This is a genomic window from Gilliamella sp. B2785, from assembly GCF_026537005.1.
Lineage (GTDB): Bacteria > Pseudomonadota > Gammaproteobacteria > Enterobacterales > Orbaceae > Gilliamella > Gilliamella apicola_E.
In genome coordinates this window covers 115,344-173,014 of the sequence record NZ_JAFNNC010000006.1, presented here as the reverse complement: position 1 = coordinate 173,014, position 57,671 = coordinate 115,344, and the positions used below count along the sequence as shown (strand labels likewise).

Genomic DNA, 57,671 nt, shown 5'->3' with positions numbered 1-57,671 from the left:
TAGGACAATTTTATTTACAAGGAAATCAAAATAGAAATATTCCGAAGAAAATTCTTCTCAATTTTTCATTATCTGACAAGCAAGCAATGGAAGATACTTTATCTATTGTCGCTGAACATCAAGTAAAAATAGTTGATGAACCAAAAGGTGATAATCTTAAACTATTAAATATTGCAACAGTTAATGCTCAAACTGAAGTAAAAAATAAACTACTCGAAAACTCAACCATTAAACAACGATATGATGCACTAAAAGAGTTTTTGGGCATTGATAAAATCAATCGAATGGAATGTTTTGATATAAGCCATTTTATGGGTAAAAACACAATTGCATCTTGTGTCGTTTTTGATGATAAAGGTCCCGTTAAATCTGAGTTTCGTCGCTACAATATAAATGGTATCACACCTGGAGACGATTATGCGGCAATGGAGCAAGTCTTAACCCGTCGTTATAGTAAGAAAGATCTTCCTGAAGATAAGATCCCAGACATCATCTTTATAGATGGAGGAAAAGGTCAACTTAACCAAGCGTTAAGGGTTTTTGATAATTTAGACGTAAACTGGGATAAAAACCACCCTATTTTAATTGGTGTGGCCAAAGGTGCTGAACGTAAAGAGGGATTAGAAACACTATTCTTTGAAGCTCATGGAAAAGGATATTATCTGGATTATCATTCCCCTGCTTTACTGCTTATTCAACAGATTCGAAATGCATCGCACGATCATGCAATTGTTGGTCAACGTAAAAAAGGCGTTAAGCAGTTAACTGACAGTGCTTTAGAGCATATTGAAGGCGTTGGTGGAAAAAGACGGCAAGCATTGCTTAAACATTTTGGTGGGCTTAGAGAGTTGAAAAATGCCAGTATAGACGAAATTGCACAAGTTCAAGGTATTTCAAAATCATTAGCTGAAAAAATTTATCTAAATTTACAGCAATAACACATTGAAAAATTAACATTTTTCAGGCAACATAATCAATGAGAAAACCCTGTTTTTTTAATTGTCGCTAACCATTTGATTAATAAAACAATATGAGCTAATGTCACATGAAAATTAACTTACCTACATTCTTAACATTATTTCGAGTAATACTGATCCCATTTTTTGTGTTGGCATTTTATTTAATCCCTCATGAATGGTCAGGCTTTTTTTCGGCATTAATCTTCCTAATAGCCGCAGTTACAGATGTTTTTGATGGTTACCTTGCCCGCCGATTAGGTCAAACGACTAAATTTGGTGCTTTTTTAGATCCTGTTGCCGACAAAATAATGGTAACAATCGCATTGGTTCTTATAACGCAATATTATCAGGCGTGGTGGATTTCTATTCCTGCAATAATTATTGTCTCTCGTGAACTTATCATCTCTGCATTACGAGAATGGATGGCTGAAATTGGCAAACGAGGAAATGTTGCAGTATCTTCAATTGGCAAAATTAAAACAATTGCTCAAATGACAGCATTAACTTGGTTACTTTGGCGTCCTTGCGATCTTGTTATATATGCGGGGCTAGCTGCACTTTTTTTAGCCACAATTTTAACGTTAGTATCCATGTTCCAATATTTATGGATAGCGCAAAGTGACTTATTAGATGAAGAATAATTTATCAAAAAGTCGATAATCGTTACTTTTAGTGTAATTTTGTTATCTTCTGTAAGTTCACAAAATTACACTTCTCAATCCCCAAAAACTCAATATTAAACCAACAATAAGCTAAACATTGAGCAATTAAACAATTAATCCAAAATTTATGTTGACTGAAATCTCAAGATAGGTAAAATGCACTGCATTCAAAGCGGATTACCTTACGTAATAAGTTTTGAGCCCGGGTGGTGAAATCGGTAGACACAAGGGATTTAAAATCCCTCGGCCTTTTTGGCCGTGCGAGTTCAAGTCTCGCCCCGGGCACCATTTAAAACACTTCTCTTATGCGGGAATAGCTCAGTTGGTAGAGCGCAACCTTGCCAAGGTTGAGGTCGCGAGTTCGAACCTCGTTTCCCGCTCCAATATTGAATCAACTACAAACCATTGAAGCCCAAAAAGATCAAATTTTGATTAATGCCTAACTAGTTCTAAACTTGAATGAAATTTGAGAAATATACTTGTTTAAATACAATTAATTTATTAATGTTTATTGCAACTGAAATTATCACCGCAAGCTCAATCAGATTCTTCCCATACGAAATCAAATCCACGAAATGCTCGGGTGCTCCCCCCCTATCTTTTATGAAGTTAATTCCTCATAAACAATGGCTACATAATAAAACACCAATTGTCTTAATTTCTTAAAACATTATTTCACTCAAATTTTGAAGTGTCGGTAGCACAAACACGGAGTCGATGACCATCAGGATCATTTCCTACAAATGTGTATCCGAAATCGAGCATTTGAGGTTCGAGTTCAATTTTGACGTTTAGTTCTTTCCATGTCGCATAAATCTCATCTACTTCATTTTTTGTTACATCACTAAATGACAGCTCAAATCCCCCATAATGATTAGGTGCCTTTGGTGTTATTTTATCGGCCTCTTGAAGTCCCAAAATAAAACCATCATTCAATAAAAATACAGCAAAGCCAGGATAAGTTTTAGCTGGTGGACGCCCTAGTATTTTTGTGTAAAACTCTGTGCTAGCATCGACATCTTTGACATAAACAATAACGCTATTAGGTTTAAACATTTTTCTTTCCTTTTAGTGATAAAAATTAGTTCAATTAATTTTAGTTATCTCTATTTTGATGTAGCATTGCTGACAACTGTATGTCATATTTAAAATTCAATCTAAATTATTTTGCAAACATAAAGCATGAAAATTAATCGTATAATTACTACCATCATGGTATTGCTACAAAGAGAAAAAATAACTGGTAAAGAATTAGCAGAAAAATTAAATGTATCATTGCGTACTATTTACCGAGATATACAAGTTATAGAGGGAGCGGGAATACCCATTATTACCTATCAAGGAAGTGCCGGTGGAATAAGTATTTTAAAAAATTATAAAATTAGTAAAGGTCTATTCACTAAAGAAGATGTCATTGTTTTATTAAAAGGCCTCAACTTATTATCCTCACCGGTTTTAAAAGAAAGTGAAAATTTAAGAACACTCGAGAAAATAAAGAGTTTTTTATCAGAACAAGAACTTGATGAAGTGACAAATAACTTAAATCAACTTATTGTTGATTTATCGCCTTGGTTTTCTAAACAAAATATTGATAACAAAATATCTATTATAAGACTGGCACTGAAAGAGCAAATGCTTTTATCGTTTGATTATTTAAGTGTTAGGAATAAACAAGCCTCACGTTTAATTGAGCCATATAAACTTATTTTTAAGGAAAAAGAATGGTATTTACAAGCTTTTTGTCTAACTAAAAATGACTTTCGTGTATTTAAATTGTCAAAAATGTCAAACATTAGAAAAACAAACACTAAATTTATTAAGCAGACAACGCCTGAAGCATTCTCTTTATTCCAAGCGGATATGAAAAAAAAGATTTTTAAAATAAAATTGCTAATAGATGAATCGCTTTTGGAACGTATTTTAGATTTTTGTGATGAAAAAGATATTAAGAAATTAAATGGACAACAGTATCTTGTAGATTTTAACTTTATTGATGATGACTACAGTTATGGCATTTTACTAAGCTTAGGTCATAAATGTATTTGTTTAGAGCCTGAGCATATACGTCAAAAACTCGTTGAACGAGCGGAAAAATTAGTTAAATCTTACAAAGAAACTGTCAATCCATTTATGTCAAATTAGCCTCAATAACTAAAAATTTAAACATCTAATCTCCGGCTGGTTAACCATTTTACTTTTTGCGGATCTCGATGATCAAAAAATTGACTTGTATTTATATCAAGCGCTGCTATTTGTTGCATATCTTTATCCGAAAGCTCAAAATCCCAGATATCTTGATTTTCAATTATACGCTCTTTACGCACAGATTTAGCCAAGCTGGCAATACCTCGTTGTGCTAACCAACGTAATACCACTTGCCCTATTGTTTTACCATATTTAACGGCAATTTGACCTAACACCGGATGGGTAAATAAACCATTTTTCCCTTCAGCAAACGGTGCCCAGGCTTGAGGAGTTATGCTCTCTTTTTGCATATAAGGCACGGCTTCAAGCTGTTGTTGGAATGGGTTAACTTCAATCTGATTTACGGCAGGAATAATGGAATGAAATGCAGTTAAATCAGCTAATCTATCTGGTTGAAAATTACTTACGCCAATAGCACGAGTTTTACCTGCTGAATAAAGCTCTTGCATTGCTTGCCAAGCACCATGAACATCACCATAAGGTTGATGAATTAAATATAAGTCAACATAGTCTAATTGCAAACGATTTAATGAACGTTCAAATTGAGCCTTAGCACCACTGTAATTGGCATCTTGCAACCATAACTTAGTCGTAATAAATAATTCTGCTCGATCAATCCCATGTGCACGAATAGCATTACCAACTTCAGTTTCATTTTGGTAACTTGCAGCTGTATCAATCAACCGATAACCAGAATCAATTGCATCATGTACGGCTGTTTCACACTCTTTCTTATCGGTCATTTGAAAAACACCAAACCCTAAGATAGGCATTTCGATACCATTATTTAATGTTATTGTTTTTTTCATAGCCCATACCTCAGTTATTGTAGTTAGCCTATTATTAAACAGCTTACTACCATGATAAAGTAGGTAAAACAACATGCACTAATGAAAAATTTTCATTAATTAGCTTAGGTTTTTTATTAAAATATCACGATATTCAAGCTTGATGAAAAGCCCGATAAGGTCATTAAAAAAAGTGACAAGTAATTTCAATATCGAAAATTATTTAATCTGAGATATGTATGAAGCTAATATAATTCATATATCAATCAGCACTCACACCCCTCTTTTAATCGTTTAATGCAGATTCAATCGCATGTGGCGGATCATATTAGATCTTTTTGAAATGCTTATTATGTGTTTAACTACTCAGTGATTTTTATTGATGCCTTATTTATATAAGGCATCAATACTATTTTTTTAATAGTTTAACCTGCAATACTTTTTAACTGTTTAAATTTATCAACTTAACGCTAGATAAGTATTAAAATTTATATGAAAAACTTGCTTTAAAGTTGCGTGCTAAACCATAAGTATTTTCACCTAAATATAGTCGATAATCTTTGTTAAAGATATTATCAACGGCCAGTTTAACTTCAGCTTTCGGTAAAAATGTTGGCTGCCAGGTTACAAATAAATTATGTAATGAATAACCTGATGAACGACCTAAACCATACGCCCCAAGATCAGCAAACCCATCATGATTTCTATCTTCTGACCCTGTTCGATCTTGTTTTCTGACAAATTGAGCATTCCAACCTGCTCTTAAATTCCATTGAGGAATTTTAAAACCGGTAGTTAAAGTTGCTGTACGAGGTGAAATTGTCGCAACATAAGTTTTGTTATGCATCCATGGAGCTTGTGGCGCGGTGTCTCGCTCTCCTTTTTGAATGGAATAAGTTGCACTAGCAAACCAATATTTACTATCATAAAAGGTTTCTAGTTCAAATCCTTTTACCACTAACTTACCGGGCAGATTTCGATAATTAGATTGGCCTACCGGACACAATTTACCCGGTCCACAAATAGAGCCATTAAAACCACGAGTAACAAAAATTTCGTTAGTAACACGCTGTCTAAATAATGTGCTTCGAACTTGTAATTTATCATCATTTAACATTAGATTATTGAAATCGAGGATATTTCCCAATCGGATTGATAAATCACGCTCTTTTTTCAAATTGCGACTGGTTGCAGAGATTTTACCACTACCGCCATTTTTAGGGGTGAATTGAACCTCATAAGTTTCATCAACAGTCGGCGCTTGCCATGCATAACTGATATCACCAAAAAACCCGATATTTTCTGTCGCTTGCCAATATGAACCGAGTCTTGGCGTCCAACCGGTATAGGTAACAGGCGCATAATTGTGTCCGTAACGCGGATCGGGATCATTATAAGCTGATGCATAATTTTTCTTACCATGATTACGAACATAATCGTATCGAAGGCTTGGCGTTAAGACAAAATTGCTAATCGATAATTCATCTTGTAGATAAAAACTATAAGTTTGTTGTTTTCCCGAAGGCATATAAGCAGGTTGGAAATAACCATGATTATAATTTGGTTTTTTCTCGTAATTTTTGTAATACATCAAGGTATCACGATCATGCAAATGCACTTGCGCACCAATTTTTAGAAGATTATCAATTGGTCCTGTATTAAAAATACTGTTATTTTCAAGCTCAACAGTTTTATCAGTGTAACTGACCCAACTCTCATTGCCCATGGTACCTAAAGAAGCAACCGGATTATATTTGGCCGGCCTCATATCATGTTGCTTTGTTTTTGAATACGTGGTGCGTAAGGTAAAATCGACTAATGGATTATAAGTTGGTTGATAGTTCCATTTAAATTGCGCTGATTCATCTGTTTGATCACGTTTGACTAATTTTCGTAGCCAAGCTGCTCTATATCCATATTTTTTAATTTGGGCAGCAGTTGGTGGCGTCATCTTTTCAACATATTTTGCTGCCCACGGCTGCCATGAATCTCGTTTTGAGCGGATACCGGATATCGTGAACGTATGCTCTTCATTGGGTCTAAAATTTAATTTCCCCATATAAGTGTCCATATCATCTTCTGAGAATTCAAATCGAGAACCATCCGGTCTTTTAAAATTGCCACTATCGCGGTTAGTGTAGTAAAACAACCCATCAAACATATCATCTTTTGTTCTACCATAAACAGCACTTGTTACCATATTTTGATGATTATTTGAATGGAAACTATATTTAACCAAAGCGCCAACATATTTATCAGGATCGAGTAAATCAATCGCATCTTTAGTTTCCATTGTTACTACCCCACCAAAGCCACCATTACCAAATTTGACATCATGCGGGCCTTTATTCACTTCCACCCGTTTAAGTAATTCCGGCTCAACAAAAACCGAGCCTTGTTGGTATTTTTGGAAACCTTTTTGCGCACCATCAACAATGATTTTTACATCTTCTACTTTACCAAATCCCCAAATATTTAATGTCTGTCCACCCGGTCTAACCGAACCGGCGGCGCTCACGCCTGGTAATGTATTGAGTAATTCGGCTACATTATCCGCTTGCTTTTGTTCTATCAAACCCGATGTAAGTGTTGATCGTCCGGCAATAACACTATTAATTTTTTTCAATTGATCTTGTGATCTTGCTATAACGGTAATCACATCATCAATATCTTCACTACTTACGTTATCTTTATTTCTTTTTATTTGTGATTCTTGTTCATCTTCTGGTGAAGTATTCTCGCCACTTGAAGGTTCCGCTTGAAGAGAAAAACTCATACAGAGCAATAATATACTTATTTTTTTATATCCCATACCTAGTTCCTTTTAAAAAGCACAGTTATTAAATAAACACGACTAAATTAATATTACCCACATAAATAGTAATGATAATCATTATCATGTAGGGTTAGGGAGTATAGTTTTTTTAGGTATAAATAAATAGCAAAATTTGAATTTAATTTATCTCTCGATAAATTGAAAAGTAAGCACCTAAGTCGTTTAGCTAACAACTTTACTTGTAAAACAACAGATTATCTTTTTTTAGTAATCTATTTTTAATTTTTTACACTCGTTTTTATTGAATTAAGTATTTTATACTGTATATTTATACATATATCTTTTTTTTATGCGAATAGATCTCCGCTATTCGTTTTTTATTGTTTTTTAGGAGTGTTTTCTTGAATAAATATTGTGTTGTTCTTGGGCAAGCTAATAGCTCTCTTGCGACTTATTTGCCTTTAGTTGATACGCCAGTAAGAGCCGGATTTCCCTCACCTGCTGATGATTATTTAGAAACAAAACTAGATTTAACTAGCCATTTAGTTAAGCACCCTAGTGCGACTTATTATATTAAAGCGATTGGTGACTCAATGATTGATTACGGTATTTACAGTGGTGATCTGCTTGTTGTTGACCGATCTTTAGAACCGAAAATAGATGATATTGTTGTCGCAGCTGTTGACGGTGAACTAACTTGTAAGTGTTTAAGTTTTATTAATGGCGAACATCATTTAGTATCAGGCAATAGACTTTATCCACCTATTTCACTAGCAGGGAAAGAAGTCCATATTTGGGGAGTCGTAATACATACGATTCACTCCCTACGAAAGCGAGGACATTCATGATTGGGCTAATTGATTGTAATAATTTTTATGCATCATGTGAACGAGTCTTTAATCCCAAATTAGAAGGAAAACCTATTGGTATCTTATCTAATAATGATGGTTGCGTAATCGCCCGTTCTAATGAATTAAAACCCTTAGTACCAATGGGAATGCCTGCCTACAAAATTGAACCCAAAATTAGAAAAAAAATTAAATTATTGAGTTCTAATTATGAACTTTATGGCGATATGAGTCAGCGGGTATTTGATACCGTTCGTCATTATACTGCAGATATTGAACCTTACTCTATCGATGAAGCATTCATCCATTTAAATGGATTTAACAATGTGTTAACTCATTGTCAAAATTTAAAAACAATAGTAAAGCGTGATACAGGTATCCCGGTGAGTATTGGTATTGCACCAACTCGAACGTTAGCAAAATTAGCTAATCATATCGCCAAAAAACAGCCTATTCATCAAGGTGTTTATTGTTTACCGACTAATCAAGAAGCGATAAAGACGATATTAAAGCAATTCTCAATTGAAGATATATGGGGCGTTGGTTGGCGAATTGCTCAACGGTTAAAAGTATTAGATATTCATACCGCTTGGGACTTACATCAAGCTAATTTAAAACAAATTAGACAGTTATTTTCTGTTGTCCTTGAACGTACAGTACTTGAACTACGTGGTATTAACTGCATTGAATTAGATGATTTATCTACACCTAAAAAAAATATTATGACATCGCGTAGCTTTGGTCATTTAACGAGTGATCTATTTGATATACAAGAAGCAATTCGAGTACATGCAAGCCGTGGTGCAGAAAAACTAAGAAAGCAAAAATCAGTTGCTAGTGCAGTACTGGTCTTTTTAAAGACTAATCGATTTCGGCCAGAATTACCTCAATATAATCCATCAATTGTCGTTCCATTATTGTCAACAACTGATGATTCGAGATTAATCATTCATGCCGCTCAAAAAGGATTACAATCCATTTATAAAAAAGGCTTTTTATTTATGAAATCAGGTGTGATGCTACTTGATCTAAAAGCTAAAGATGATTATTGCCAATCCGATTTATTTATTCCTGACATATCAGAAACGCAAAAAAGTGAACAGCTAATGAAAACAATGGATTACATTAATCAAAAGATGGGAAAAAATACTATTCACTTAGGCGGTATAAGACAAACCGCAGCTTGGCAAATCAAGCGAGATATGCTTAGCCAGCGGTATACAACGCGTTGGGAAGAGTTACCTTTTGCTAAATAGATAATTAATAATAATTTAAACAATGGATATATTTGATCATTTCAAACAAGTATATCCATATTTTTAAGTGCTGAACAAAACCGATTGAATCTTATGTTCAGCACGTTTATTCTAAGAACCCATATTAACAATTGAACTACGAAAGCGTTTAAGCGCAATAAGAAAGAACACACTACCAATAGCTAATAACCAAGCATAAGATGTCCAAACAACACTAAAGCCAGCTCCTCGATACAAAATTGCTTGCCCTAATTCAACAAAATGCGTTGTTGGTGCAAACAGCATGATATTTTGGACCACCTCAGGCATACTTTCACGTGGTGTACTACCACCAGAAAGCATCTGTAAAGGTAGAAGAATCAAAATAAATAACATGGCAAATTGTGCTGTTGATTTAGCGACAGTAGCCATAAAAATACCAAGTGACGTTGTCACGAATAAATGTAGAGCAGCCCCAATTAAAAACAAGGTAATCGAACCTTCAATCGGAACATTTAGCCAACCATGAACAACAACTAAGAGTGCCCCCCATGTTGAAACAAGCACGACAAGCCCCATCGACCAAACTTTTGATATCATGATCTGAAGTGGTGTAACTGGCATTGAAAGCAAGTGATCGATAGTACCATGTTCACGCTCCTTCATTAAAGCTGCGCCAGTTAAAATAATCGACAACGTGGTCACAATATTGATGATTTCCATAACGGAACCAAACCAAGAACGGGTCAAGTTTGGATTAAATGCAGCATGAACTTCAATATTCACCGGCAAACTGGTGGGTTTATCGATTTGATTGAAATATCTTGTTATTTCGTTGGTCACAATTTGGGTAATATAACCATTCCCAACAAAAGCCTGCCCCATTCGTGTTGCATCAATATTAAGTTGAATTTCTGGACTTTGATTATTTAACACATCGCGTTGAAAGTTAGGCGGAATATTCAATGCAAAAGTATAACTATCGGTATCCATACCTCGATCAACTTCATCCATAGAGTTTAGTTTTACCGGTTGGTTAAACATGGGTGGATAAAACGCCGCAATAATTTGTCTGGATAATGGCGAATCATCTTCATCAACTACCGCAATCGACGCATGATGAAGCGAGTCTGAAGTTGCTGTTGCTGCAGTATAGATATCAAGCGTAAAACAGTAGGCAATTAACAGCAACATAATTGGATCACGAATCAATCCCCATAACTCTTTAATGCCTAAGCGATAAATATTAATAAAACTTTGCATAATATCTATCCTTCTTGTTTCTTGAGGAGGAATATACTTGCACCAAGTATAATCGGTATGGTGATCAGCAAGGCAAATATTGAGTTATGTAAATCAAAAAATCCTAATGCCTTATTAAAGACTCCTCGAGCAATAATAAGCATATGGGTTGTTGGATAAACTTCACCAATATATCGTCCACTACCTTCTAAAGATGCAACCGGATTAAGCAAACCAGAAAATTGTATCGCTGGTAACATGGTTCCAACACAGGTTAAAAAGATAACCGCAATTTGACTGCGTGTTACTGTCGAAGCAAGTAATCCAAAGCCTGTTGCAATAATACAATAAGCTAATCCAGCCAAACACAAAATTAACAAGCTGCCTTTAATTGGTACGCCAAAAATTGTCACCGCCATAAGCAGCAATAATAAAAAGCTAAGCATCGAAATCACAATATATGGAACCTGCTTACCTAATAAAAATTCAGTTTTGGTAACAGGCGTAACATATAAGTTAATTATCGACCCCATCTCTTTTTCACGCACTACGGATAGTGCAGCTAACATCGATGGAATCATTAATAATAAAATAGGAATAACCGCCGGTACCATAGCTTGTAAACTTTTGATATCGGGATTATAACGATATCGAGTTTCGATATTTGCCAATGAACTTGATGTTGTTCCGGTAGTCATTTTAATTTTGTCACTTAACCAAGCAAGATGCATTCCTTGTACATATCCTTTAATCGTATCGGCACGCAAAGGCATTGCACCATCAATCCATATTCCAATACTAACCGGATCACCACGTTGAATATCTCGACCAAAATTTGGTGGAATCTCAATAGCTAATGCTATCTCATTACTTCTCATCCTATGATCCATATCATCATAATCAAGGATTGGCGGTTTCTCGATAAAATAGCGCTTAGATCCAGAAAGATTGGTAATATAATTTTGACTGGTAATAGTTTGATCACGATCTAACACCGCAAAATTTAAATCTTCTACATCCATGGTGATACCATAGCCCATTACCAACATTAAGATAGCTGAACCTAAAAGTGCCAACAAAGCTCGCAATGGATCGCGCGATAGCTCTAAAGTTTCACGCCACATACACCCAATCATACGAGTTAAGCTAAATCCCTGTAGGTGAGCATCTTGCGTTGTATTAGCTTGTTTATTGGTTAAAGTTTTAGGCTCTTCACTTGCTTTTTCATCACTATTGGTATCATCTGCACCAGCATCAACTAAATAACGAATAAAAGCTTCTTCCAGCGTTTTAGCATTTTTGGAATGGATGATATTATCAGGAGTATCACTGGCTAATACTTTACCAGCATGCATGAGTGAAATCCTATCACAGCGTGCCGCCTCATTCATAAAATGGGTAGTAATAAATACCGTAACTTTATCTTTTCGGGAAAGTTCGATAATTAAACGCCAAAAGTCATCCCGAGCAATGGGATCAACCCCGGAAGTCGGTTCATCTAGGATAAGAATCTCAGGATTATGAACCACCGCAACAGATAAAGAAAGTCTTTGCTTAACCCCTAACGGTAGACTATCTGGTAAACTTTTTAATTCATTTTCCAAGCCAAAACGCTTAACTAACTCCTCAACTCTTGCAGGAATTTTGCTTTCTTCAATACCAAATAGACGGGCATGTAAAACTAAGTTTTGTTCAACCGTTAATTCACTGTAAAGCGAAAAAGCCTGAGACATATAACCTAAATGACGTCTAACATTAATATCACTTGCATCAACCGGTTTACCAAATAACCAAGCTTCACCTGAGGATATTGGTAATAACCCTGTTAACATCTTCATCGTTGTGGATTTACCGCAACCATTAGATCCTAAAAAACCAAATATTTCGCCTTGTTTGATTGAAAAGTTAACATGGTCAACCGCAATAAAATCACCAAATTGCTTGGTTAAACCTTTTGCCTCAATCGCCACTTGTAAATCTTTATTTAAATCTAATGGGGGAATTTCAACCGATTCATAACCTTCTCTAGCATCTTCTGGCATCAATTGAATAAAGGCATCATCTAAATTATCTTTACCAGTTTTGGCTAATAATGCTTGAGGCGTGCCTGTTTCAAGAATCTTACCGCCATACATTGCAACCAGCCAATCAAAGTTTTGCGCTTCATCCATATAAGCTGTTGCAACAATCACGCTCATTTGTGGTCGTTGTTCACGAATTTTATTGATTAATTGCCAGAATTGCGCGCGAGAAAGAGGATCGACCCCTGTTGTTGGTTCATCAAGAATAAGTAAATCAGGATCATGAATCAAGGCAGAACATAAGCTGACTTTTTGTTTCATCCCTCCAGAAAGGCGACCAGCGGGTCTAGATAAAAAAGGATACAACCCAGTGCTTTTAGTTAACTCATCAATACGACGTCGCCTTTCAGCAGCATCGTTACCAAATAAACGAGCAAAAAATTGCAAATTTTCTTCCACTGAAAGTGTAGGATAAAGGTTTTTCCCTAACCCTTGTGGCATATAAGCAATACGGGTACAGACGTTTTTACGATGGGATTTATCTTTCATGTCACCATCTAAAACGTAAACTAATCCCTCTTGAATGACATGTGCGCCCGCTATTAATGATAATAAGCTAGATTTACCAACACCATCAGGACCAATTAGTCCCACCATACATCTAGGCGGGATGGCAATACTAACATCATTAAGCGCACACGTTTTTTTATAATGTAACGATACATTACTTACATTTACAACAGCATCATCAATGGCCTTACCTTCAGCAAGTAACGTCAAATCCTTTTTATTTGACTCCGACATATGCTATCTCCAATTATTTAGTTTGGCATTTTGCAACATCAGATAAACCTGAAGGCCACTCCGTATTAGGATCTAGTCTTACCCAAGCCACACCAGGAAGGCCGGTTTTAACATGAGTTATATAGCATTTTAACAATTCTGGACTTAATTGTGCTTTCACTCTAAACATGAGTTTTTGACGTTCATCTTTAGTTTCAACAGTTTTAGGCGTAAATTGCGCAACGCTTGAGACAAATGAAATTTTGGCTGAAATTGCTTTATTGGGTAAAGCATCAAGAACCAATCTTACTTCGTCACCAATTCCGACTTTACCTGCAATTGTTTCTGGTAAAAAGAAAGTTAAATAAACATCTGAAAGATTAACCAGATTTAACACTTTACCGCCTGAAGGTAAAACTTCACCTGGTTGAGCAATGCGATATTGAATACGTCCATCAACTGGTGCAGTTAATGTACTGTCATCAATATCCGCTTGGATTTGATTAATATTTGCTTGCGCTACGTTTATTGCTGATTTAGCACTTTCTACACCGGCTTGTGCAGCTTCAATGGCTGCATCGGCAGCGGTAACTTGTGATTTAGCAGAGTCTAATGCTGCTTTTGCACTATTTACTTTAGCGGTATCATCATCAAATTGTTGAACTGAAATTGCCCCTTTTTGATAAAGGGCTTTTGTTCGTTCTAAATGCTTATTGGCAATATCTAAATCACTTTCTCTTTGAGTAACGCCAGCTAAAGCAGCCACTTTGTCACTCATTTTTAAGGCAACTTGAGCTCTAGATGTCGCTTCATTACTCAAGGCTTGTCGATATTGTGCTTGAGCTTCATTTAACTGAGCTTGTAATGTATCTGTTTGCATAACAACTAAAGGTTGACCCGCCTTAACAAAATCACCCTCATCAACATTAATTTTTTCAATTCTACCGGCTAACTTGGCTGAGATATTGATTTCAGTTGCTTCGATACGTCCATTACCGCTAGTAAAATCTGAACCATATCCATCAGGCTTAAATTGTTGCCATAAGATAAATCCAATAGCAACAACTACAACTGCGATAATAATCCATTTTTTATTTATTTGTTTCATGAATAACACCTATTCTAAAGTAACAATTTATAATAAATATTAACGAAAAATTTAAACGTTATAATCTATTTATTTTCAATTTACGCATAATAGCAAATGTTTTTTACAAATAGAATCGACTCTAAATGTAAACGCAGTAAATGCTAAAAATCAGTAAATTACTATTGGGAAAAGTTAGCATTAGAAAATCATCACCATAATAAATCACTCTAATTCGATCTAAAAAAGTGTTATCACAACTAATAAATTCTTTTATAACGCATCAATATCGGTCTCAACTTTAAATGGAAAGTGATGTACATTCACAAAAATGGCAACCTAAAATAATTTAATCTTCACTTCCTATTATTTTATAAGTGATTAATAATTAATTTTTTAATTCATGCTGATATAAAATAAGCTATCATGTAAACCATTTTGAATTATCGTATTTTGAATCTTAGTATTTTGCATTCTAGTATTAACGCAAAGCGCATTGAACAAAGAATGATGAAAGCTAAACGTTATTATTTAATAAGGTGAATTTATGGCAATCCCCTCTTTTTTGACAATTTATAATGAATTGATATCCACTCCAACTATTAGTAATGTCACCAACGAAAAATTGGATTATTCCAATAAACCTTTAATAGACAAATTAGCGACATGGTTTGCGGATTTAGGATTTACTGTTGATGTTCAAGCCGTCCCTAACACACGTCATAAATTCAATATGCTGGCAACTTATTCAAATAGTGAAAATAAAAGCCAAGGAGGCCTATTACTAAGTGGCCATACCGATACCGTTCCTTTTGATGATGGACAATGGAGCAAAGATCCATTTAAGTTAACAGAAGATAATAACAAACTTTACGGATTAGGCACGGCCGATATGAAAGGATTTTTTGCTTTTATTCTAGATGCTTTGCGAGATATTGATCTAAAAAAACTCACCAAACCAATTTATGTACTAGCTACCGCAGATGAAGAAACCTCAATGGCTGGTGCATCATTTTTTGCCAAACAAACTCAATTAAAACCTGATTGCACCATAATTGGGGAGCCTACTTCACTAATTCCTATACGAGCACATAAAGGATTTATTTCTAATTCAATAAAGGTGATAGGAAAATCAGGTCACTCAAGCGATCCGGACAAAGGTATTAATGCTATAGAAATTATGCATTTAGTCATTGAACGTCTATTAATCCTTAAACAAAAATTCAAAGAACAATATCATAATGAAGGCTTTAGTGTCCCCTATCCAACCCTGAATTTAGGTGTGATTCATGGCGGTGATGCTGCAAACCGAATATGCGGGTGTTGTGAATTAATTATTGATATAAGAGTATTGCCTGATAATAATGTTGACTCGATTTATAACGCATTATGTGAAACACTAAAACCCGTTATGGATAAATACCCTAATCGTATTTCAGTAGAATATGAAGTATCACCCATTCCAGGATACGAATGTAAAAAAGATCACCCCGCATTGCAACACATTGAAAATTTAGTGGGTCATCAAGCACAAACTGTCAATTACAGTACTGAAGCGCCTTATTTAAATCAAATTGCGCCAACCATAGTATTAGGTCCTGGCTCTATTGAACAAGCTCATCAACCAGACGAGTTTATTTCAATGGACTTTATAAAACCAACAAAATTAACGATAGAAAATTTGATCAAAGATTTCTGCCTCTAATCATATAAAAACGCCGACATCGTCGGCGAATAAAATTGCTTTAAATTAGGATAATTTGTCATCTTTATGGTTATTTCCCCATTGGCAAAGCATATCTAAAATCGGTACCAAAGATTTACCTCGGTCTAATAACCCATATTCCACTTTAGGGGGAATTTGCGGATATTCTTTTCTGAAAATCAATTTATCCCTTTCCATCTCTTTTAAAGTATTACTTAGCGTTTTAAATGAAATGTCATTAATACTTCGTTTAAGTTCATTAAATCGCATTGATGGTTGATTTTCATTTAACCAATAAAGAATAACAATCTTGTACTTTCCTCGAATCATTGAGAGTGTGTAATTAAATCCACTATTCTCAAAATGATCTTCGGCACAATGATGATTTTCCATGTTTACACTCTCCCTAAAGATAGTACATAACTGTAATTACCGTACTTTAAAAATAATTGTATCAATACTATGATGACTCAATTATAAATAGATAAGAGATATTTACAATGAAACGGACTTTAGTGATTATTGCTCACCCAGATTTAGCTTCTTCAAATGTTAACCGATGCTGGTTTAATAAATTAAATCAATATCATGATCAAATAACCTTACATGATCTTTATTCACACTACCCCTCACGTAAAATAGATCCGAGTTTTGAGCAAAACTTAATTGAAAATCATCAAAACTTAGTTATTCAATTTCCAATATATTGGTTTAATTGCCCGCCATTATTAAAACAGTGGCTGGATGAGGTTATGACTTATGGTTGGGCATTTGGTTCTTCAGGAAACAAATTAAAAAATAAAAAAGTAGGATTAGCGGTTTCGGCGGGGATAAAGGAAGCTGATTACTGCGAATCTGGACATTATAAATATACGCTCGAGCAAATTCTAAAACCATTCGAATTAACAATGAATTATGTTCAAGCTGATTATCAGCCCATTTTTGCGATTTATGGCGCGAATAATGAGCCAGATTACCCAGATAAAATCACACAAAACGATATAGAAAAAAGTGCCGATAATTATGTAAATTGGATGAAAAAATTAGGGATATTAATTTAGAATTTATCACTAAACTTTCTTAATACACCTCATTAAGAAATATCCTTGGCTAAAAGATAGTAAATATAGCGCATTTTATTCAAGATCTCCCAAGGAGATTTATTAATCTTATTCTGTATAGAAAAATAAGACGGTATAGACTCCTCAATATTTTTTACAAAATCTTGGCTTTCGAAAATTCATTATCTTTTTAACATAGGATGTTAACTCATACAGAATCAGCTAACTGGCAAGATTGGCTCATCATACTATATTTGAAAAAAAACGACGGTATAGACTCCTCAATATTTTTTACAAAATCTTGGCTTTTTAAGATTAATTATTTTTTTACGAAGGAAGCTAACTCATACAAAATCAAATAACCGACAAAATTGGCTCATCATATTATATTTGAAAAAAAGTGACGGTATAGACTCCTCAATATTTTTTACAAAATTGAGGCTTTTTAAGATGAATTATTTTTTACCAAGGAAGCTAACTTATACAAAATCAACTAGCCGACAAGATCGGCTCATTTTACTATACTTCAAAAGTAGCAAAGTCAGTTGCGATTTCAGTGGGCGCAAAAATATTCCTAGCCTCACTGACTAATTTTGTTTTGTCATTCAAGGTGTAGCGAGGACTAATATGCGTAATAATAAGACGCCTAGCATGAGCTTGTTTGGCAATAGTTGCCGCGTGTACAGTTGTGGAATGTCCTCGCTCAAGCGCCTTTTCTTCAAGGGCTTGTTCTTGAGTTGCTTCATGGACTAATAAATCCACATCTTTGGCTAAATCAATAGATGCCTGACAAGGAATCGTATCGCCTAAAATGGCAATTTTTTTACCTTTTCTAATGGTTTCTAGATAGTCCTTACCATGAATAATCCTACCATCTTCTAACGTAACGGTTCGACCTTCTTTTAAATCACGATAAAAAGAACCAATGTGAATGTTATCCTTTTTTAACTTATCAATGTCCAATGACGCTGGCAGATCTTTTTCAATAATCCGATACCCAAAACACGGAACACGATGCGCTAATAATTTGGCTTCAACGCGAAACTTATTATCCTCAAAAACCAAACCATCTTGCTCAAGTTCAATAATATTTAAAGGATAAGTCAGCCAAGAATAACTAATATCAATAACAGTTTGAATAAATTGCTTAATGCCTTTTGGACCAACTAAGGTCAATGGCGATTGGTTTTGCATCAAAGAACGAGTTGTTAACACGCCAGGTAAACCAAACAGATGATCACCATGTAAATGTGTCAAAAAAATCATCTCTAATTTAGCCAGACTAAATTTGGCCTTTTGCATTTGCATTTGAGTCGCTTCACCGCAATCAAAAAGCCATAAACGCCCTCTTTCCTGCCGGAGATCAAGCATAATACTGCTAACATTGCGTTCAGCTGTTGGTGACCCAGCACTCGTTCCTAAAAAAGTTAATTTCATAAAAGATTAAACGTTTTTGCGCTCAATGGTTTGTTCACCCCAGAAGAGTTTGTCTGCTTTAGTTTTGGAAAAAGCGAGTTTTAAGACTTCATCGCTACCTTCTTCCCAAATTTGCTCAGCGAGTTTTTCATCATTTTTAGCTAATTCAAAAATAGCTTCAGCTATCTCAATAGAAGTTTCACGAATGCTGGCCCAAGATCGAATTTCATGTATTTCTTTTTTGGTACTATTCATATTTGTTCTCCTTATTTGCTAAGATTAGATGTAAAATAAACCCAATTGGTACAAAACACAATAGGTGGTATTTTTTATGCTAACAATTATTTCTCCATCCAAAACGCTTGATTATCAAACTCCTTTAATTACCAAACAACATAGCTTACCCGAATTTTTAGAATCGACTAAACAACTTATTGATATTTGTAAAAAACTTAGCAGTGATGACTTGGCTAAATTAATGTCGATCAGCCCAAAACTTGCCACTACCAATTATGAACGTTTTCAGAACTGGCATACTGACTTTAATTTTGATAATGCAAGGCAAGCTATTTTGGCTTTTAAAGGTGATGTTTATGAGGGGTTGCATGTTGAAGACTTTAATGATGCCGATCTAAAATTTGCACAATCTCATTTACGCATTTTATCAGGATTATATGGCTTGTTACGACCACTTGATTTAATTCAACCCTACCGTCTAGAAATGGGTATTCGCCTTAAAAATGGTAATAATACTAATCTATATCAATTTTGGGGTGATAAGTTAACAGAGTGTTTAAATCACGAGTTGGCAAAATCAACCAATCCAACGTTAATTAATTTAGCTTCTAATGAATATTTCAAAGCAATTAAACAACTCAAAGCGAAGGTTATTCAACCCATCTTTTTAGATAAAAGTAAAAATGATTATAAAGTGATCAGCTTTTATGCTAAAAAAGCACGAGGTTTAATGAGTCGATTTATTATAAAAAATAGCATTAATAACAGTGACGATATTAAAAGTTTTAATTTAGAAGGCTACCAATTTGATTCAAAACGCTCAACTGAATTAGAATGGTACTTCACCCGAAATCACGCATAAAAGTAACATGGAATTTTTAATCACATTATGGCAACAGTTTTTAACTACATTGCCTCTGTTCATTTTGATTTTATTAGGCTACATAGCAGTTAGAGCGGGTCGTTGGCAAAAAACGGTGACCGATAGTGTTACCAAATTTACGTTTTATATTGCCTTCCCAATTATGTTATTTCAGATTATGAGCCATTTTTCAGAGCATTCTGAAATTGATGCCAATCTTTTATTGGTCTTTTTTGGTGGCTCATTTATTGTGTTTGCATTAGGCTGCTTTATTGCGGTTAAATTTTTCAAACTCAATGGCTCGCAAAGTACCATGTTTGCAATGGGTGGAATTTATACCAATACTGTGTTTGTGGGCATACCAATTATCAAAATGTTATTAGGCGAAAAAGCCATTCCGATTGTTGCTATTATTGTGATTTTTAATGCGTTAATTTTATGGACATTAGCCACAGTATCCATCGAATTTGTCCAGATGGGAAAATTATCGACTAAAGGATTTATAAAAGCATTTAAAAATGTAGCAAAAAATCCGATTATTATTGGTATTTTTGCAGGAATAGTTGTCAATTATGTACACATTCCACTACCTTTCTTCATCAATCAAGCGACGAAGATGGTAAGCGATATGACAGCGCCTCTCTCATTAATCGTTTTAGGAATGGGGCTTGCTGAATATAAGATCCGCGATGATTTACCGATCACAATAGCCATTTGTGTTTTAAAACTATTTATCTTACCGATTGTGACCTATATTTTAGCGATAATAGTCGGATTACCACTTTTAGAACTGCAAGTTATTGTATTACTAAGTTCGGTATCAATTGCGATAAATTGTTATATGATGGCAAGACAGTTTGAGGTATTACAAGGTCCTATTGCTTCAAGTTTATTGATATCAACGGCATTATCATCCGTGACAACACCGCTAATTCTATCAATAATGTTACAGTTTGCTTAGAAAAATTAATTTGCCTCTAGCTTTTTGAATTTATGATGCAAGATCAAAGCAGAAACAATAATTGCACTACCTAGCGCAAATCGGCCCCAATCAATCGATTGGTGCCAAATAATAACATTAACTAAAATACCAGTTGGAATAACCAAATTATTCATAATGGCAAGCGTACCCGAATCGACTTTGGTTGCGCCATAATTCCATAAAAAATAGCATAACCCAGAAGCCACAACCCCAAGCCAAATAATTATCCCCCATTGTAATTGGGTAGTGGGTAGTTTTTCGGGATTGCCAAATAAAAACCAGCCAATACTAGCCACCAGTATTGCGCCTAAATAGACCCATGCAAAAGCTTGATGTTGCGGTAATGGATAAAGCTCCATAATACGTTTATATCCAACCTGTCCCAAGGCAAAAACCATATTAGCGCCCTGAATCAGGAGAAAACCGATAATAAAATCTCGACTAATATGATCGTAACGAATAACGGCTGCGCCAATTACAGCTATAACAGCGGTTAATAGGTAAACAAGTCTGAGTCGATGTCCTTGCAAGAAATCATAAATTAGCGTGACATAAATTGGCGTTGAAATAGTAAATAATAACACTTCAGGCACTGAAATATATTGGAAAGAGTTGTAATAAAAAAAGTACATAATACCTAATTGACAGGCACCAACGCCCATCAACAACACCATCTGTTTTACAGAAATACCTTTAACGCGTAAAAAAGGAATAAAGGTTATAAAAGCCAGCAAGACGCGCATTACAACTGCAAACCACGTATCAACTTGCCCACTTAAATGAACAGCAATAAAACTAAATGAAAACGACCAAACTATCGTCACAAAAATAAGATAATACATATTAAATTCTTATTGATAAAAGAAAGTTTGGCATAGTATCAATTCGGCTTATTAATGTAAACAGTAATAAGGATGATATGTTTACTAATCAAAAAAAGTTGAGGAGCGGGGTTTTTGAAACATAAATTTAGTAACAAAAGTGCTAAAAATCGCTTTATTATGGCATAATGTGCGCCAAATCACAGTTTAGCCACTTCACTTTTAGCTTAAGGGAACGCTTTAAGTACGAGTTGCACAAATCAATTCGAGAGTAATTATCCGTGTTAACAACAAGTAATATCACAATGCAATTTGGCAGTAAGCCACTATTTGAAAACATTTCAGTAAAATTTGGTAATGGTAATCGTTATGGATTAATCGGCGCAAATGGTAGTGGTAAGTCCACGTTTATGAAAATTATTGGTGGAGATCTTGTGCCAACCTCAGGTAATGTTTCACTTGATCCACATGAACGCTTAGGTAAACTTCGCCAAGATCAATTTGCTTTTGAAGAATATAGCGTACTTGATACCGTAATTATGGGGCACACCGAATTATGGCAAATTAAACAAGAGCGAGACCGTATCTATTCATTACCTGAAATGAGTGAGGAAGACGGTTTTAAGGTTGCAGATTTAGAAACCCAATATGCTGAAATGGACGGTTACAGCGCTGAATCACGTGCGGGTGAATTACTCCTCGGTGTCGGTATACCAATTGAACAACATTACGGATTAATGAGTGAAATCGCTCCGGGTTGGAAATTGCGAGTATTGCTAGCCCAAGCCCTATTTTCTAATCCAGATATTTTATTACTCGATGAACCGACCAATAACTTAGACATCGATACTATTCGCTGGTTAGAAGATACCTTAAATGAACGTGAAAGCACGATGATTATCATATCGCACGATCGCCATTTTCTTAATATGGTCTGTACTCATATGGCTGATATGGATTATGGGGAATTACGTATCTATCCAGGTAATTATGATGATTATATGACCGCCTCTACTCAAGCGAGAGAACGGCTATTAGCGGATAATGCGAAAAAGAAAGCACAAATTAGTGAACTACAATCGTTTGTTAGTCGTTTTAGTGCTAATGCCGCAAAATCCAAACAAGCAACCTCACGTGCAAGACAAATCGAGAAAATCAAATTAGAAGAAGTGAAAGCATCAAGCCGACAAAATCCGTTTATTCGTTTTGAACAGGATAAAAAACTGTTTCGTAATGCTCTGGTCGTTGAAAATCTCACTAAAGGATTTGATAACGGACCACTATTTAAAAATCTCAATTTAATGGTTGAAGTTGGCGAAAAAGTGGCTATTTTGGGGACTAATGGTATTGGTAAAACTACCCTACTTAAAACCCTTATGGGTGAACTAGTGCCAGAACAAGGTGATATTAAATGGTCAGAAAATGCCAATATTGGCTATTACGCACAGGATCATGAATACGAATTTGACGAGGATCTAACCGTATTTGATTGGATGAGTCAATGGAAACAACCAACCGATGATGAACAAGCAGTGCGCAGCATTTTAGGTCGCTTATTATTTTCACAAGATGACATTAAAAAGCAAGTTAAAGTATTATCTGGTGGTGAAAAAGGACGTATGCTATTTGGTAAATTAATGATGCAACGTCCAAACATTATTGTCATGGATGAACCAACCAACCATTTGGATATGGAATCAATTGAATCGTTAAATATGGCATTAGAACTTTATCAAGGAACGCTATTTTTTGTGTCGCACGATCGTGAATTTGTTAGCTCACTTGCAACAAGAATTGTTGAAATCACGCCGGAAAAAGTCATTGATTATACCGGTAATTATGAGGATTATTTGCGTAGCCAAGGAATTGAGTAACGTTAAAATCCATAAAAATAGCCACATTAGTGGCTATTTTAGTATTTATTCAATTTAGAAATTAAAATTCTAATTCATCCCACCAAATATCAATTAAATTGCTGGTTTTGACATTTTTTAAGCCATGGCTTTCAAGCCATTTAGTGACAACGTCACGATTTTCTTCAGTACAATTACCCAATTTTTGCGTACAAATGATACCTTTCCAGTTTAAATACCCGCTACCTTCGTAAGCCAAACCGTTTGCTTGTATTGCTTCAATGATGAATTGATCAACAACGTTATCAATAGTGTCTTCACTCGTCCCTTCGTCAAATGACCAACTTACGGTAAAACCTAACTCTTTAAACTCTTCAATATGTAATTTTTTTCTTAAACGACGACTGCGATTAACCTTAGCCATAATAATATCCTTCTACTTTAGAAAATTTAGTTAGTTTTAGAATATGTATGATGGCTAGATTGCTTCATACTATTCTGGTTATTTTTAGAAGATCGAGTTTTATCAACACGTCTTCTTTTTGCTGGAGCAGGCTTGGCTTTTTTTGCTGGCTCCGCTTTAATTCGAGGATCGACTTCAAATCCTTGAGTAAAAATTTCTGGAATCGTTTTTTTAATCAATTTCTCAATTGATTTTAATTGGGAAAGCTCATCAATACAAACTAATGATATTGCCTGCCCCTGATTTTGTGCCCGTCCGGTTCGACCGATACGATGAACATAATCTTCTGCAACTTGAGGTAATTCATAATTAACAACATAAGGCAATAACTCAATATCTAAGCCTCTGGCAGCGATATCGGTAGCAACGAGGGCGCGTATTTGTCCTGACTTAAAATCAGCTAAAGCTTTAGTTCTTGCTCCTTGGCTTTTGTTACCATGAATTGCCGAGGCTTTAATGCCATCTTTAGTAAGCTGTTCGGCAAGATGATTAGCGCCGTATTTCGTTCGCGTAAAAACTAATACCTGTTGCCATTGGTTTTTACCAATTAAATAAGAAAGAAGTTCACGTTTACGGCGTTTATCAACTCGGTGGATATATTGAGTAATTTGCTCAGATGCACTATTGGTTTTGGCTACAGCGATCGATTCGGGTGAATTTAAAATTGTATTAGCTAATGATTTTATTTCATCTGAGAATGTCGCTGAAAAAAGTAAGTTTTGTCGCTTTTTAGGTAATTTAGCGATCACTCGACGAATATCATGAATAAAGCCCATGTCTAACATGCGATCCGCTTCATCAAGTACTAATATTTTTACTGTAGAGAGATCCACCGCATTTTGATGAACCAAATCTAACAACCGACCCGGTGTTGCAATTAAGATATCCACCCCACCTCGAAGTTTCATCATTTGAGGATTGATACTTACTCCACCAAACACCACCAAAGAACGAATAGATAGATATTGGCTATAATCCCGAATATTTTCACCTATTTGCGCAGCTAATTCACGAGTGGGCGCCAAAATTAGCGCATATAAAGGACGCTTTCCTCTTTTAGGTTCTGTATTAAGTTGCTTTTCATGCAATTTTTGTAAAATAGGTAAACCAAACCCCGCTGTTTTTCCTGTACCAGTTTGAGCACTCGCCATTAAATCTTTACCTGACAAAATTACTGGAATAGCTTGTTGTTGAATGGGGGTTGGATCGGTATAGTTTTGTTCTTCAATAGCTTTTAAAATCTTGGCATCTAAGCCAAGAGAGTCAAATGACATGCAATGATTCCTAAATAAACGTGAAATAAATTATTCAAATCTATTATAAAGCAATTCAATAATAAATGTTTGAATATTTAACGAGGCATAGAACAGACACCATTTAGCGATTTATATTGGCAATGATTTTCTCTTTTTCTTCTCTATTAAAATTAGATAGATCAATCTAAACTCAATTTTGGGGCTGCCAAACAATGGTAATAAAATGCTTAATTATATTTTTTGTTTATTCATAAAGACTTTTAAAAAGTTTTAAGCTATATTTTTAACTAATCGAGTTAACTTTATTTAAATTTAAACTTAATTAGATTTAAATCAATTAATAGAATTTGATAAAATAAATGCCATGATTTTTAAAATGTTTTTTATAAAAAACATGCAGGTGATATTTATTATCATTCTCATTTATGTTACTATCTCGCTCCTAATCCCAATAAATTAATGGACTAAATATGTTTTTTAATTTCACTCGTATAAAAAATCTACTTTTAGCATTAGTTTTAGCTAGCGTTAGTATTAACTGTTTTGCTAAAGATGATATAACTTTTGCTAATTTTCGTGATATTCGTGACTTAAACCCTCATCTCTATTCCGGTGAAATGTGGGCGCAAAATATGTTGTATGAATCATTGGTTCATTATAACGAAGATGGCACTTTTTCACCTTGGCTTGCAGAAAGCTGGACTATTACTAACGAAGGTAAAACTTACACGTTCAAACTAAGAAAAGACGTGACATTTAGTGATGGCGCAAAATTTGATGCGCACAGTGCAAAACTGAATTGGGATGCCGTGTTATCAAACAAAGTTCGTCACACTTGGCTTGAAATGGTTCGCTTAATTACTGAAATCAAAGCAGTAGATGATTATACCCTACAAGTTAACCTTTCCGAACCCTATTACCCTTTTATGATTGAAATTGCCGTAACCCGACCGATGCGCTTTATTTCACCAAATTCTATGATTGATGGTGAAACTAAAAATGGCGTTAAATCTTACATTGGTACCGGCCCTTATGTATTAGGTGATCATAAGAAAGATCAATATGCAGTGTTTAACGCTAATCCAACTTATTGGGGAACTAAACCATTACTCAATAAAGTGACCATGAAAGTTATTGCTGATAACCAAAGCCGACTAATGGCACTCGAAAAAGGTGAAATCGATCTTATCTATGGTAAAAATATGGTTGATGCAGATTCATTTGAACGTTTTTCAACAATGGATAAATTTCAAACTTTAATGTCTAAACCTGTATCTAGTCGAATTGTATTAATGAACACGACTCGTGACCAACTAAGTGATGTTAATGTCCGCCAAGCGATTGAACATATCATTAGTAAAAAAGATATTTCAGAAGGTATTTTCAATAATAGTGAAGCACCTGCTGATACTTTAATGGCAACCAATATTCCTTATGCTAATATTGGGTTAAAACCTTATGTATATGACACTAAATTAGCCGAAACGCTACTTGATAAAGCGGGTTGGGTAAAAGTTAAAGGCCAAAATTATCGTCAGAAAGATGGCAAACCTTTTGAAATCACACTTTATTATGATAGTAACACCGCTTCACAAAAAACAATTGCTCAATATATGCAAGATGAGTTTGAGCAAGTTGGATTAAAGCTTAATATTCACGGTGAAGAAGAGCAAGGTTATCGTGATCGCCAAAAAGCGGGTGATTTTGATATGGTATTTGATATCTCATGGGGTACACCATATGATCCACAATCATTTTTATCTGGTATGAAACTACCTGTTTATGGTGACTATATGGCTCAACAGGGCTTAAAAGAGAAACCGCAAATCGATGCAAGTATTAGTAAAGCATTAATTTCAACAGATGAAAAAGAGCGACAAGATCTTTTCCGTTACGTGCTTGAAACATTACATAATGAAGCGGTTTACATACCATTAACTTATGAACGAAATCGAGCTATTGCTGTTAAATCTTTAAAAGGAATTGAATTTGCGCCTTCTCAATTTGATATTCCATTTGAGAAAATGCATTTTTAGTACATAAATATTTTTGATCAATAATGTTAAATTATATTGTTAAACGTTTAACGATGATGATACCGATATTATTCGGTATCTCTTTTATCGCTTTTTTGCTTATCAATCTAGCCCCTTCCGATCCTGCTGAAGTTGCCTTACGGTTAAATGAAATAATGCCAACCCCAGATGCTATTGAAAGTATGCGTCAGGAATTAGGATTAAATAAACCTTTTTTTGAACGATATTTTACTTGGCTATATGACGTTTTACATCTTGATTTTGGGCGTTCGTTTATTCATCGTGACAGATTAGTTTGGGATGAAGTTATCCGTAGCTTAATTCCTACATTAGTTTTAGCAATGTCGTCATTTCTATTTACACTTATTGTCAGTTTAGTTTTAGGTGTATTATGTGCAATCTTTGCTAATTCAGCATTCGATCATATTGTTCGAATTATTATTTTTTTAGGTACCGCAATGCCTAGTTATTGGTTAGGTTTGCTATTTATTTGGCTGTTTGCTACTTATTTAGATCTATTGCCAACCAACGGGTATGGAACTTGGCAGAACCTGATTTTACCGACGTTAACTTTGTCGTTTGTTTACATCTCAACGTATATTCGTTTTATCCGTAATAATATGCTGGAAAATATGCATAATTATTCGATCTTTTATGCCCGTAGTCGAGGTTTGAAAGAGAGAACAATCATTCTTAAGCATGTATTAGTCAATTCACTACATACCACAATTACCGCGTTAGGTATGACCATTCCACAATTAATTGCAGGGTCTTTTGTTGTCGAATATATATTTTCTTGGCCTGGTTTAGGAAGATTATGTATAGCCGCTATTATGAATCGCGACTATCCAGTAATTCAGGCTTACATATTAATTATGGCCATTTTATTTGTAGTATGTAACTTTATTGTTGATGTTATTCATCAATGGTTAGATCCACGATTACGAAGTAATGGTGGCTCTGTATGAATTTAATTAAGCAAGTAATTAGCAATAAAACCGCTTTAGTTTGTTTGATAATCATCATTACAATAATTGTTTTAGGTATATTAGCGCCTTATATTGCACCTTTTGATCCAAATAAAGTTCGGATAGTGCGAAAATATGCCGCTATATCGAGCGAGCATTGGCTTGGTTGTGACCACCTTGGACGTGATATTTTTTCTCGGTTACTTTATGGTATCCGTTCTACCCTATTCTTATCTCTGTTAACCATGATTATCACAATAATTGTTGGTAGTATCATTGGTCTTATTTCTGGTTATCAACGAGGCAAACTTGACGAATGTATTATGCGTCTTTGTGACATCATGTTGTCATTTCCGAGCCAAGTGATGATTTTAGCTATAGTTGGTGTTTTAGGTGTGGGTATTGAAAACATTATTATTGCTAATATTGTAGTCAAATGGGCTTGGTATAGTCGAATGATCCGAAGTTCAGTAATTAAATATAGCAGAAAAAACTATATCCTTTTTTCACGAGCAATTGGTGCACCTCATTCTTTTATCATTTATCGTCATTTATTGCCTAATGTCATGTCCGAAGTAGTTATATTGGCTACCTTAGACACTGGCTGGGTGATATTGAATATTTCAGCGTTATCCTTTATAGGATTAGGCGTCCAAGCACCTACTGCCGAATGGGGACTAATGTTAAGTGAAGCAAAAAATGTAATGACTCAGCACCCTATGCAGATGGTTTATCCTGGTATAGCTATTTTAATTGTTGTAGCGGCATTTAATATGTTAGGTGATTGTTTACGAGATATCTTAGATCCTAAGGAAAAAACAGCATGAGTAGCCCATTGTTAGCAGTAAAGCAACTGACCGTTACGCTTAATAATGGTAACAAGTTACTTGATGATATATCTTTTACCGTCAATCATCATAAATGTTTAGGTATTGTTGGTGAAAGTGGCAGCGGTAAAAGTTTAACCTGCAAAGCAATCATCGGCTTATTAGAATCCTATTTTAGCGTGACAGGACAAATCCTGTTCAAACAGGCTAATTCAACTTTAGATCTGCTAAAACAGAATGAAAAGACATTAAGACCAATTCGCGGTAGTGCTATTTCGATAATATTACAACAACCTATGATTGCTTTTGATCCGCTTTATTGTATTGGCAAACAAGTAGTTGAAACCCTTCAAGCTCATCTCACTATCAATAAAAATGATGCTATTGCTAAAACCTTATTGATGATTGAAAATATAGGGCTCGATAATGCCAAAGAGATTTATAAAAAATACCCGCATCAGTTAAGTGGTGGTATGTTACAACGCATAATGATTGGTATGGCATTAGTACTTGAACCTGAGCTTATTATTGCCGATGAACCAACAACCGCATTAGATTCAATTAGTCAGTTTTATATTTTAAAAATGCTTGAAGAGATAAAATCTAAAACGACTATGATTTTTATTTCTCACGATTTAGGTGTAATTCATCATATTGCCGATGATATTATCGTAATGAATAAAGGTAAAATTGTTGAATCTGGCAGCCGTGATCAGATATTTTATCATCCCAAACATGAATATACTCGTTACCTGATTGATACTCGCAAGCAATTATTGAATAAATTTAATACGGTTATTTACGCTAATAATCCAAATTTAATCTCGGAGACAATTTGATGCCACCGTTATTGCAAGTTGTAAATGTAAAAAAATCGTTTTTGAAACCTGGTATATTTAGCCATAAAAAAAACACAATTATCAAAAATGTATCATTCGATTTAAAACAAGGTGAGTGTCTTGGTATTATTGGTGAAAGTGGTAGCGGAAAAAGTACATTAGGAAAGCTGATTTTAGGCCTTGAGAAACCTGACAGTGGCAAAATCTATTTTAGCGGGCAAGATATTAACAAACGTACATGGAAAAAAGCAGCTGTACGCAAAAATATCAGTGCGGTATTTCAAGATTATAATTCTTCGGTTAATCCATACTTTAATGTCGGCCAAATTATTGCTGAGCCACTTGATATTTACGAAAAGCTATCAAAAGAGGAACGTCAGCATCGTATCAATGCGTTATTAGAACAAGTTGGATTAGACCATTCTTTTTATGAACGGTTTCCTCACGAAATGAGTGGTGGTCAATTACAGCGTGTCTGCATTGCCAGAGCAATAGCTTGCTCACCTCAATTTATTTTATTTGATGAAGCGGTAAGCTCGTTGGATATTTCAGTTCAAAGCCAAATTTTAACATTACTTGCCGATCTACAAAAACAGCTAAATTTGACCAGTATCTTTATCACGCATGATTTAACTACAATTACTTATCTTTGTGATAAAGTTGCATTTTTTTATCAAGGTGAAATCGTGGAATACGTTGATAAAATAGAACAACTCAGTCAAGTTAAAAATCCTTATTCTAAACTGTTACTTGAATCAATTTTAGGTTTTTAAACAATGTCATCAACATCAAATTTGCAATATCAGTTTAAAGATTATATTAAATTAGTTATTCCATTTATTTTATCAACCATTACTACCCCTCTTCTTGGCGTGGTCGATACGGCTTTAGTCGGTCATTTACCCAATCCAGCTTTTATTGCTGGAATTGCGATAGGAACAGTAATATTTAATACTATTTATTGGTTATTTGGATTTTTAAGAGTAAGTACCACCGGTTTTGCCGCGCAAGCGTTGGATAATTGTTTGTTATTAAGATCGTCTCTTATACGGCCGCTTTTTATCGCAATTTTTTTAGGTTTGGCATTTATAATTTTTCAAAAATTGATTTTTGTTGCTTCAATGCACATCATCAAACCGAATCAAGATGTTCAACATTATGCTGATATCTATTTTTCTATATTAATTTGGGGGGCACCTTTTGTTCTGATTAATTATGTCCTAGTTGGCTGGTTAATGGGGATATCCAAAATAAAAGCCGTTCTGTTTTTACAAGTGTTTATTAATTTACTCAACATTTTGATGGCAGTAATTTTTGTTTGGTGGTTTCATTGGGACATTAAAGGCGTAGCATTTGCAACATTAATTGCACAAATATGTTGCACTTTAGTCGGTATTTGGTTTACCTGCCGTTATTTGCCTAAAAGTGAACAAAAAGTGGATTTAAGATCTATTTTGTCATGGCAATCATTAAAAGGTGTAATTCTAGTAAACACTAATTTAATGATTCGGACTATTTGCTTATTAATTGTAACTAACCACTTTATTTCTATTGGTTCAACGTTCAATACTGAAGTTTTAGCCGCCAATGCCATTTTATTTCAAGTTCACTATATGATGGCTTATCTATTTGATGGTTTTGCTAATGCTTCCAGCGTTTTCAGTGGACGAGCTAAAGGAAATAAAAATATCCACCTTTACAATCAAACTTTACGGTGGTCACTACAAGCCTGCATTATTTGCCCAATTATCTTAATTGCAATTTGGCTAACCTTCGATACAACCATCATAAAGTTATTAACCAATCAAACTAATATCATAACGCTATCGCTTCAATATCAATATTGGTTAATCATTTTTCCAATTGTTGCATCGGGTGGATTAATCTATTATGGTGTTTTTTCTGGAATCAGTTATACAACATCAATACGCGACTCAATGCTATTGGCGTTATTGGTTTGGTTTGTAGCACAATACATTGCTGTACCAATCTGGGGAAACCAGGGTTTATGGTTAGCTTATAATCTATTTAGTTTTGGTAGGTCGATATTTTTAATTATCTGGATTAAAAAATCACGAGCCTATATTTAATTAAAAATGATAGCCAAATAGAAAACGTACTGCTATTAAGCTATGTTTTCAGCCCCTTCAATAAGGGAGGAAATTTGCATTCATGATTCAATCATAGACAAATTTCTTTTATTGATAATGTGACAGGAATTTTTCGTTTATCACTAAATTCAAACTGAAAAATAAAGCCGATATCATAGGTATTTAATACATTAAATACGTCTGGTTTATCACAAAACTGACCTTTTATTCCTAATCTAACATTTTCTATAAATTCATTTAGTGCGGTATTTTTGCTATCAGTAGGCATTTTATATTCAAAAACAACATTATTGTGATTAGCTGAAATATTAGTTATTTCATAATCTGATTTGACTTTTAAAGGAAACTTTCCTTCATCGCCTAATAAAGATTTCTTTGCACTATCAGCTAATGCTTTGGAAATCTCAGCAGCATTATCTGTTTCAGACGCATGTACATTTGAAAATATTGCAAAACACAAAAATAAAATTGCCAATTTAATCACTTGCTTCATCATCAATACCTTAATCTAACAAATCTATAATTCCATTATTATAGTTTTAGAAATGATAACACATTTAAATTCTAACATAGTTTTATATAACTTTTTATTAAGTTGAAAGTTAATAATGTGTATATTTTCAACTATTTTAATCTTACCTTAAAACCAAAAAAGGTAACACATTGTGTTACCTTTTAAAGTCAAAAATTATTTTTTATTTGGATGAGGATCTTTAACTGAATCTCCTTGCCCACTAACTATATACCAACCATTTTTACTATGTGGTTTTTTATTATGATCCGGACAAGGGGGTAACGATTTCTTACTTTGGTTGGAATAAATATATCCACAGTCAGCACATTTATAAGTGCCAGCTGAAACATCACTACCGTATGCAGCAAATTTTTGTACCATTATAAGCTCCTCCAGTATATTTAAGATAAGCGAATGCTTATCAGTGATAGTTATAAGCTCTGATTAAAAAAAAAGCAAGTATGTTTTTTAATCATAGTCGATTTCACCGTTTTAAATAGATGGATTTAGTATCACTATTTGAAACATAAATTAAAAACTAACTTACAATCAATTTATTAATAAAAATACAGGAAATTTTGCAAAATCTTTCAGAAAACGCCTGTGTTTCAGTATAAAAATTGAGGAAGTTGAATATTTTTTATCACTAAAATGAGTATGAGAATTTTTTACCTTGTATTATTTTAACGGTTAAAAATTTAAATAAGATTACAAGATTCAATTACCTAATTTAAGGATTTTTTAATTTAGATATATTGTCATTGGCAACTTTTAAACGATTAAACAAATTTATTTAAATAATCAGACGGCATTATTAATTTATTATCAAATGATATATTCAAATAAAAAGGGAGCGTAATCCGCTCCCTTTTATAATTTCTGTTTAAAGAGTCATACCTTAAACATACAGACTTAAATATTATTTAGGGTGTAACACAAACCGCTTGGGTAAATTGATTTTTAATAGCTGATATACTATCACCTGCTGAATCGACAATATAATATTGATTTGGCGTTGAGGATGGTGAACCTGTCCAGAAAGCGAACATAGTGAAACCGAAGTAACTATGTAGCTCCCCCCATTCTGAAGCCAATCCACCATTTATTTGCCAAAGTGGTTTTTTACCATTTCCAGGGTAACCGCCATTCCAACCACCACCATTAGCATTAGTCAAATCTGCCACAGTCGGCATTCTATAACCCGCTAAGCTTGAGCAAAAACTAACTGCTGCATCATGGCTGACGTTTGTAATATAGTCATCACCCGTACTATTTAGTTGAGGAATAAACCAGCGGCGCAATTTAAATCGATAAATGGGGAGAGTCTTCGCTCGGTCAGCATAAATAGTAAATTGTGTTGGCACAAAACTCCTTTTATATGAAGGAGAATTAGCGTTTGGCCCTTTTAAAGTCACCACAGGTATTTTATAGTGTTGCGTTTCACTAAATTCTAAATCAATATTCGAATTACTTGGTTCTTTGGTATAACTAAGTTGACGGTAACTATCTAGTCCAGCAACAATAAATTTAAAGCTAAGATTATTGCCACCTATTGCAGGGAAATTAGATTCTGGATTGTTAATATCTTGAACTAAAAAAGCCTTGCTATCTGAGTCCCATTCTCCGGCAACGCCTCGATTATCATAAACCACAGATGTATTTGGTTGAACAAAACAAGTGTAAATGGTACTTGAACCAACAGTGAAAATATAATTATCATTTATATCACTAAATTTTGTTGTATTTGGAAGACCATATTGAGTTTGAATGCTACCGTCTTCAATTTTTAGATTGATATTATACGGCGCCAAACACTTGTCAATAGCATCAGTCCGAGCAACTTTTTGACCAGTAGAACCAACAATTGTCATTTGGATTTTACCAGTTCCTGAATTTATCACATCACCATCATCATCCCGACCATAATTATAAGGTGCTTGCAATAGTTTGATAAAATCAATCGACTGGATTTTATCACCATCAATAGGAGTATCAACCGGCACTATAGTTTTTATATCAGCAAAAGTTGCAAGATTAGTGGGAAGTGCAATAGATAAGGGGTTATTATCATTATCCACAGGTGGCCTATTATGTTTAACTTCACGGCCGTTTTCTATATAACTTACCCAAGATAATGCTTTAGTATCTGTGCTTTTTGTTTGACCATTATCAAATGTTAAATAAGGAGGGGTTCCATGAATAATATTGCTTGTCTTATTTGATAATGCTAAAACAGGACTCGACATACATACATACATACATACATACATACATACATACATACATACAATTATAAGTTAAATAGCTAGAATGGCAAGAAAGAAGCTTGATGAATTTTCGTTTTTTCTCAAAGATAAATGATGAGGATTTTTCTTTATTGGCACTCACAATATCCGAGCGCTGACTATAACTTGACGGAAACATAAAACACTACTCCTTTACTACAATTAATAATACTCACCCTAAGTAATACTAAACCTATCTTTGACATTAAGATCTGTATGATTAAACCTAATATCGACATTTAAATCATAAAAGAGTAACAAGGTTTTGTATTGGTATTTTATGTAAAGAGTTCTTAAAACTTTTAGGACTTTTTAAGGTATATCAATTTGATAAATTGTAACGGAATAATCTATGTGATTTATCGGTAATCTTTAGCATTGACATTATTGTCAATTTATTTAACTAAGCATTGGAAATTAAAGTGTATTTTATGATAACAAACAATCTCACTAAAGATATCAATCATTACTCTTACATTTTTTTAGGTTCTTAACAATCACCAAAGATGTTTGTCTATTTTAGTCGTAGCGATTATCTCATTTTTCTTATAATCGATGGTATAAATACCTATGTTTTTAACGAAAAATCTTAAAATCTTTTTAAGCTCTGTCGTTAATGGCCTTTTAACGCCAAAGCTTTTCCATATTTTAGCCCCCAAAATTTATAATAAATTAGCGCTAAAAAACGTTTCTAATTTATCAAAGGGAATTTTATTGGTGGTATTATCATATAAATCAGTATGCACTGCATTAGGAATAATCACTAATTCTTTATTTTTGCTACCAACCATTTTAAACGCATCTTCAGAAAAGTAACGAGAATGTGCTTTTTCACCGGCGATAATTAATGTTGGGCACTCAATTTCATGAGCATGATTCAATAACGATTGATTAATAAATGAAAGTGGCATACTTAACACCCATGAACCATTCGGATTTGAATTGACAGAACGAATATGAAAACCACGTTTAGTGGTATAAAAACGAGAATAATCTGCAATAAATTGTGGTGTTTCATCCGTGATTTGATCAACGGTAATATTGTTTCTTGGATTCAACGTGGCATAACTATTTTGTGAATCGTCCCAGCGGCTATTATTCAATGACTGTTTCATTGCTAATCGTTGCCCTTCTGTCATGCTATCATTATAACCTTTAGAAATAACTCGACTCATATCGTACATGACAACGGTTGCTACCGCTTTAATTCGCGTATCAATCGATGAGGCATTTAAAGCCATACCACCCCAACCACAAATGCCCAAAATGCCAATGTGCTCCCGCTCAACGCAATCTATAGATCCAAGATAATCGATAGCGGCACTAAAATCTTCGGTATTGATTTCAACAGATGCTTGATTACGCGGTAATCCACTGCTTTCACCAGTAAAAGAGGGATCAAATGCCAAAGCAATAAATCCTCGCTCTGCTAAAGTTTGCGCATAAAAACCCGATACCTGCTCTTTTACTGCGCCAAATGGTCCTGCGACAACAATAGCAGATAATTTATCTGGGCTGTTTTTTGGGCGATATAGATCTGCGACAAGCGTAATGCCATAACGATTTTTAAACGTGACTTTAAAATGCTCAACTTTATCACTTTGTAGAAAAATCTTATCCCAACGTTGTTCTAACTGAATTGTCTGATGTGGAACTGTAATTTGAGAATGTATATCATTCATGTCAATCTCTCACATTGAAATTAATGTTTTAAATCTAGTTAATTAGCATAATTTTTGGAAATCTTCTTCAGATACCGCTTCACACCATTCATTATAGGTATCCTCACCCGGCACTTCGATAGCGATATGGCTAAACCATGAGTCAATCTTAGCGCCATGCCAATGTTTTACATTCGCAGGAATGGTGATAACCATACCGGGCTCTAAACTTATTGGCTTATCCCCATATTTTTGATACCAACCGCTACCAGCGGTACATAATAAAATTTGCCCCCCACCTTGTGATGCATGATGAATATGCCAATTATTTCGACAGCCAGGTTCAAATGTGACATTTGCAACTAATAAGGGAGACTTTGCTGTTAATAAATTTAGATAGGATTGACCAATAAAATATTTAGCATAATTTACATTCGGCTCACCCTGTCCAAATAAATTATGTTTTTCAAATTCAGATTGACTGATTATTTTCATAATAACTATCCTCGTCAGGAAATGATTTAAAGCTATCTGTGTAATAAAACTTATTTTGTGAAGCATGGATATATTTACTATATCTATTTGGTTGTAATTTTTTATTGGCCTTTTACTGCACGGTTGAATCGTTCAAATTCGATTTCACCAATTTTTGATTTTAAAATATTCGCAATGCCATCTAATTGAGTGGGAGATACCCCGACATTTTGCGCAATTTGAACATGAGATTTAATCTGACTATCGGCACCTTGCAAGGTTGATAGCGCAGCTAATGTCGCTATCTCTCTATCTTCATAACTTAAAATATCTCGACCAAAAATATCGCCAAAAAGATGGGCTTTTAAAAATTGATCAATAGTAGGTGAAAAATCCATAATGCCACCCGTAACCGGTTTGCCTACAACTTTTGTTTGAATTTTTGTACCCAATTCTAAAGCGCTTAAATTAGTCGGTAATGGTGCCGAAGTAGAACCAACTGTGTCAGTAATGCCTTCTTTTTGACGTTCTTCTAGTAGAGCTTTAAAGGCACTCAAACCATTTAAACTTCTTGGAAAACCTACATAGGCATAAAGTTGAACTAAAATTTCTTTAATTTCATTGATGGTTAATCCTTGATTCAATCCATCAATAAAAGCTTGCTTTAAGCCAATCATATCGCCTTTAGACATAAAAGCGGAAATAGTAACAATCGATCCTTGTTTTGGTGTTAAAATATTCATAGTCTTTGCCCTTAAACAATTAGTTAATACTGCATACTTTTGCTAACCACCCTAGATTTTGACTATTAAGTGCGACTAAAAATGATAAATAATTTATTAGATGCTGATGCGAATGTATTTCACTTCGTTTTTTATTATTATAAGATCTGATAATAATATCCAATAGAGCCGATCCTGCCAAAAAGTTGCCTAATCCTATCAGAAATCATATGCTAATAGAGAAATCTAAATAAATAGAGAAATCTCTATGTTAAAAAAAGAAATTAAAAAAATAATGCTAAAAAGAATGCCAACTGTGGGTGACTATCCAACACAAATTAAAAACTTTGGCATTTATAGGCGTGAAGTTGGCAAAAATAAAGATATTTGTTTAGAAAATTGTTTTTATCATCCTATGATTACAATGATAATACAAGGTGAAAAAAGCTCTCTGCTCGGCACCAAACTTTATCATTATAAAGAAGGTGATTATCTTATAACCTCGATTGATATTCCAACGATAAATACAATTAAAAATGCAACGACGAAAGCCCCATTCCTTTCATTGTCACTTTTGATTGATAATAATTTAATTAAAGAGTTATTAATAGAATATCCGGAATTAAATAAACCTTCGCAACAAAGTTTTAATGGTATTATTATCTCTAAAGCTGAAGATGATTTAATCAATGCTTTTTATCGATTGCTTAAGTTGCTGGATAAACCTGAACAAATTTCGGTTTTAGCACCACTAATCATAAAAGAAATTCATTATCTACTCTTAATCGGTCCATTTGGTGAAGCACTAATATCAATTTGTATGCCAGAAACAAGAAGTTATCGTATTGCGAATACGATAGATTGGCTAAAAGAACATTTTAGAGAGCCGATAAAAATGGAACAATTAGCCAATCAAGCGAATATGTCACTCTCTAGCTTTTATCGTCATTTTAAAAAAGTAACAAGTTTAAGCCCATTGCAGTTTCAAAAACAACTTAGATTACATGAAGGCCGGCGTTTAATGGTCAGCGAGAATATGACAGCGATTCAAGCGAGTTTAAAAGTCGGTTACGAAAGTGCAACACAATTTAATCGAGAATATAAAAACTTATTCAACCAAACACCCTTGCAAGATGTGCTAAAAATACGCAAAGGTTCTCAACGAAGATAAATTAAAGTTGAGGAGTGGTGTTTTTGATTTGGGATTAGTTGAAAATACGGCGGAAATATTTGCTGTTATCGATTTTGTTTCATTTGCTTTTAGTAACTTCAGTGGCAATTATTGTTAATTAGTTTCCTAATATTCCCCCAATTTTAAATAAGAAAAATAGAGGCTATAAACTGCCAAGAGGCTTGAAAAAAAAGAAATCGGCTGGGTTATTCTGATTATTGGTATTCAGCTAACAATTCTCCTCAACCATCAGCCAACCATTTTAATAGCCACCTTTTTAATTAAACTCCCAGTCTTTCAACATACTCTGAATCCAATTCAAGGACTTTAGTAAAAAATTGGTGTAGGCTGTATTCTCTTCCTGCGTATTGAATATAAGATTTAAAGTTTTCAATTTTAAATGTGCGTTCATCTTTGCTTTCAAAACAGTAACCAGTGAAAAAAAGCTCGTTAGATGAATTTATTTGGACTCTATCTAATAATAATTCTTTATTGACGTTGGAATGTTTAAATGAAATCGTAAACAAGTCTGAATTCCATATTGTGGTTAAGTGATTTCTAAAATTATCAGAATCTAATTCTTGCTGTTCGTAATCAACAGAATCTTCAGAATTGGTTGAATAATTGAATGAAGTGTCTTTAGACGATGCTTTTTCTAAATTTAAATTTTTGTGCGCCTTATAATTTAAAAATTTCTTGCCTATTCCACATATTCCTCGAACTAACAAAATCAAACAACAAACAATAAATGAAATAACGGAAATACCGGCTAAAGCAACCATCGTTGGATTTGGAGGCGAATCATCATTAGGAAAAGTAATGATATAGATGGCAAAAATTATTAAACTAAAAATTAAAACCTTCTTCACGGTGATCTTATATGCTCGCATTATTTATTTCCTATCAAATCAATTTAGCTTTAAATTCATAAAACTTTTGATCGATTATTTTATTCTTTCTTCCAAGTTGAAACCTCTTCCAACTTTCTCAACATTCCATCAGAAAATATATTCATTAAGGTCTAAACGGTACTTAGTTCTAATTTCATGCTGAAACCATAAACCTTGATAATCCAATCAATTGCCCCGCTTTTTTCAAAAATTGATTTTCATAAATGGATTTCTGATTCACTTTTATATATGACAATAAATGAAATTTAATGACAGTATTCTATCTTAAAGTCAATTGGTTACAAATATAACCATCAATGTAATGTTTTTTATTGTGAGTACTATTATGAAACATCTACCAAGTTAATTCCTCTTTATCAGCTTTATTGTTTTCTTCATACATCATTAGTATGGTGCTATAACTACACATATCTATACCACTATTACAATAATCTTTAATTACTTGATCCATTATTTTTCTATTTGTGGCCTTAGTCGCTTTTTTAAATGCATCTAAATTCTCTTGCTCCATCATTCTCAAATTGGAAGGTTGGCACATGTCAATTTGTTCACAATAATCTTTTTTTACGTTATCCTTAATATATTCGATAACTTCTTGCTTTTGTGCATCTGAACCATCAAAGTCCATTGGATGAATAAATTTAGCTTGCGCAGCTGTCGAAAATAATATCGAAAGTAATATTGTCTTTTTCAACATAAAATCTCCTTTTTTGACTATTAATTTTAATTAAAAATTTTCTTTGCTACCATAAATCAATCTTACATTTAATTTACTAATTCGATATTAACATAGGTTAATAAATAACGCCCATGTTAAACTTTAAAAATCTATAAAAAACAAAACAGAAATAATGTTCAAACCAATCTACTATTGTTTATACTAATCTGAAACTTATTAATGATAGCTTAATTTAATTATGATAAAAATTATCGTGTTATTTATATTTACCGCTTTAGCTGAAATTTCAGGCTGTTATTTTGTTTATATTTGGGCTAAAAAAGTGGTTTCTGCCTGGTTTCTTATACCGGCGGCATTATGCCTTATGTTATTTGCTTGGTTACTTACTTTACACCCTGAAGCTAGTGGTCGAATTTATGCAACATATGGTGGTATTTATGTAGTAGCATCCATTATTTGGCTTAAGTTAGTCGATCATGTCAAACTATCAACTTTTGATTTAATCGGTTCCATGATTATCCTACTCGGAACGCTAGTTATTATTTTGGGTTGGAAAACATAATATTAATTGTTTAATTAAATTGATATATCCTATTCTTTTAATAAAAAATAAGTAAAGTCCATTATATATCGTATGTTATAAGTAATAATTTAGTATTGTTGTAAGATTTATTATATTGAATATCTTTTTTTCGCGAATTAACTCTCTTTTGAACTTCCCTTCGCTTGATTACAAAACACTTTAATCCATGCTTTTTACATATATTCTTGATTGTAAGATCAACAAAGATTACTAAGTTCATTAATCAATTTTTAGTAAGCATATAAAATGGAAAGAATAAAATCACATTGAATTTATATAATTAGATTATTATGAAAAGACAAATACAGATGGATTGTTGACTATATAGTTTTTATATTGGTAGCTCCTATGAACACAAAACACAACAACTTCCCATTGAATAAAAAGGGATTAGTGATTTAACTAAAAATCACGTTATTTTATTCAATATGATCAAAAAACAACTTAATGAAAATCAGCAATGCACAAAAAATAGCATTAAAACTGCTTTAAAAAAGCAGGGTATAAAAAATATTGAAGAAGTTTATTGCAAATGGCTAGAAAAATTAGTTAAGAATAAAATCATTATAATTTCAATCATAGATAACCAATCAATTGAATTAATTAAATAATTATCTTAAAAACGAAACAAGATCACTTTTTGTATACCTATAGTTTAAAAAAGTGATGTTAGGTTTAGACTAGGTAAAATTAATCTAATATAACTAGAATAATAGATCTGAATTATAGTTATTTCTATTTTTTGAAATACTCACACAAACACTCTATCCTTTTCAGGATCTGAATAATCTATGGTATGAAAAATAAATTATTCTTCAACAAGTTCATCTACTCTTTCTACCTTACTCCAACTATTAGAAAATTCAGCACTTTTTGAACTTGGACAATATGTTGGTTTTTTCATTTTTATAGTTATTGGAAAGGGAAAGTCAACCCCTAATAAAAGTGCTTCTCCTTGTCTTAATGTGGGTAAAAATGAAGCAGATCGATGATCAATAGAACCTATTGCTTTTTTTACTATATTCTGATCCATTTCATTTGTTAGTCTATGTACAAGTAGTGTTCCTATTTGGCTTAGCACATCTTCTGGAATATCTCTAGGCCTTTGGGTAGCTATAACTACATTCAAACCATATTTTCTACCTTCCTTAGCTATATTACCAAAGGCATCTAAATTGTACCTATTAAATTCATCACCTAGAGTTTTGTTTAAAAATTGATGAGCTTCATCAATAAAAACCAAAAGTGGTTTTTTGTAGCTAATATTTCTATCTCGCGCTAGAGATAATAATTTACGTCCTATCGCATTAACTAGAATTTCTCTAGCATTAGCCTCAAATGGAACGGCTGATAAGTCTAATCTTACAATTTGAGATTTTGAAGTAATACTACATAATTCCTCTAGTATGGATGGTATGGTTTTATACTTAGGATCTGGATCAATCATCCATTTTAGATGAGGGTTATTTGAATAAGCTTTAACTCGAGAAATTAAACTCATGCAATAGCCAACATCAACGTCCGATCTTCTTCCCCATTTGAAAGTTTCAGGAGAAGAACCTGTACCTCCGAATGAGTACACACACTCATGTACAATCTGATCTGCTAAGTTAGAAAAAGACCAATTTGTAATTTCAGTTAAACTATTTACATATAAAGATGCTTTTTCATATGGTTCTTTTACTTGATTAGCCTTGCAAAGTATTTTACTATTAATAATTGTTAAGCCACCGTAATCTTCTTTACTGATATAATGTGTAACAATTTTTTGACTTTGAATAGCTTCTTCTAATTTTGGAGATTGAGTCTGTGCGGACGGTCGTAATAGTGTTCTAATATCACTATCTGTAAATAGTGAATGTGGATATACTGCGCTATTTGCATCTCCCGCTTGAGGATTTGATCCTACATAATATGTTTCACTGGGTAAGCTACTATACTCCCCTGTTGGATCAATTATTAATGCCTTCCCCCCAGCTTTGGTCACTTGTTCAATCAGATTTGCTATTGAATAACTTTTCCCACCACCTGTTGTTCCTAAAATAGCACAATGACGTGAGAATAGTTGCTCTGGTGTCATGTGAATAGTTATTGAATTATCAAATGGTAGCTCAGCTAAAGGTAAAAATAGATTATTTTTATCATTAGCACTTTTACCTTCAATTAATTTAGCCACTAATAGAGGATGTGCAGAGTATACTTGGTTGCCTAATCGAGGATATTGTTGGATGCCACGAAAAATTTTACCAGATGTAGAATCTAAGCTTGTTAATAATTGAACAATTCCGATTGGATGGTTTTTTGCTATTTCATCTGAAATACCATCAACACTCAAACGTTCACCATTTTCAATCCAAACTTTGATTAATTTACCTAAAATAGCTTTTTCACCAACATCTATAAAAATATATTCATTTACCTCTCCAGCAGCAATTCTATAACCAAAAGACCATTGTGGTTCACCTAATCCAGCTCTAGTTAAATTTATAATTACCTCACCTGATGACACATTGATAACACTACCTATACGCCTGATAGAATCATAAGGAGAAAACCATTTATTATTTTGCATTTGTATTAGACTCCGAATTCATAACTTGGGATAAAACATCTTCAAACTTACCAAATAATTGCTCTTCCGGGCTACTAATTCTTCGTTCTGGCGTTGCGTTAACGAATTCTTCAAATGTTGCATCCACTAAGGCAATACGCCCATCTCCATTTTTAATTGAAGTTTCAAGTAGTTTTTTTATTTGCGGATTAAAGGAACTTTCATCATTTGAAATATTTCTTGTACCAACCATTAACATAAAATCAGGATTTGTTCTTAATGCCATCGTAATAGCGTTATTAATATGCTTGTCATTAAATCCAAACCCTAAACATAACAATGCAGTTTTGGGATGTTGTAACGCATTTAAAAAAGCACTCATCATATCCAGATAAGGTGAGTCATAAGATTTTTGGAATTTATTACTGCTTGGATAAATAAAGACAGGCTCATAAATCAGATCAACATTTGCTAGTGATTTCCCAGTTATTTTACTCACACGACCTTCGCATTTGAACCAGTCAATAGATCCATGAATTTTATAGAGTTGTATCACATTTGGAATATATCCAGCAACTTTATCTTGGTTCAATCCACGATTTACAATATCATAGTTAAACCACATTGGGTTAAAATAGGATGGATTTGTATACTCAAAACCATCAATAATAATTGTTCCTGTATTTGATGAAGCATTTTCAAAAGCTAGGTCATAATTAGTAGTAAAAAGCTTTAATCTTTTCTGTTTGATATTTCTTCGAGAGAATGTTCGGATGAATTTATTGTGTGTTTTCCATTGTTCCTCATTCGTTTTATTGATAAAGTCAGTTTCCCTTAAAATTATATTTTTAGCATTTGTTACAAAATCTTGAACCTTTTTTTTATCGTTTTGGTTAAGATTACCCAGAGCTACAATTGAATCACATATTGATAATAATAGTTCTATATCTGGTTTAGGTTTTATTTCATTTTCACCCTCATTATTTTTTTGATTAACTTTTTCTTCTTGGAGTTGCTTATAATTAATAAGTTCTAAAATTTCATCAAATTTAGATTCACTATCATTTTTGCAGGAATTCCACAAATCCCACATACTAGGAGCTATTACCGCCGAGCCTGTAACATTAAAAGTTAAGGATGTTCCTGAACCTGCAAGTATAATAAGATTGTCAACATCTAATATTTTATTAATATATGAGCCAAAATATTTTGCCTTTTCAGCATCATCTTTTAATTCAATATATGTTTTATTATCTTTAATAGTATCTGTTGAAAATAATTTCATTATTATTTATAACCTATTTTATTTATATGGAATAGATTATATTTGATTATTTAATATTCATAAAGCTAATAAACGCTTTAGTTATTATCAAAAATAAATAACAAAATAGTTTAAAATTAAATTTAAACGCAATTTGTTAATTTTGTGTAATTTATTTCGTATACAAGATTTCCTCACCATTGCATGATATTACGCCGTTCACCTAAATAGGTTGAGCGGTTATAAGCTTTGCGGACTTTGCCAGCTATTTTATGAGCTAAACAGGCTTCAATTGCATCTGGGTTAAAATTTAACTCACTTGATTTTCATTTAATGTTGTACTAGCTAAGACTCTAAGTTCATGAGCAGTTAAACGCCCTTGAAATCCAGCTCTTTTTATTGCCATATTAGCCGTTTGAGAACTCATATGATCGTTACGCTTAGTTCTATTTGTAAACACGAATCGACTATGAGCAGAAAAAGGCAAAATTCGGACAATATATTTAGTTCTTATTTTGATAATGGAACAACATGATAATTTTTATGTCCCTTTTCCATTTCATTTTTTCAGCAAGAATAGTCCACTCTTTTTTTTCAAAGTCAATTTCATTTAAAGCAAATAGCTTCTTTTGGTCTAACCATTGTCAATAATTTCCACATAACTAAATTTCTTAATGACAAAACTCACTTTATCAGTTGAGTGAAGCTTTTCCAAAAACTCAAATAACTTTTTATATGAAATTGTGGCTAAATGTTGTTCTTGATGCACCGCAAAGGCTTTTATGATTCTTAAACTTATATTCAAGTGCTCCGCAATCAATAGCGAAATTCAGTATTTGATTAATTAAGGATACAACACATTTCAAAGTATCCAATTTACCACATTTTTCAAGAGGCCTTAAAAAATTAATAATCTGCTGTCTCTTTAAATCTTTAACAGGGACTTTTGCTATATAAGGATAGACAGGTTTTTCAAATCTTTCACAAGATTTTTTAATTGAATATTCCTTTACTTGAGTAGCTTTTTTAGTTTTCCATTGTTCAGCAAATTTATGAAATATATTATTTTGATTTATGATGTTATTTACTAAAATGAAGAGTAGTAAAATATGATAAGAAATTTAATGGTGGCCCCTACTGGACTTGAACCAGTGACCAATCGATTATGAGTCGACTGCTCTGACCAACTGAGCTAAGGGGCCATTTGAATGTGCTACTGACTTAGTAGGGTTGCGATTATAATAGAGTTAAAATTAATTTGCTACATTTAATTAACTAAATAGGTTGATTTGGTTAATTATTAAACTGAAACCTATTATCATTTCATCATTTGTAATAAGCGATATTTTTTAGTTAATTAACCTGCTACAATGTTCTAAATTATTATTACTCGTTATATTGGTTGGGGAAATATTATGTCTATCAAGAAAATTCTTTTTATTAGTGCAGCGTTATCTACTGCATTGTTTTTAAATGGTTGTAGTAGTTCAGATTATCAAGCCACTTCAGCTGGTCGACAAGTTCAGTTTATTGATACTAAACCAGCAGCAAATTGCCAATTTATCGGTAAAGCTGAAGGCCGCCGTAGTACTTTCTTTTCTGGTCTAAAAACCCATAGTGAGTTGATTCGTGATGCAGCTAATGATTTGATGAATAAAGCTGCTGCTATGGGTGGTAATGTGATTTATAACGCACAAGATGCATCGTTACAATATGTTTCAGATATTGCTCCGACAGATGCTGTGATGACTGGTGAAGTCTTTAGTTGTAAATAAGAATGTGTAAAATAGAAAAGGGATACTACTGTATCCCTTTTTTTATTTGCCGATATAACTAACCATTTTGTTTTTCAAATTGTTTCATGAAATCTATTAGGTAGTTGACTCCATCAATATCCATTGCATTATAAATCGAAGCCCTCATTCCACCTGCAATTCGGTGACCTTTAATTCCAATGATATTTGCTTGTGTTGCTTCACTAACAAACTTTTTATCGAGATCTTCATTTGGTGATAGGAAGGTGACATTCATGATTGATCGATTAGCAATAGCCACAGTATTACGATAAAAATCGGATTGATCGATAAATTGGTAAAGTAATTTTGCTTTAGCTTGATTTCGTTGCTGCATTGCATTCAATCCACCCAAGCTTTTAATCCATTTAAAGACTAAACCTGACATGTACCAAGCAAATGTTGGTGGTGTGTTAAACATTGAGTCATGATCCATTAAGATTTTATAATCTAGCACGGAAGGTAATGCTTTTTGAGCATGTCCAATTAGATCTTCACGAACGATGACAATTGTGATTCCTGAAGGACCAATATTTTTCTGCGCACCCGCGTAAATAATGCCATAGCGACTTACGTCAATCGGTTGCGATAAAATGCAAGATGATAAATCAGCAACTACGATTTTATCCCCAAAATTAGGTTGTTCGAATATCTCTACCCCATCAATGGTTTCATTAGGGCAATAATGGATATAATCACTGTTATCACTTAGTTGCCATTCGGACATGGGTTTAATTGAGGTTATACCTTGATTATTAATTGTCACATTTTGTTCAATCACATTACAGTATTTGGTTGCCTCTTTGGCTGCACATTGGCTCCAATAGCCACTGTTAATGTAATCAGCATTTTTTGCCGAAATATTCATTGGCACAGCAGCAAATTGTGCCCTAGCCCCACCTTGGCAAAATAGAATTTTATAATTTTCAGGGACATTTAAAATATCACGAAGATCGTTAGTTGCTTCAATCGCACATGCATCAAAATCTTTACCGCGATGGCTTAACTCCATTACTGATGCGCCGGTGTTGTGCCAATTTAATAATTCAGCTTGTACTTGTTTTAAAACATCTGCAGGAAGTTTTGCTGGGCCTGCACTAAAGTTATAACTTTTATTCATTGCAATTCACTTTCATCCATCTAAAAATTGAAAATCTATTTTTACACTCTATTGAGCGATATACAAACAGATTTTTATCAAAAAAAAGTTGAGGAACGGGGTTTTTGAAGCATAAAAATACCGACAAAAGTCGGTATTTAAAATAAAAAGTACTATAAACAGAGCTGTTTTTTAGCATTGTCGATTGCCAATTTAACTTGTTTAGGCGATACGCCTCCTTTAGCAGATCGTTTAGCTAGGCAAGATTCGAGTGATAAAATTGGATAAACGTCATCTTCAATAACATCACTATAGACTTTTAATTCATCCAACGTTAACTCTTCTAATGCTTTTTGCTTAGCTATCGCGCCAACAACGGCTTCACCTACAATGTGATGAGCTTGTCTAAATGGAATACCTTTAGCAACGAGATAATCAGCAAGTTCTGTTGCATTTGAGTATCCTTGTTTAGCTGCATTTTGGCAATTTTGGTAATTGATTTTAATATCTTCAAGAACTAACGCTGCCATGTCTAAACATTCTTGCCAAGTATCAAGTGCGTCAAATAGATGTTCTTTATCTTCCTGTAGATCTTTATTGTAAGCAAGTGGTAAACCTTTAAAAGTCATCATGGCGCCAGTTAGTGCACCAACAACTCGCCCTATTTTTCCTCGAATAAGTTCTAATGCATCAGGATTTTTTTTCTGTGGCATTAATGATGATCCTGATGTGACACGATCAGACAGTTCAACGAAATCTGCTTCACCGCTATTGAAGATAATTAAGTCTTCTGCAAACCGAGATAAATGCACCATTCCTATAGATGCATTATTGAGTAATTCAAGTACATGATCTCTATCAGATACTGAATCTAAACTATTATTTGTTGCTGTTGCAAAACCTAACCAATCGGCTAGCTGATCGCGATCCATTGGATAAGCAGTTCCAGCTAAAGCGCCACAACCTAGAGGGCTTACATCCAAGCGTTTAAGTGTATCTTGTAAACGGCTTTCATCACGTGTTAGCATTTCATAATACGCTAAACACCAATGAGCAAAAGTGACTGGTTGTGCGCGTTGTAGATGAGTATAGCCAGGCATAACTGCATCTTGATGCTGTTCAGCGGTAAGCACTAAGCGTTTTCTGAGTTCATTGATAGCTGTGATAAGATGAGCGATTTCATCTTTACACCATAATTTTAGATCGGTTGTTGATTGATCGTTACGGCTACGACCAGTATGTAATTTTTTACCTAAATCACCGATTTTTTCGATAAGTTTTTGCTCTACCCAACTGTGAATATCTTCCGCATCACTTTGTAGAATCTGTTCTGGGTTTTGCCGTACTGATTCTAATAATTCATTTAAAGCTTTTTCTAATTTTTTTTGTTCATCATAAGATAAAACGTCAACAGTGACCAAAGCTTTAGACCATGCAATTGATCCAATGATATCTTGCTCCGCAAGCCGATAGTCAAAGCGTAGAGAATCATTAAAATGTTTAAATCGTTGATCTGCTGCTTGGCTAAAACGCCCACCCCATAATGCCATAATTACCTCAATTTTTAATCCTAAGCGATTTTAGTTTGATCGCTTTTTTAATAATGATAAATCAATAATACTATAAAAAATATATACAGACCAAAGTCTGTATATATTGTGTTTTATATCTAAGTAAAAAGTGATTAAAACTTACTTTTTAGCTTTGGCTTTCGCTTTCACTTTAGATTTTGGAGCAACTGTCGCTTTAGCATCAGCTTTAGCTACTTTTTTGACTGTTTTTTCAGTTTTTTTAGCTGTATCTTTTTTAACTGTAGCTTTTTTAGCTGGTTGTTTTTTCTTACCTTCATTTAGAGCTCGAATGCGTGAAGATAATGAGAATAAGCGAATAAATCCACCTGCATGACTGTGGTCATAGACTTCATCCTCACCAAAAGTCGCAAATTCTTCACTATATAAGCTATTTGGTGATTTTTTCTGAACTGCTGTTGCATTTCCTTTGTAGAGTTTAACTACAACTTCACCTGTCATATCTTCTGCTAATACATCAGCAGCGGCTTGAATTGAGCGACGATATGGTGCAAACCAACGACCATCATAAACAACGTATGCCATTTCTAAACCAAGTTGTTCACGCCATTTGAAGCTATCACGATCTAAAATTAATTGTTCTAAACCACGTAATGCTGTCATCATGATTGTACCACCTGGGGTTTCATAACAACCGCGAGATTTGATACCCACCAAGCGATTTTCAATAATATCAACTCGACCAACACCATGTTTAGCACCAATTTTATTAAGTGTTGCTACGCAGTTATATGGAGAGAGTTTTTTACCATTAACAGAAACGACTTCACCTTTTTCTATACCAATGGTAACAAGTTCTGGTTTATTGGGTGCATCTTCTGGTGAGACAGTCCATGCCCAACAATCCGCGTTGGCTTGATTCCAAGTGCTTTCAAGTACACCACCCTCGGTAGAGATGTGCCAAGCATTTTCATCACGACTATAGATTTTTTCAACGGTTGCAGTTGTTGGAATTTTTCGTACTTTTAAGTAATCAATTAAAGCTTCACGCGAACGTAAATCCCATTCACGCCAAGGTGCAATAACTTTAAGTTGTGGTGCTAGAGCTGTATAAGTTGTTTCGAAGCGAACTTGGTCATTACCTTTACCTGTTGCGCCATGACAAAGGGTATCGGCACCAACTTCTAATGCATATTCAACTTGGGCTTTAGCAATAATTGGGCGAGCCATTGAAGTTCCAAGATAATAAGTTCCTTCATATAAAGCGCCAGTTTTTAAAACAGGGTAAACATAATCTTTAACAAATTCTTCTCGTAAATCGACAACTTTACAAGCTACTGCTCCAGATGCTTTCGCTTTTTTCTCAACATCTTTTAGTTCTTTAGGATCTTGACCAACGTTAGCGACAAGAGCGTAAACTTCACAACCGCCATAATTTTCTTTTAGCCATGGAATAATAGCTGATGTATCTAATCCACCTGAATAGGCTAAAACCACCTTTTTTGTTGCACTTTTTTTCATGTTATACCCTTTCTTAAATTTACTGACGAAAAAATAAATGATTTAAAGATTAAATTAAGTATATTTAATAAAAAATATACTCAAATAATATACTAACTGATTTATATTTAAGCAATAATTCTTGTACCTGTTATTCCTGATTTTCCATTAAATAATTCAATAAGTTTGTCGGATTCTTTCCAACTAGCTATATCAATTGGTCGCCCAAGCGTTTTTGCTGCTTCGAATGCCGAATTGACTTTGACAATCATGCCATCAGTAATAATGCCTTGTGCGATCAAGTGATCAGCTTCTGCTTGCGTTAATGATTCAATTCGTTGTTTGTTAGCATCTAAAACACCGGCAACATCAGATAATAAAATTAAATCTGCATCTATTGTTTTTGCGAGTGCAACGGCAGCGTGATCGGCATTCACATTCATCATCTTGCCTTGATCAGTAATGCCAATTGAACTAACAATCGGTAAATAACCATTATTAAGTAGTAAATTGATTAAGGTTGGATCACCTATTTCAGCTTCGCCTACATACCCTAACTCTTCAGAAATTTGTTTAACCTTGACACTATCTCCATCGGCTAAGCAGAGTCCGATACTTGGTATTTGTAATTTTTTGGCTTCTGACAATATTGTAGTATTGGCACTACCGGCAAGACTGCCTACAATCACATCAATCTGGTCTGCGGGTGTAACGCGTAAACCATTGCGTCGTACTACCGGTAATGAAAGACGATCCATTAAGGCGTCAACAACACTACCACCACCATGAACAATAATTAAAGGCCTATTAAAATTCTTTTTATATTCGCTAATAATAATGAATAATTTACTTAACGCATCTTTGTTATCGAGTAATACACCGCCAAACTTAATAATTAATGGTTTCATTTTTATTCCCTATCCATTTAAACAAAGTCACTTGATTGATATTATTAACAAATGAGTATTTATAATAAGGCTGTAGTTTCATCAAAGCCAAATCGAATATTCATACACTGTACCGCTTGTGCTGCTGCACCTTTTAATAAATTATCTTCAACTGAAATTAAAATCAGATGTTGCCCTTTTAGTACAAAACCAATATCGCAATATGGCAGATCTATTACTGATTTTAATGCTGGCCAATGTTTTTGGTAAACCCTAATTAACGGTTTATTTTGATAATATTTATTTAATGCGTTACGAATATCATCAGATGTTACGCCTTTCTTTACCATACAGGTAATAGTGGCATGAATGCCTTGTTTGAAACATCCTAGGTGAGGCGTAAAGATAACTTCTTGGCCTAAGTGTGTTGCAATTTCAGGTTGATGACGATGTGTAAATAAGCCATAAGCATGTAAACTCACTTCACAAAATAAATTGTTAGTCGAAGGTTTTCGTCCAGCGCCACTTACACCACTTACAGCATTGATAATAGGCCATTGACTTTTGTCTAACAAATCTTCTTCAATTAACGGTTTTAATGGCAGTTGGGATGCTGTTGGATAACAGCCAGGAACTGCAATCAACTGAGCTTGTTTTATAGCCTCATAATTCCATTCAGCTAATCCATAAACGGCCTTCTCAAGCCACTGTTTATGTTGATGCTCAAAACCATAAAATTGAGTATAAAAAGAGGATGAATTGACACGAAATGCGCCAGATAAGTCGAATACTGTGCATCCTTTGTCTAAAAAATAAGGTGCGATATCGTGACTAACTAAATGTTCTGTTGCTAAAAAAACAATATCAACATCATGAATGAGAGATGAATAGTCGGCGGTTGCAATTAAGGGGAGATCAACTACACCTTTCAATTGAGGATATAAATCATAGTCCGAGATTAACTTTCCACCATCACGACTATTTTCAGATACGGTTAATGCGACTAACTCAATATTTGGATGCTTTGTTAAATAATATGCAAGTTTTGCGCCTGCATAACCACTTGCTCCGACAACTATTGCTTTTAACATACCTTTCCTTATCTATCACTAAGTTTTTTTTGGTAGTATAGTAGGCTTTCTGAAAAAACAAAGCAAGCATAAAATGCATTTTTATTCACTTTTAGTGAATTTATTTTCAAATTAGTCGATCTTTAGTAAAGCTAATAAGTCGGATGATTCCTCCTCTCTAATCAATCAAAAGGAGGAACCGTAATTTTTATTTCAAATAACAAGCTGATTTTAAGATCGCAATTAATAGTTCCCAATAACGATATACACTATGAATATTAACTTTTTCATCAGGTGAATGAGGTGAAACTATAGTTGGTCCAATTGAAATCATATCCATATATGGATAAGACTGTTTAAATAAACCGCATTCTAAACCAGCATGGATCACCATAATTTTTGCTTGCTTTGAAAAAATCTCTAGGTACTTATCTTTAGCTAATTGTAGTAGTCTAGAATTCAAATTAGGTTCCCAACCTGAATAACCACCACTGATTTCATAATTGGCATTCACTAATTGGCTTAATGATATTAAGGTTGAAACAACTGCATCTTTCGCGCTATCAACTTGAGAACGAATTAAAAAGTTTACACTTAACTGATTGTCACTAATATTGACAATGCCTAGATTTAAAGAAGTTTCAACCACACCATGGATCTCTTTGCTCATGCTGACAACACCATTAGGCGCAGTGTTTAAAATATTGATGATTTTGTTTTGTTGATCAATCGCGATAACTCTTTTGACTTTATCCGTTTTCACTTCTTTTAAAGTTAATTCAATATCTGGTTCAATCTGTCTAAATTCATTTTGTAATACAGATTGATATTGTTTAACAATTGCTTCTAACTTAGGCAAATCTTGCTTGCTTAAAGTTAATTCAACAAAAGCTTCACGAGGGATTGCATTACGTAATGAACCGCCGCGAATGTCAGCTAATCTAAATGAGATATCTTGTGCGTATTGAGCTAACAATCTTGCCATTAATTTTATGGCATTCCCTCGTCCAAGATGAATATCACAACCTGAATGTCCACCTTTCAAACCTTTTAGAGAAAGTTGTACATAGCAATCGTGAATCTCCGGCATAACCGCGTATGTAATTGTAAAATTCATTGAGAAGTCTATACCGCCTGCACAACCAGTAAATATCTCACCTTCATCTTCAGAATCAGTATTAATGAGATAACGGCTTTTTAACCAATTAGGTTGAAGACCAAAAGCACCATGCATACCAGTCTCTTCAGAAGTCGTAACTAAAACTTCAAGAGGACCGTGTTCGACAGATGGATCAATTAATACAGCTAGAGCAGATGCAAGCCCTACACCATTGTCAGCACCTAATGTTGTACCTTTTGCTTTAACCCATTCATCGTCTATATAAGCTTGGATTGGATCGATTAGAAAATCATGCTCTGTACCTTCGTTTTTTTGAGGAACCATATCCATATGGGCTTGTAAAGCAATAGATGGGCAATTTTCCATACCTTTAGTTGCGGTTTTGCTCAATAAAATGTTTCCAGCTTTATCAAGCTGACAATCAATGTGATGAGTTGCTGCAAAATCGACAATATATTTGGTTATCATTTGTTCATGATGAGAAGGATGGGGAATGTTACAAATATCATTAAAAATCTGCCAAACAAATTTTGGATTTAGGGTTGATAGCATAATTTATCCTCAGTATTAGCTAGGTAACAAATTAATCAGTGGTTTTTTTTATCTAATCACTCTATAATAAGGTGCAATTTTACATCTATTTCAAGTTCATTAATATTAATTTATTAAATTCGTTTATTCGATTAAAATTGCAGGTTACACATGTCAATAGAACAAACTTTAACAGAAGAAGAAATCAAAGCCAAAAAACAGCATAAAGCAGAGCTCATCGCTGAAAAGAAAAAATTCAACGTTACTTGGGAAATGCTTCAAGCTTATGGTCGTCAACTTTCTGAAAGATTATTACCCGCCAAACAATGGAAAGGCATCATTGCCGTTAGTCGTGGAGGCTTAGTTCCTGCGGCTATTCTAGCTCGTGAACTTAGCATTCGTTATGTCGATACCGTTTGTATTTCAAGTTATGACCACGATCATCAACGTGAAAAACTAATTTTAAAAGAAGCGAAAGGTGATGGCGAAGGCTTTATTGTTGTTGACGATTTAGTTGATACCGGAAGCACAGCTCATACTATTCGTGAAATGTATCCAAAGGCTCACTTTGTAACTATTTTTGCTAAACCTGCTGGCAAACCATTAGTTGATGATTATGTTGTCGATATCGCTCAAGATACTTGGATCGAACAGCCATGGGATACTGGCGTTATGTTTGTTAAGCCACTTAGTGATCATTAATAATTAATTTAATAAGGTTGCTATGACTGAAAACCTTTCTGAAAAGATATTTAAACCACAATATGATTATCCTGAAACATCATCGCTAATCAATCGGTTAGATAGTAGCGATGGTAGCAGTATTAGTCCATTTGATGGTGAAGTAGATTCAAAATGGTACCGAATCATTAATCCTATCCTATGGTTTTGGCGTGGCTTACCGAAATTGGAAATCGAAGAAGTTTTATCGCAAATCGCAATTTCGACTAAACGTCATACCAATGAAAAGTGGTTAGATTCGGTTATTGGTTATCAACCTGGCAATTGGATTTATGAGTTTTTAAATCAAGCTGCAAAATGGCAAGCTAAAGCGGATTCAATAGATCAATCTGACTTATCTGAAGAAGCAAAAAATAACTTACATCAAGATTATTTAATTGCGAGTGAATTTGCTAGTATTGCTAGCTATCCTCATTTTAAAAATGATGAGCTTGCCATGTATGCACAAACTTGTGCATATCAATCTTATATAAAAGCACTTGAGTTTTCGCCTTACACGACAAAACAGATAGAATTTAAAGTTGAAAATCGCAGTGTTAAAACAATTTTACATTTACCTAAGAACTGTGATGGCGTATGCCCTGTCGTGTTAGTCTGTAATGCATTAGGTAATTTACAAATCGACTATTATCGCTACTTTAGTGAATACCTAGCGCCACAAGGTTTTGCAATGCTAACAGTAGATTTGCCAACAGTGGGCTTTAGTCGAAATTTTGTATTAACACAAAATAGTAGCCAAATTCATCAAGCTATAATTGAACAACTAGCGACAGTACCTTGGGTTGATAGCAATCGTCTAATTGTGGCAGGATTCCGTTTTGGTTCACACATTGCTACACGTCTTGCTTATTTAATGCCAAATAAAATAAAAGGACTTTTCAACTTTACACCTTTTGTACATCAAATATTTGTTGATAAAACCTTACAACAGAATCTACCAAATTGTTATAAGGATATGCTAGCTTGTCGATTAGGTTTAACATCAGTTTCAAATCAGCAGTTAGCTGCTGAATTAAATTACTTTTCTCTAAAAAATCAGGGATTATTAACTCATTCTTGTCCTGTGCCAATTATGAATGTCATCTTTGAAGATGATAAGTTAAGTAATTTAACTGAAGCAAAATTAATTCAATCTTCAAAGCAATGCAAAATTGTGACTATTCCTAAAACACCATTACAAAAAGGATTACAAAATGCCTTAACTCAATCAGTTAAATGGATGGAATCTATTTTGTAAGAGATGATTTAAATAAGATTATTGCTATGACTAATAAAAAAAAGCAAACTGTCGTTATTAAGTTAGGTACCAGTGTTTTAACTGGTGGAACTAAACAGTTAGATCGCGCTCGAATAGTTGAACTGATTCGGCAATGCTCTTATTTACATCAAATTGGTCACAAAATTATTATAGTTACATCGGGAGCAATTGCTGCTGGTCGAGAGTATCTAAACTTCCCTAACCTTCCAAATACTGTTGCATCAAAACAATTACTTGCTTCTGTTGGACAAAGTAAACTTATCCAGCTTTGGGAACAACTGTTTTCAATATATAAAATTTTTATTGGACAAATGTTACTGACACGAGCTGACTTAGAAGATCGTGAACGCTTTTTAAATGCACAAGATGTTCTAAAAGCGATGCTAGATAATCATATTGTGCCTGTCATCAATGAGAATGACGCCGTAGCTACAGCCGAAATTAAAGTGGGTGATAATGATAACCTATCAGCACTAGCGGCAATTTTAGCAGAAGCAGATAAACTCATATTACTGACAGATATTGAAGGATTATATACTGCCGACCCAAGATCTGATACTAATGCTCAATTAATAAAAGAAGTTTCTCATATTGATGAAAGTTTACGAAACATAGCTGGTGATAGTGTTTCAGGGCTGGGAACCGGTGGTATGAGCACAAAAATTCAAGCAGCTGAAGTAGCAGGTAGTGCAGGAATAGAAGTAATAATTGCAGCTGGGAATAAAGAAAATGTGATTATTGATGCAGTCAATAATCAATCGGTAGGCACGCGTTTTTTACCACAGAAAACCCCATTAGAGCATCGTAAACATTGGCTATATGGTGCACCTAATGCAGGAAAGGTGTTAGTTGATGATGGTGCTATAAATGCTATTTTGAATAATGGTAGTTCGCTCTTACCAAAAGGAATTATAGCGGTTGAAAAAGATTTTTCGCGGGGAGAAGTAATAAACATCTGTGATAAATCAGGAAAACAAATCGCACGAGGTGTAAGCCGTTATAATAGTGATGCGCTAAAACAAATAGCAGGACATCACTCACAAGAAATTAGTCAAATTATTGGCTATGAATATGGATCTGTAGCCGTACATCGGAATGATATGATTATCAAATAATAAGGAGGTTAAATGGAACTAGCTATAGGTGGCGTAATAGTCAACTGGTTAGGTGTATTAATTGTTTACTTGAATTCACTAAACAACTCAGCTTATCAAATGTTATTACCGTTAGTCATAATATCTGCATTAATAAGTACCCTAGGCATTTTATTTGCCAAAAATAATCA

Annotated in this window: 52 protein-coding genes, 3 tRNA genes and 1 pseudogene (2 of these 56 cut by a window edge); 25 read left to right on the top strand and 31 right to left on the bottom strand. The window is 33.9% G+C overall.

From position 1 onward, the window contains the following. The 4 genes from uvrC to J3U24_RS08525 form a co-directional block, all read left to right on the top strand. Positions 1-938 carry the 3' portion of an excinuclease ABC subunit UvrC gene (gene uvrC, locus J3U24_RS08540; RefSeq protein ID WP_267337561.1) on the top strand. 898 nt of this gene lie to the left of the window's left edge, so the window shows 938 of its 1,836 coding nt (coding positions 899-1,836); its start codon lies beyond the left edge, outside the window; the stop codon is at positions 936-938. A gap of 107 nt (positions 939-1,045) precedes the next feature. Continuing rightward, positions 1,046-1,600 (top strand): CDP-diacylglycerol--glycerol-3-phosphate 3-phosphatidyltransferase, encoded by a 555-nt coding sequence (pgsA, locus tag J3U24_RS08535; RefSeq protein ID WP_065734099.1) that lies wholly within the window; start codon positions 1,046-1,048, stop codon positions 1,598-1,600. 221 nt (positions 1,601-1,821) lie between these two features. Then, positions 1,822-1,909, top strand: a tRNA-Leu gene (locus J3U24_RS08530). Between the two features lie 19 nt (positions 1,910-1,928). Further along, a tRNA-Gly gene (locus J3U24_RS08525) sits at positions 1,929-2,004 on the top strand. Positions 2,005-2,296: 292 nt separating this feature from the next. Here J3U24_RS08525 and J3U24_RS08520 read toward each other — a convergent pair. Continuing rightward, complete coding sequence (locus tag J3U24_RS08520; protein WP_065734095.1) at positions 2,297-2,677, bottom strand: VOC family protein; 381 nt, start codon at positions 2,675-2,677, stop codon at positions 2,297-2,299. A gap of 126 nt (positions 2,678-2,803) precedes the next feature. Between J3U24_RS08520 and J3U24_RS08515 the strand changes: the two genes are divergently transcribed. Further along, positions 2,804-3,763, top strand: coding sequence for a helix-turn-helix transcriptional regulator (locus J3U24_RS08515; protein ID WP_267337563.1), 960 nt, complete (start codon positions 2,804-2,806; stop codon positions 3,761-3,763). A 17-nt stretch (positions 3,764-3,780) separates the two neighbouring features. Here J3U24_RS08515 and J3U24_RS08510 read toward each other — a convergent pair whose 3' ends face one another. Together J3U24_RS08510 and J3U24_RS08505 are read right to left on the bottom strand one after the other, a co-directional pair. Beyond that, positions 3,781-4,635 (bottom strand): aldo/keto reductase, encoded by an 855-nt coding sequence (locus tag J3U24_RS08510; RefSeq protein WP_267337564.1) that lies wholly within the window; start codon positions 4,633-4,635, stop codon positions 3,781-3,783. Positions 4,636-5,095: 460 nt separating this feature from the next. Further along, a complete protein-coding gene (locus J3U24_RS08505) occupies positions 5,096-7,426 on the bottom strand; it encodes a TonB-dependent hemoglobin/transferrin/lactoferrin family receptor (RefSeq protein WP_267337565.1) in 2,331 nt (776 codons plus the stop codon). A gap of 365 nt (positions 7,427-7,791) precedes the next feature. On the opposite strand from J3U24_RS08505, the gene J3U24_RS08500 reads away from it, so the two are divergent. Together J3U24_RS08500 and J3U24_RS08495 are read left to right on the top strand one after the other, a co-directional pair. Next, a complete protein-coding gene (locus tag J3U24_RS08500) occupies positions 7,792-8,238 on the top strand; it encodes a LexA family protein (RefSeq protein WP_220226022.1) in 447 nt (148 codons plus the stop codon). Next, entirely contained in the window at positions 8,235-9,494 is a 1,260-nt protein-coding gene (locus J3U24_RS08495) for a Y-family DNA polymerase (protein ID WP_267337567.1), read from the top strand. The genes J3U24_RS08500 and J3U24_RS08495 overlap by 4 nt, the downstream gene beginning before the upstream one ends. 111 nt (positions 9,495-9,605) lie before the next feature. Here the strand turns inward: J3U24_RS08495 and J3U24_RS08490 are convergent, their stop codons facing one another. From J3U24_RS08490 to J3U24_RS08480, 3 genes are read right to left on the bottom strand one after another with little or no spacing between them, the layout of a single operon-like run. After that, positions 9,606-10,736: an ABC transporter permease gene (locus J3U24_RS08490; protein WP_267337569.1), complete on the bottom strand. Its 1,131-nt coding sequence runs from the start codon at positions 10,734-10,736 to the stop codon at positions 9,606-9,608. A gap of 5 nt (positions 10,737-10,741) precedes the next feature. Then, positions 10,742-13,540, bottom strand: a complete 2,799-nt coding sequence (gene rbbA / locus J3U24_RS08485) for a ribosome-associated ATPase/putative transporter RbbA (RefSeq protein ID WP_267337570.1) — start codon at positions 13,538-13,540, stop codon at positions 10,742-10,744. 13 nt (positions 13,541-13,553) lie between these two features. Further along, the gene (locus tag J3U24_RS08480; protein WP_267331058.1) at positions 13,554-14,627 is read right to left on the bottom strand and encodes an HlyD family secretion protein; all 1,074 of its coding nucleotides are present in this window, start codon (positions 14,625-14,627) and stop codon (positions 13,554-13,556) included. Between the two features lie 526 nt (positions 14,628-15,153). Here J3U24_RS08480 and argE point away from each other — a divergent pair. Next, complete coding sequence (gene argE / locus J3U24_RS08475; RefSeq protein WP_267337572.1) at positions 15,154-16,311, top strand: acetylornithine deacetylase; 1,158 nt, start codon at positions 15,154-15,156, stop codon at positions 16,309-16,311. Between the two features lie 45 nt (positions 16,312-16,356). Here argE and J3U24_RS08470 read toward each other — a convergent pair whose 3' ends face one another. After that, positions 16,357-16,704 carry a winged helix-turn-helix transcriptional regulator gene (locus tag J3U24_RS08470; protein WP_065734086.1) on the bottom strand — a complete coding sequence of 116 codons (348 nt, stop codon included), beginning with the start codon at positions 16,702-16,704 and terminating at the stop codon, positions 16,357-16,359. 107 nt (positions 16,705-16,811) lie between these two features. Between J3U24_RS08470 and J3U24_RS08465 the strand changes: the two genes are divergently transcribed. Continuing rightward, entirely contained in the window at positions 16,812-17,372 is a 561-nt protein-coding gene (locus J3U24_RS08465; protein WP_267337574.1) for an NAD(P)H-dependent oxidoreductase, read from the top strand. A gap of 519 nt (positions 17,373-17,891) precedes the next feature. Here J3U24_RS08465 and rnz read toward each other — a convergent pair. Together rnz and J3U24_RS08455 are read right to left on the bottom strand one after the other, a co-directional pair. Further along, on the bottom strand, positions 17,892-18,809 hold the full coding sequence (gene rnz, locus J3U24_RS08460) for a ribonuclease Z (RefSeq protein ID WP_267337576.1): 918 nt from the start codon (positions 18,807-18,809) through the stop codon (positions 17,892-17,894). 6 nt (positions 18,810-18,815) lie between these two features. Then, positions 18,816-19,043, bottom strand: a complete 228-nt coding sequence (locus tag J3U24_RS08455; protein ID WP_065562077.1) for a YccJ family protein — start codon at positions 19,041-19,043, stop codon at positions 18,816-18,818. 76 nt (positions 19,044-19,119) lie between these two features. Between J3U24_RS08455 and yaaA the strand changes: the two genes are divergently transcribed. Together yaaA and J3U24_RS08445 are read left to right on the top strand one after the other, a co-directional pair. Next, entirely contained in the window at positions 19,120-19,887 is a 768-nt protein-coding gene (gene yaaA, locus J3U24_RS08450) for a peroxide stress protein YaaA (protein WP_220226016.1), read from the top strand. Positions 19,888-19,894: 7 nt separating this feature from the next. Continuing rightward, positions 19,895-20,848, top strand: coding sequence for an AEC family transporter (locus tag J3U24_RS08445; protein ID WP_267337578.1), 954 nt, complete (start codon positions 19,895-19,897; stop codon positions 20,846-20,848). A 5-nt stretch (positions 20,849-20,853) separates the two neighbouring features. Here J3U24_RS08445 and J3U24_RS08440 read toward each other — a convergent pair whose 3' ends face one another. Continuing rightward, complete coding sequence (locus tag J3U24_RS08440; RefSeq protein WP_267337579.1) at positions 20,854-21,711, bottom strand: carboxylate/amino acid/amine transporter; 858 nt, start codon at positions 21,709-21,711, stop codon at positions 20,854-20,856. Between the two features lie 260 nt (positions 21,712-21,971). On the opposite strand from J3U24_RS08440, the gene J3U24_RS08435 reads away from it, so the two are divergent. Further along, the gene (locus tag J3U24_RS08435; protein WP_220226014.1) at positions 21,972-23,564 is read left to right on the top strand and encodes an ABC-F family ATPase; all 1,593 of its coding nucleotides are present in this window, start codon (positions 21,972-21,974) and stop codon (positions 23,562-23,564) included. A gap of 61 nt (positions 23,565-23,625) precedes the next feature. On the opposite strand, the gene J3U24_RS08430 is transcribed toward J3U24_RS08435, so the two are convergent. Continuing rightward, entirely contained in the window at positions 23,626-23,967 is a 342-nt protein-coding gene (locus J3U24_RS08430; protein ID WP_065562082.1) for a YggL family protein, read from the bottom strand. Between the two features lie 26 nt (positions 23,968-23,993). Then, positions 23,994-25,280, bottom strand: a complete 1,287-nt coding sequence (gene rhlE, locus J3U24_RS08425; RefSeq protein WP_267337580.1) for an ATP-dependent RNA helicase RhlE — start codon at positions 25,278-25,280, stop codon at positions 23,994-23,996. Between the two features lie 452 nt (positions 25,281-25,732). On the opposite strand from rhlE, the gene nikA reads away from it, so the two are divergent. From nikA to J3U24_RS08395, 6 genes are read left to right on the top strand one after another with little or no spacing between them, the layout of a single operon-like run. After that, complete coding sequence (nikA, locus tag J3U24_RS08420; RefSeq protein ID WP_267331901.1) at positions 25,733-27,298, top strand: nickel ABC transporter substrate-binding protein; 1,566 nt, start codon at positions 25,733-25,735, stop codon at positions 27,296-27,298. A gap of 23 nt (positions 27,299-27,321) precedes the next feature. Then, positions 27,322-28,266 carry a nickel/cobalt ABC transporter permease gene (gene opp1B / locus J3U24_RS08415; protein ID WP_065734078.1) on the top strand — a complete coding sequence of 315 codons (945 nt, stop codon included), beginning with the start codon at positions 27,322-27,324 and terminating at the stop codon, positions 28,264-28,266. After that, positions 28,263-29,093: a nickel/cobalt ABC transporter permease gene (gene opp1C, locus J3U24_RS08410; RefSeq protein WP_065734077.1), complete on the top strand. Its 831-nt coding sequence runs from the start codon at positions 28,263-28,265 to the stop codon at positions 29,091-29,093. Before opp1B ends, opp1C begins: the two co-directional genes overlap by 4 nt. Next, entirely contained in the window at positions 29,090-29,932 is an 843-nt protein-coding gene (locus J3U24_RS08405) for an ABC transporter ATP-binding protein (RefSeq protein ID WP_065734076.1), read from the top strand. Before opp1C ends, J3U24_RS08405 begins: the two co-directional genes overlap by 4 nt. Then, positions 29,932-30,705, top strand: a complete 774-nt coding sequence (locus J3U24_RS08400) for an ABC transporter ATP-binding protein (RefSeq protein WP_267331051.1) — start codon at positions 29,932-29,934, stop codon at positions 30,703-30,705. Before J3U24_RS08405 ends, J3U24_RS08400 begins: the two co-directional genes overlap by 1 nt. A gap of 3 nt (positions 30,706-30,708) precedes the next feature. Beyond that, a complete protein-coding gene (locus J3U24_RS08395; protein ID WP_220226008.1) occupies positions 30,709-32,022 on the top strand; it encodes an MATE family efflux transporter in 1,314 nt (437 codons plus the stop codon). A gap of 91 nt (positions 32,023-32,113) precedes the next feature. Here the strand turns inward: J3U24_RS08395 and J3U24_RS08390 are convergent, their stop codons facing one another. The 6 genes from J3U24_RS08390 to J3U24_RS08365 all read right to left on the bottom strand — a co-directional run bounded on the left by J3U24_RS08390 (position 32,114) and on the right by J3U24_RS08365 (position 37,720). Then, a complete protein-coding gene (locus J3U24_RS08390) occupies positions 32,114-32,536 on the bottom strand; it encodes a hypothetical protein (RefSeq protein ID WP_065734073.1) in 423 nt (140 codons plus the stop codon). A gap of 195 nt (positions 32,537-32,731) precedes the next feature. Further along, entirely contained in the window at positions 32,732-32,938 is a 207-nt protein-coding gene (locus J3U24_RS08385) for a hypothetical protein (RefSeq protein WP_065562090.1), read from the bottom strand. Between the two features lie 542 nt (positions 32,939-33,480). Next, positions 33,481-34,803 (bottom strand): hypothetical protein, encoded by a 1,323-nt coding sequence (locus J3U24_RS08380; protein ID WP_267337581.1) that lies wholly within the window; start codon positions 34,801-34,803, stop codon positions 33,481-33,483. Positions 34,804-35,504: 701 nt separating this feature from the next. Further along, the gene (locus J3U24_RS08375; protein WP_267337584.1) at positions 35,505-36,524 is read right to left on the bottom strand and encodes an alpha/beta hydrolase; all 1,020 of its coding nucleotides are present in this window, start codon (positions 36,522-36,524) and stop codon (positions 35,505-35,507) included. Positions 36,525-36,566: 42 nt separating this feature from the next. Continuing rightward, positions 36,567-36,998: a cupin domain-containing protein gene (locus J3U24_RS08370; protein WP_267337585.1), complete on the bottom strand. Its 432-nt coding sequence runs from the start codon at positions 36,996-36,998 to the stop codon at positions 36,567-36,569. A gap of 101 nt (positions 36,999-37,099) precedes the next feature. Then, positions 37,100-37,720 carry a carboxymuconolactone decarboxylase family protein gene (locus J3U24_RS08365; protein ID WP_267337586.1) on the bottom strand — a complete coding sequence of 207 codons (621 nt, stop codon included), beginning with the start codon at positions 37,718-37,720 and terminating at the stop codon, positions 37,100-37,102. A gap of 247 nt (positions 37,721-37,967) precedes the next feature. Here J3U24_RS08365 and J3U24_RS08360 point away from each other — a divergent pair, with 247 nt between their 5' ends. Further along, entirely contained in the window at positions 37,968-38,870 is a 903-nt protein-coding gene (locus tag J3U24_RS08360; protein ID WP_267330768.1) for an AraC family transcriptional regulator, read from the top strand. 281 nt (positions 38,871-39,151) lie between these two features. Here the strand turns inward: J3U24_RS08360 and J3U24_RS08355 are convergent, their stop codons facing one another. Continuing rightward, a complete protein-coding gene (locus tag J3U24_RS08355; RefSeq protein ID WP_267337588.1) occupies positions 39,152-39,760 on the bottom strand; it encodes a hypothetical protein in 609 nt (202 codons plus the stop codon). A 355-nt stretch (positions 39,761-40,115) separates the two neighbouring features. After that, positions 40,116-40,478 (bottom strand): hypothetical protein, encoded by a 363-nt coding sequence (locus J3U24_RS08350; protein WP_065562095.1) that lies wholly within the window; start codon positions 40,476-40,478, stop codon positions 40,116-40,118. Positions 40,479-40,698: 220 nt separating this feature from the next. Here J3U24_RS08350 and J3U24_RS08345 point away from each other — a divergent pair, with 220 nt between their 5' ends. After that, positions 40,699-41,022: a YnfA family protein gene (locus tag J3U24_RS08345; protein WP_267331889.1), complete on the top strand. Its 324-nt coding sequence runs from the start codon at positions 40,699-40,701 to the stop codon at positions 41,020-41,022. Between the two features lie 829 nt (positions 41,023-41,851). On the opposite strand, the gene J3U24_RS08340 is transcribed toward J3U24_RS08345, so the two are convergent. From J3U24_RS08340 to J3U24_RS08325, 5 genes are all read right to left on the bottom strand, one after another. After that, positions 41,852-43,615 carry an ATP-binding protein gene (locus tag J3U24_RS08340; RefSeq protein ID WP_267337590.1) on the bottom strand — a complete coding sequence of 588 codons (1,764 nt, stop codon included), beginning with the start codon at positions 43,613-43,615 and terminating at the stop codon, positions 41,852-41,854. Next, complete coding sequence (locus tag J3U24_RS08335; protein ID WP_267337591.1) at positions 43,605-44,879, bottom strand: SIR2 family protein; 1,275 nt, start codon at positions 44,877-44,879, stop codon at positions 43,605-43,607. Before J3U24_RS08335 ends, J3U24_RS08340 begins: the two co-directional genes overlap by 11 nt. A gap of 289 nt (positions 44,880-45,168) precedes the next feature. Then, complete coding sequence (locus tag J3U24_RS08330) at positions 45,169-45,345, bottom strand: tyrosine-type recombinase/integrase (protein WP_267337592.1); 177 nt, start codon at positions 45,343-45,345, stop codon at positions 45,169-45,171. Positions 45,346-45,589: 244 nt separating this feature from the next. Beyond that, the gene (locus J3U24_RS11670; RefSeq protein ID WP_416380735.1) at positions 45,590-45,919 is read right to left on the bottom strand and encodes a phage integrase central domain-containing protein; all 330 of its coding nucleotides are present in this window, start codon (positions 45,917-45,919) and stop codon (positions 45,590-45,592) included. Between the two features lie 64 nt (positions 45,920-45,983). After that, positions 45,984-46,060 (bottom strand) — tRNA-Ile (locus J3U24_RS08325). A 213-nt stretch (positions 46,061-46,273) separates the two neighbouring features. Between J3U24_RS08325 and J3U24_RS08320 the strand changes: the two genes are divergently transcribed. Next, the gene (locus tag J3U24_RS08320; protein WP_065563511.1) at positions 46,274-46,633 is read left to right on the top strand and encodes a DUF4156 domain-containing protein; all 360 of its coding nucleotides are present in this window, start codon (positions 46,274-46,276) and stop codon (positions 46,631-46,633) included. Positions 46,634-46,691: 58 nt separating this feature from the next. Here J3U24_RS08320 and serC read toward each other — a convergent pair whose 3' ends face one another. From serC to J3U24_RS08290, 6 genes and pseudogenes are all read right to left on the bottom strand, one after another. Beyond that, a complete protein-coding gene (gene serC, locus J3U24_RS08315; RefSeq protein ID WP_267337593.1) occupies positions 46,692-47,771 on the bottom strand; it encodes a 3-phosphoserine/phosphohydroxythreonine transaminase in 1,080 nt (359 codons plus the stop codon). A 152-nt stretch (positions 47,772-47,923) separates the two neighbouring features. Next, positions 47,924-49,300 (bottom strand): argininosuccinate lyase, encoded by a 1,377-nt coding sequence (argH, locus tag J3U24_RS08310; protein ID WP_220226003.1) that lies wholly within the window; start codon positions 49,298-49,300, stop codon positions 47,924-47,926. 282 nt (positions 49,301-49,582) lie between these two features. Then, positions 49,583-50,800: pseudogene (locus J3U24_RS08305) on the bottom strand (argininosuccinate synthase); the annotation flags it as partial. Between the two features lie 107 nt (positions 50,801-50,907). Further along, on the bottom strand, positions 50,908-51,687 hold the full coding sequence (argB, locus tag J3U24_RS08300) for an acetylglutamate kinase (RefSeq protein ID WP_267337595.1): 780 nt from the start codon (positions 51,685-51,687) through the stop codon (positions 50,908-50,910). A gap of 59 nt (positions 51,688-51,746) precedes the next feature. Next, positions 51,747-52,757, bottom strand: coding sequence for an N-acetyl-gamma-glutamyl-phosphate reductase (gene argC, locus J3U24_RS08295; RefSeq protein WP_267337596.1), 1,011 nt, complete (start codon positions 52,755-52,757; stop codon positions 51,747-51,749). Positions 52,758-52,944: 187 nt separating this feature from the next. Beyond that, a complete protein-coding gene (locus tag J3U24_RS08290; protein WP_267337597.1) occupies positions 52,945-54,408 on the bottom strand; it encodes an aminoacyl-histidine dipeptidase in 1,464 nt (487 codons plus the stop codon). A 150-nt stretch (positions 54,409-54,558) separates the two neighbouring features. Here J3U24_RS08290 and gpt point away from each other — a divergent pair, with 150 nt between their 5' ends. The 4 genes in view from gpt to J3U24_RS08270 are tightly spaced (at most 26 nt apart) and all read left to right on the top strand, a layout consistent with a single transcriptional unit that may run on beyond the window. Next, positions 54,559-55,089: a xanthine phosphoribosyltransferase gene (gpt, locus tag J3U24_RS08285; RefSeq protein WP_081299561.1), complete on the top strand. Its 531-nt coding sequence runs from the start codon at positions 54,559-54,561 to the stop codon at positions 55,087-55,089. A 22-nt stretch (positions 55,090-55,111) separates the two neighbouring features. Then, on the top strand, positions 55,112-56,365 hold the full coding sequence (locus J3U24_RS08280; RefSeq protein ID WP_267330761.1) for an alpha/beta hydrolase: 1,254 nt from the start codon (positions 55,112-55,114) through the stop codon (positions 56,363-56,365). 26 nt (positions 56,366-56,391) lie between these two features. Then, positions 56,392-57,501: a glutamate 5-kinase gene (proB, locus tag J3U24_RS08275; protein WP_065563543.1), complete on the top strand. Its 1,110-nt coding sequence runs from the start codon at positions 56,392-56,394 to the stop codon at positions 57,499-57,501. A gap of 12 nt (positions 57,502-57,513) precedes the next feature. After that, a protein-coding gene (locus J3U24_RS08270; RefSeq protein WP_065734059.1) for a hypothetical protein crosses the window boundary here: on the top strand, positions 57,514-57,671 show its 5' portion. The gene runs 133 nt beyond the window's last position; the window shows 158 of its 291 coding nt (coding positions 1-158); the start codon lies at positions 57,514-57,516; its stop codon lies off the right edge, out of view.

What these genes read in the sequence shown, in the direction of transcription:
- J3U24_RS08430 (WP_065562082.1), bottom strand. Translation starts at nt 23,967, where the DNA reads ATGGCTAAGGTTAATCGCAGTCGTCGTTTAAGAAAAAAATTACATATT.
- rbbA (WP_267337570.1), bottom strand. Translation starts at nt 13,540, where the DNA reads ATGTCGGAGTCAAATAAAAAGGATTTGACGTTACTTGCTGAAGGTAAG.
- argH (WP_220226003.1), bottom strand. Translation starts at nt 49,300, where the DNA reads ATGGCATTATGGGGTGGGCGTTTTAGCCAAGCAGCAGATCAACGATTT.
- J3U24_RS08335 (WP_267337591.1), bottom strand. Translation starts at nt 44,879, where the DNA reads ATGAAATTATTTTCAACAGATACTATTAAAGATAATAAAACATATATT.
- yaaA (WP_220226016.1), top strand. Translation starts at nt 19,120, where the DNA reads ATGCTAACAATTATTTCTCCATCCAAAACGCTTGATTATCAAACTCCT.
- J3U24_RS08390 (WP_065734073.1), bottom strand. Translation starts at nt 32,536, where the DNA reads ATGAAGCAAGTGATTAAATTGGCAATTTTATTTTTGTGTTTTGCAATA.
- J3U24_RS08320 (WP_065563511.1), top strand. Translation starts at nt 46,274, where the DNA reads ATGTCTATCAAGAAAATTCTTTTTATTAGTGCAGCGTTATCTACTGCA.
- J3U24_RS08340 (WP_267337590.1), bottom strand. Translation starts at nt 43,615, where the DNA reads ATGCAAAATAATAAATGGTTTTCTCCTTATGATTCTATCAGGCGTATA.
- J3U24_RS08465 (WP_267337574.1), top strand. Translation starts at nt 16,812, where the DNA reads ATGAAACGGACTTTAGTGATTATTGCTCACCCAGATTTAGCTTCTTCA.
- J3U24_RS08355 (WP_267337588.1), bottom strand. Translation starts at nt 39,760, where the DNA reads ATGCGAGCATATAAGATCACCGTGAAGAAGGTTTTAATTTTTAGTTTA.
- J3U24_RS08490 (WP_267337569.1), bottom strand. Translation starts at nt 10,736, where the DNA reads ATGCAAAGTTTTATTAATATTTATCGCTTAGGCATTAAAGAGTTATGG.
- J3U24_RS08290 (WP_267337597.1), bottom strand. Translation starts at nt 54,408, where the DNA reads ATGCTATCAACCCTAAATCCAAAATTTGTTTGGCAGATTTTTAATGAT.
- J3U24_RS08480 (WP_267331058.1), bottom strand. Translation starts at nt 14,627, where the DNA reads ATGAAACAAATAAATAAAAAATGGATTATTATCGCAGTTGTAGTTGTT.
- J3U24_RS08380 (WP_267337581.1), bottom strand. Translation starts at nt 34,803, where the DNA reads ATGTCGAGTCCTGTTTTAGCATTATCAAATAAGACAAGCAATATTATT.
- J3U24_RS08350 (WP_065562095.1), bottom strand. Translation starts at nt 40,478, where the DNA reads ATGTTGAAAAAGACAATATTACTTTCGATATTATTTTCGACAGCTGCG.
- J3U24_RS08455 (WP_065562077.1), bottom strand. Translation starts at nt 19,043, where the DNA reads ATGAATAGTACCAAAAAAGAAATACATGAAATTCGATCTTGGGCCAGC.
- J3U24_RS08440 (WP_267337579.1), bottom strand. Translation starts at nt 21,711, where the DNA reads ATGTATTATCTTATTTTTGTGACGATAGTTTGGTCGTTTTCATTTAGT.
- nikA (WP_267331901.1), top strand. Translation starts at nt 25,733, where the DNA reads ATGTTTTTTAATTTCACTCGTATAAAAAATCTACTTTTAGCATTAGTT.
- J3U24_RS08495 (WP_267337567.1), top strand. Translation starts at nt 8,235, where the DNA reads ATGATTGGGCTAATTGATTGTAATAATTTTTATGCATCATGTGAACGA.
- serC (WP_267337593.1), bottom strand. Translation starts at nt 47,771, where the DNA reads ATGAATAAAAGTTATAACTTTAGTGCAGGCCCAGCAAAACTTCCTGCA.
- pgsA (WP_065734099.1), top strand. Translation starts at nt 1,046, where the DNA reads ATGAAAATTAACTTACCTACATTCTTAACATTATTTCGAGTAATACTG.
- argB (WP_267337595.1), bottom strand. Translation starts at nt 51,687, where the DNA reads ATGAAACCATTAATTATTAAGTTTGGCGGTGTATTACTCGATAACAAA.
- J3U24_RS08405 (WP_065734076.1), top strand. Translation starts at nt 29,090, where the DNA reads ATGAGTAGCCCATTGTTAGCAGTAAAGCAACTGACCGTTACGCTTAAT.
- J3U24_RS08470 (WP_065734086.1), bottom strand. Translation starts at nt 16,704, where the DNA reads ATGGAAAATCATCATTGTGCCGAAGATCATTTTGAGAATAGTGGATTT.
- J3U24_RS08515 (WP_267337563.1), top strand. Translation starts at nt 2,804, where the DNA reads ATGAAAATTAATCGTATAATTACTACCATCATGGTATTGCTACAAAGA.
- argE (WP_267337572.1), top strand. Translation starts at nt 15,154, where the DNA reads ATGGCAATCCCCTCTTTTTTGACAATTTATAATGAATTGATATCCACT.
- gpt (WP_081299561.1), top strand. Translation starts at nt 54,559, where the DNA reads ATGTCAATAGAACAAACTTTAACAGAAGAAGAAATCAAAGCCAAAAAA.
- J3U24_RS08510 (WP_267337564.1), bottom strand. Translation starts at nt 4,635, where the DNA reads ATGAAAAAAACAATAACATTAAATAATGGTATCGAAATGCCTATCTTA.
- rhlE (WP_267337580.1), bottom strand. Translation starts at nt 25,280, where the DNA reads ATGTCATTTGACTCTCTTGGCTTAGATGCCAAGATTTTAAAAGCTATT.
- J3U24_RS08505 (WP_267337565.1), bottom strand. Translation starts at nt 7,426, where the DNA reads ATGGGATATAAAAAAATAAGTATATTATTGCTCTGTATGAGTTTTTCT.
- J3U24_RS08360 (WP_267330768.1), top strand. Translation starts at nt 37,968, where the DNA reads ATGTTAAAAAAAGAAATTAAAAAAATAATGCTAAAAAGAATGCCAACT.
- J3U24_RS08280 (WP_267330761.1), top strand. Translation starts at nt 55,112, where the DNA reads ATGACTGAAAACCTTTCTGAAAAGATATTTAAACCACAATATGATTAT.
- opp1C (WP_065734077.1), top strand. Translation starts at nt 28,263, where the DNA reads ATGAATTTAATTAAGCAAGTAATTAGCAATAAAACCGCTTTAGTTTGT.
- proB (WP_065563543.1), top strand. Translation starts at nt 56,392, where the DNA reads ATGACTAATAAAAAAAAGCAAACTGTCGTTATTAAGTTAGGTACCAGT.
- rnz (WP_267337576.1), bottom strand. Translation starts at nt 18,809, where the DNA reads ATGAAATTAACTTTTTTAGGAACGAGTGCTGGGTCACCAACAGCTGAA.
- J3U24_RS08385 (WP_065562090.1), bottom strand. Translation starts at nt 32,938, where the DNA reads ATGGTACAAAAATTTGCTGCATACGGTAGTGATGTTTCAGCTGGCACT.
- J3U24_RS08345 (WP_267331889.1), top strand. Translation starts at nt 40,699, where the DNA reads ATGATAAAAATTATCGTGTTATTTATATTTACCGCTTTAGCTGAAATT.
- argC (WP_267337596.1), bottom strand. Translation starts at nt 52,757, where the DNA reads ATGTTAAAAGCAATAGTTGTCGGAGCAAGTGGTTATGCAGGCGCAAAA.
- opp1B (WP_065734078.1), top strand. Translation starts at nt 27,322, where the DNA reads ATGTTAAATTATATTGTTAAACGTTTAACGATGATGATACCGATATTA.
- J3U24_RS08375 (WP_267337584.1), bottom strand. Translation starts at nt 36,524, where the DNA reads ATGAATGATATACATTCTCAAATTACAGTTCCACATCAGACAATTCAG.
- J3U24_RS08370 (WP_267337585.1), bottom strand. Translation starts at nt 36,998, where the DNA reads ATGAAAATAATCAGTCAATCTGAATTTGAAAAACATAATTTATTTGGA.
- J3U24_RS08520 (WP_065734095.1), bottom strand. Translation starts at nt 2,677, where the DNA reads ATGTTTAAACCTAATAGCGTTATTGTTTATGTCAAAGATGTCGATGCT.
- J3U24_RS08445 (WP_267337578.1), top strand. Translation starts at nt 19,895, where the DNA reads ATGGAATTTTTAATCACATTATGGCAACAGTTTTTAACTACATTGCCT.
- J3U24_RS08395 (WP_220226008.1), top strand. Translation starts at nt 30,709, where the DNA reads ATGTCATCAACATCAAATTTGCAATATCAGTTTAAAGATTATATTAAA.
- J3U24_RS08400 (WP_267331051.1), top strand. Translation starts at nt 29,932, where the DNA reads ATGCCACCGTTATTGCAAGTTGTAAATGTAAAAAAATCGTTTTTGAAA.
- J3U24_RS08365 (WP_267337586.1), bottom strand. Translation starts at nt 37,720, where the DNA reads ATGAATATTTTAACACCAAAACAAGGATCGATTGTTACTATTTCCGCT.